The organism is Burkholderia sp. JP2-270 (genome assembly GCF_003233675.1).
Lineage (GTDB): Bacteria > Pseudomonadota > Gammaproteobacteria > Burkholderiales > Burkholderiaceae > Burkholderia > Burkholderia pyrrocinia_C.
On sequence record NZ_CP029826.1, the window covers coordinates 1321925 to 1379595 of the forward strand.

A 57671-nucleotide genomic window follows, 5' to 3' on the forward strand; every position below is an offset into this window, starting at 1 on the left:
GCTGACCCGGATCCAGGGCGCCGGCACGTTCGTCGAACGGCGGCATTACGAATCGACGGTGCTGGAGATCCGCAACATCGCGGACGAGATCGCGGAGCGCGGCCATCGGCACAGCGCGCGCGTGTTGCTGCTCGAAAGCAGCGACGATCAGGAGGCGGTCGAAGCGCTCGGGCTGCGTTCGGGGCCCGTGTTCCATTCGCGCATCGTGCATTACGAGGAAGACGAGCCGATCCAGTTCGAGGATCGCTACGTCAATCCGGCGCTGTTTCCCGCGTATCTGGAACAGGACTTCACGATCGAGACGCCGAATCACTACATGGTGCGGCTCGCGCCGATCCAGCGCGCGGAGTTCCGGATCTACGCGGAAAAACCCAATGCGCAGGTGCGCCGGCACCTCGTGATGGAAATCGGCGAGCCGTGTCTGTTATTGAGCCGCCGCACGTGGGTCGGCGAGCACATCGCGACGTCGGTGCGGTTGTGGCATCCGGCGTCGCGGTTTCATCTGGCGGGGCGGGTGTGAGCGTGCAGGCCGCCACCCGGCGGCTCGCCCCGGGCTGCGACATGCGTTCCCCTGCCGAGCCAGGAATTCCAGCGCTTCGCGCCGGCCGGTCGCGGTGCTCACTTTTCAACCGAACGCCTCGAGATCGTCGACCACCCGCATCTGCCCGGCAATCGGGCGCTTGAGCCGGCCGTTCTCCGATTCCAGTTTCTCGAGCCGACGCACGTCGGCCACGTCCATACCGCGGAACTCGTCGCCGAACGCGTTCCGCCAACGATGGAACGTCGGTTGCGCCGGTCTAGAGCCATCGCTCTGAATCCCCATTGCACCGCCGCATAAAACAGTCGTCGGCCGATGGAAGCACACGGCGCAAATAATTTCGTACGCATTCGGCAAGATTCGCCGCGCTCCCGCGATATGCTGGTCCGGCAAGGGACGCGGGTTGTTTGTCGATGTGATTCCCGGCTTGCCTGGGCCGTTTTCGCGCATCCGGATCGCGATCTGCATTCAAGCGACGAATGTGTGCATCGCAACAATCCATTTCATTCACGGCAATCGTAACGGTAAGGTGAACGCACGTTCGAATTTGATCGGGCGATGCGAATTCACCACGTGACCATGCCATGAAAACGAACCACGATCGACCTGCGCAAGCAACACCCTCGTCCCCCGGCGGCAATGCGCGCGCGGCGGGCCTGCGCCTGCCGGGCAGGCTGGTGGGCCCGATCGTGCTCGGCACGCTGCTCAATGCGCTGAACTCGTCGATGATCGCGGTCGCGCTCGTCAGCATCCAGCAGGCGTTCAACCCGCAGGGCGCCACACATGAACGCATCGACACGATGTGGCTCGTATCGGGCCTCTATCTCGCGACGGCAGTCGGCCAGCCGACGATGGGGCGGCTCGCCGACCGGTTCGGCGCGAAGCGGATCTTCTGCATCGGCCTCGCGATCGTACTGATCGCGTCCGCGCTCGCGCCGTTCGCGCCGTCGCTCGGGTGGCTGATCGCGTTGCGCGTCGCGCTCGGCATCGGCACGTCCGCCGCGTATCCGGCCGGCATGGCGATGATCCGCACGTGGTCGCAGCGGCATGCGAACGGCGCGACGCCGACGGGCGGCCTCGGCGCGATCTCGGTCGCGGCGCAGGTGGCCGTCGCGTTCGGGCCGCCGCTTGGCGGCGCGCTCGTGCAGTTCGCCGGCTGGCGTGCGATCTTCTGGATCAACGTGCCGATCGTGCTGCTGGCCTTCGTGCTGACGTGGCTGTGGATTCCGGCCGACGTCGTCCCGCGCGGCGCGCGGCAACGCCGCACGCTGCGGGGCACGCTGATGGAGCTGGACCTGCCGGGCGTCGCGCTGTTCATCCTGACGCTCACGAGCCTGCTGCTGTTCCTGCAATCGGTGTCGCGCGAGCCCGACTGGCTGCTGCTCGTCGCGATGCTGGTGCTGTGCCCGCTGCTGGTCCGGCGCGAGCGGCTGGCCGCGACGCCGCTGATCGACATCCGCATGCTGAGCGACAACCGTGCGCTCGCGAGCACGTACCTGCGCTGCGTCGGCACCTACGCGGTGTTCTACGCGATCTTCTATGCGCTGCCGATATGGCTGCAGGAGGCCAAGCGCCTGTCCGCCGCCGACGCCGGCCTTGTGATGCTGCCGATCGCCGCGGTCGGCACGGTGGCGACGATGCTCGCGACCCGCGTCGCGCACCGTCACGGCTCGCGGCCGGTGCTGATCATCGGCTCCGCGATGCTGTGCATCGGCAGCGTCGTGATGAGCCTGCTCACCAGCGCGATGCCGGTCTGGTCGATCGTGCTGCTGTCGATCGTGTTCGGCGTGCCGAACGGCTTCAACAATCTCGGCAACCAGGCGGCGCTCTACCAGAGCGCGCCGCACGACCGGATCGGCACGGCCTCGGGGCTGTACCGCACCGCGCAGTACGTCGGCGGCAGCCTGTCGTTTGCGCTCGTCGGGCTGGCGCTCGGCCATCCGGCGAGCGATCGCGGCCTGCGCGAGCTGGCCATCGTCCTGGCGGTCGTCAGCGTGCTGCTGCTGCTCAACGCGGCATCGAGCCGGCACCTGGATGCCGCCGCTTCTTCCATCTCCCAACAGAAGTGAGGTTTCTACATGTCCATTCCGACGCTCAATCGCACGGTCGCGCTGGTCGCCATCGATCTGCAGAACGGCATCGTGTCGCTGCCGGTCGTGCCGTACACCGGCGCGCAGGTTGTGGCAAAGACGGTCGAGCTCGCGACCGCGTTCCGCGCGCTGCAGCTGCCCGTCATCTACGTGCACACGAGCTACCAGCCGGACGGGGGCGTGGCGCTGAAGGTCAGGACGGATGCGCCGTCGGCGCCGCCGAATCTCGATCCCGAATGGAGCGCGTTCGCGCCGGCGCTCGGCGTGGGGGCGTCCGACATCGTCGTGACGAAGCATCAGTGGAGCGCGTTCACCGGCACCGATCTCGACGTGCAGCTGCGCCGGCGCGGCATCACGGACATCGTGCTGACCGGGATCGCGACCAACATCGGCGTCGAATCGACGGCGCGCCAGGCATACGAGAACAACTACAACGTCGTCGTCGTCAGCGACGCGGTCAGCACGTCGTCCACCGACGCGCAGCACTTCGCGCTGACGCAGATCTTCCCGAAGCTCGGGCAGGTCGCCGCGACGGCCGACGTGGAGGCGGCACTGGAGCAGGCGTATTCGCGCTGAACGAGGCGGCGTGTTCGGCGTGCACATTCATACAGAGTCATTTAACGAGGCATGACGATGATCAAGACCGATGCATGGGTTCTCTACGCAGGACCGGAACCGAGCAGGAAGCAGGCGCCCGTGGCGGGCGAGCTGCGTCGCGAAACCTTCGAATTCTCCGATCTGGAAGCCGACGAGGTGCTGGTCGAGCCGCTGTACGGATCGTGGGAAGCGAACCTCGACCACGCGCTGTCGCGCAATCCGGTCGACATCTGCCGGCAGCGCCGCGAGGACAAGATCGTGCTCGGCAACGGTGCGCTGGTGCGCATCGTCGAGCGCGGCAGCGGCGTGAAGACGCTGAAGGAAGGCGAGATCTGCATGGTGATGCCGTTCGGCAAGCGCGACGAATACGGGTTCGCCGAACTCGTTTATGCGTACGACGCGCCGGGCACGATCGGCGTGATGGCGCAGCGGACCAAGATGCGCGCAGACAACCTCGTGGCGGTGCCGACCGACAGCCGGCATTCGCTGCTTCAATGGGCGACGTACGGCCGCTACTTCACCGCGTGGGACAACTGGAAGGTGGCATCGGCGTGCTGGCGCTCGCAGCTGCCGGACGTCGATCCGGCCGACTACCTGGTGTTCGGCTGGGGCGGCGGCACGACGCTCGCCGAACTGCAGCTCGCGAAGCGCGAGGGCTTTCGCGTGGCGATGACGGCGAGCAACGACCGGCGCCTCGAGGAACTCGCGAAGCTCGGCATCACGCCGGTCGATCGTCGGAAGTTCCCGAATCTCGCGTATGACGACGAGCGCTACAAGACCGATCCCGAGTACCAGGCGAGCTACCGCGAGTCGGAGCGCGTGTTCGCGGAGACGATCGCGGAACTGAGCGGCGGCCGCGGCGTCGCGATCTTCCTCGACAACCTCGGCGGCGCGCTGTATCGCGCGACGATGCGCGTGGTCGGCCGCACCGGTATCGTCACGACGGTCGGCTGGAAGACCGGGATGCGCCTGTGGAACCTGCGCGCGACGGAATGCATCAACCGCCGCCTGCACATCCACACGCATGCGTGGCGCTACGACGACAGCATCACGATCCGCGACTTCCAGGAAACGAGCGGCTGGATCGGCCAGGAACCGACCGAGATCTTCGATTTCGACGAGGTGCCGAAGCTCGCGTCCGACTACCTGAACGGGAAGATCCAGACGTATTTCCCGATCTACCGGATCAACGCCGTCTGAGCGGCAGGTCGCGCGCCGCGTCTGCATCGCTGCACGACACTTAGTCATGCAGATGACATTGGCGCGCGGCGCGCCGTGCAATCCATCTGACTGGAGAACGGCATGGCCACTGTGGAAATCGGGGACGTCGACGCCGGCGCGGCGCCGGACGCCTCCAAACCGGCGCCGCTGGACGGCATTCGCGTGATCGACGCCGCGACGCTGTTCGCGGGCCCGCTCGCGGCAACGATGCTCGCGGACTACGGCGCCGACGTGATCAAGATCGAGCATCCAGACGGCGATCCGGCGCGCAAGTACGGCGCGCGCCGCGACGACGTGCCGTTGTGGTGGAAGGTGCTCGCGCGCAACAAACGGGCGGTCACGCTGAATCTGGGCACAGCCGACGGCCAGAGGATCTTCCGCGAGCTGGCGGCGCAGGCGGACGTGGTCGTCGAGAATTTCCGGCCCGGCACGCTCGAGCGCTGGGGGCTCGGCTACGACGTGCTGTCCGTGCTCAACCCGCGGCTCGTGCTCGTGCGGGTGACGGGCTTCGGCCAGTTCGGCCCGTATGCGAGCCGCCCGGGCTTCGGCACGCTGGCCGAGGCGATGAGCGGGCTCGCGTCGATCACCGGCGACGCGGACGGGCCGCCGCTGCTGCCGTCGTTCCCGCTCGCCGACACGGTCGCGGGGCTGACCGCCGCGTTCGCGATCATGACCGCGCTGAAGGCGCGCGAGCGCACCGGGCGCGGCCAGGTCGTCGATCTCGCGATCATCGAGACGATGCTCGCGGCGATGGGCGCGCAGGTGGCGAGCTACGACCAGACGGGCCGGGTGCCCGAGCGCACCGGCAATCGTTCGCCGAACAATTCGCCGCGCGGCGTTTACCGCACGTCGGACGGCAAGTGGGTCGCGCTGTCGACGTCGGCGCACAGCATCGCCGAGCGCGTGATGCGCCTCGTCGGCCGCGCGGACCTGATCGACGAACCGTGGTTCGCGAACGGCGCCGAGCGCGCGAAGCATGCGGACGAGCTGGATGCGGCGGTCGGCGGCTGGATCGGGCAGCGCACGCGCGACGAGGTGATCGCCGAATTCGAGCGCGCGCAGGCGGCGGTCGCGCCGATCTACGACGTCGCCGACGTGCTGCGCGATCCGCAGTACGCGGCGCTCGGCTCGATCGTGTCGGTGCCCGACGCGGAGCTCGGCGCGTTCCGCACGCACAACGTGCCGTTCCGGCTGTCCGACACGCCCGGCGCGATCCGCTGGGGCGGGCCTGCGCGCGGCACGCACAACGACGAAGTATTCGGCGCATTGGGACTGGAGCGGCGCGAGATCGCCGATTTGACCGAACGAGGCATTTTATGAAAACCAGCGCTACTTACCGCAGTTACCTTTACGTGCCCGCGCACAAGGCGCAGGTGGTCGAGAAGGCGTATGCAAGCGAAGCCGATGCCGTCGTGCTCGACCTCGAGGATGCCGTGCCGGCCAGCCACAAGGCCGACGCACGCGAGGCGGCCGCCGCGATTCTCGCGGAAGGTCCGCCGAAGCCGACGTACGTGCGGATCAACCCGATCGGCAGCCCATGGTGCCGCGACGACGTCGACGCGATCGCGCAGCCGGCGCTGCAAGCGCTGCGCCTGCCGAAATGCGACCTGCCGCAGCAGATCCAGGAGGTCGCGGGCTGGCTCGACGCGATCGGCTGCGACGCGGGCATTCAGATCCTGATCGAATCGGCGTACGGCGTCGAGACGGCTTACCAGCTCGCGACCGCGTCGCCGCGGCTCGAACGGATCGGGCTCGGCGAGAGCGACCTGCGTGCGGACCTGCAGATCGGCGTCGACAACTTCACGCTCGAAGTGTGCCGTGCGCGCTGCGTGGTCGCGTCGCGCGCGGCGGGGCTGAACGGGCCGATCCAGACCGTCTATCACACGCTGCCCGATCTCGACGGGCTGAAGGAATCGACGCTGCGCGCGAAATCGATGGGGTTCCTCGGCCGCTTCGCGATCCATCCGTCGCAGCTTCCGGTGATCAACGAGGTGTTCACGCCGTCGGACGACGAGATCCGCGCGGCCGAACGCGTGCTCGAGGCGGTCGATGCGGCGGCGGGCAAGGCCTCGGCGTCGTCGGTGTTCGTGCTGCCCGACGGCCGCGTGGTCGCGCCGCCGCTGATCGCCAACGCGCGCGTGACGCTCGCGCTCGCGAACAATCTTCGTCTCAGTGGAGCACTGGCATGAGCACACCCGAGACGCTTTCCGCTCCGGCGGCGGCCGCTGATCCGACCGCACCGAACCGATCCGCGCTGCCCGACGGCATTGTCGGCGCGCTGGGCCGCTTCGCGGCGGAGGTGCGCGCCGAAGGGCTGGATCGCAGGCTGCGCGTCGAGGCCGCCGCGCGCGTGCTCGACGTGGTCGGCAACAGCCTGATCGCGCACGACGAACCGGTCGCGCAGTCGGTGCTGCAGGTCGCGCGGCGCTGGGCCGGCACCGGCCCGGCGAGCGTAATCGGCGCACCCGACCGGCTGCCGGCCGCGAGCGCCGCGCTGGTCAACGGCACGCTCGCGCATGCGATGGATTTCGACGATTCGCACATGCTGTCGGTGCTGCATCCGAGCGCGTCCGTAATTCCGGCCGCGCTCGCCGCCGCGCAGGCGAGCGGCGCGTCGGGCGCGGCGCTGCTCGATGCGATCACGGTCGGCACCGAGGTGTGCATCCGGCTCGGCGTTGCCGCGTACAACGAGCGGCTCGGCAATTCGGTGTTCTTCGAGCGCGGCCAGCACGCGACGTCGATCTGCGGCACGGTCGGCGCGGCGGCGGCTGCGGCGATGCTGTTCGGGCTCGACGCCGCGCAGATCGCGGCGGCGCTCGGCATTGCCGCGAGCATGGGTGCGGGTTTGCTCGAAGCGAACCGCACCGGCGGCTCGGTGAAGCGGATCCACTGCGGCTGGGCGGCGCACGCGGGCGTGAGCGCGGCGGAACTGGCAGGCGCGGGCGTGACCGCGCCGCCGACCGCGCTCGAAGGCCGCTTCGGCTTCTTCCATGCGTGGTGCGGCGACCTCGCCGACGTCGACGCGGTGCTGCGCGACCTGGGCGACGAATGGGAGACGAGCCGGATCATCTTCAAGCCGTATCCGTGCAACCACTTCACGCATCCGGGCATCGACGCGGCGCTGCAACTGAAGGCGCAAGGCGTGACGGCGGACGACGTGGTGTCGGCCGAGCTGCGGGTCGCGACGTCGACGCTGCGCACGATCGGCGAGCCGGCGGAGCTGAAGGCGAATCCGCCGAACGGTTATGCGGCGGCGTTCTCGGGGCCGTACACGGTCGCGGCGGCGCTGCTCGGCGGCGGCGGGCTCGGCGTCTGGTTCGACGATTTCGGCGATGCGCTTGCGCAGGACCCCGCCCGGCGCGCGCTGGCCGCGAAGGTGCGCTGCGTGGCCGATCCGTGGTGCGACGCGCGCTTCCCGACTTTCCTGCCGGCCGTGCTGCGCGTCGAGCTGCGCGACGGGCAGGTGCGCGAAGCGCGGATCGAGTCGAGCAAGGGCACGAATTCACGGCCGCTGACCGAACAGGAGCTCACCGCGAAATTCGTGCTGGCGGCGAGTTCGGCGCTCGGTATGGCGCGCGCGCTCGCGCTGCGCGATGCGGTGCAGGCGCTCGCCGACGATGCGTCGCTCGACGCGCTCGCGGCGCTGACGTCAGGCACTGAAGGAGGGCACCGATCTTGAATGCACCCCGCTGGAAAAAGCGGCCGCCCGGCTCGAACTGGGGCGATTTCGGTCCCGACGATCAGAAGGGGCGGCTGAACTGGCTGACGCCGGACAAGGTGCGGCAGGGCGCAGCCGAGGTCCGGGAAGGGCTGTCGTTCTCGCTGAGCCTGCCGCTCGACGTGCCGCGCGGCGGCGGGCTGAACGCGCGGCGCCGGCCGCCGGCGATCATGCCGGCGCTGCTCGGCGACAAGCCGTACTTCGGCTATCGCGCGGACCAACAGGTTGCGAACGCAACCGATGTGGTCTGCGACGATTCATTCTGCATGCACTCGCAGTTCTCGACGCAGTGGGACGGCCTGTCGCACGTGGGCGGCCTGTTCGACGCGGACGACGACGGCGTGCCTGAAATCGTGTTCTACAACGGTTTCCGGATGGGCGAGCATCTGCGGGTGCCGCAGGAAGGCGACGCGACGGGCGGCGCGCGCGCGCTCGGCATCGAGGTGATGGCGCAGACGGGCGTGCAGGGGCGCGGCGTGCTGATCGACCTGCGGCGTCATTTCGGCGACGCGCGCACGAAGGTTGGCTTCGCGCAGCTGATGCAGGTGATGGACGCGGACCGCGTGCAGGTCGAGCGCGGCGACATCGTCTGCCTTCACACCGGCTTCGCGGATCTGCTGCTGAACGACGACGGCGGATCGCCGGCGACGGTTGCAAGCGCGTGCGTGCTGGACAGCAGCGATGCGCGGCTGCTGCAATGGATCGACGAATCGGGGCTGGCCGCGCTCGTGGCCGACAACCATGCGATCGAGGAACGTCCGCAGCATGCGCAGCCGCTCGCGCAACCGGGCGCACTGATGCCGTTGCACGAGCTGTGCCTGTTCAAGCTCGGCATTCACCTCGGCGAGCTGTGGCACCTGACGCCGCTCGCGAACTGGCTGCATGCGCGCCGCCGGAACCGGTTTCTGCTGACCGCGCCGCCGTTGCATATCCGCGGCCTGGTCGGCGCGCCGGTGAATCCTGTCGCGACCGTTTGAGCGTGCGGGCGGCCGTGGCGGCGGCCGCCCGCACTTTTTTTTGCAGCGCGACCGGCTTGTGCAAAGTACGAATTCAATTGCCGATTGACAAGGTATTCAGAAGAATCGACGCGAAACGGGCAATTTAATTTAAAGCCATAAATAATATTGCTCGTTATCTAAAAAATATCGACAAGTCAAGATTGGACTATTCTTGTGCATTGCACTAAATATCAGGTGATTGCTCCGGTTACGGAATTTCGCAATCGTGATCGGAGGCGGTGATTAACCTGTTTTAGTGGATGGTCGCAAACATGAATCTACGTTCGATCGATTTGAACCTGCTGGTCATACTCGATGCGCTGCTGACGGAGAAACAGGTCACGCGGGCCGGCCAGAAGGTCGGCCTCACGCAGCCGGCCGTCAGCAACGCACTGGCGCGGCTGCGGTTCGTGTTCAAGGACGAGATCCTGGCGCGCACCGCGGTCGGCATGGAATTGACACCGCGCGCGCAGGCGCTGGCCATGCCGATTCGACAGATCATGCAACAAATCGAGGAATTATTTGAATCGGATTATCAATTCAATCCTTTTACGTCCGAGCGCCATTTTACGGTGCGCATGTCGGATCTCACGGAATTGCTTTTGCTGCCGGCCCTGCTGCGCTGCATGCGCCTGACCAGCCCGAATATCGGCATGGACATCGTGCACATGAGCGCCGCCAAGACCGCCGACGCGCTCGAATCGGGGCTGCTCGACCTGGCGGTCAGCGCGGGCCTCGAACATTCGGGCACGCTGTCGTCGCAAACCGTGTTTCATGACCGGATGGTCTGCGTGATGAGCCGCAGTCATCCGGACGCGGGCAGGCCGCTGACGCTCGAACGGTTCCTCGCGCTCGACTTCCTCAACGTGACGATCAACCCGGTCGACCACAGCCTGGTCGACAACCTGCTCGCGAACATGAACTGTACGCGGCGCATCGCGCTCAACGTGCCGCACTGGCTCGTCGTGCCGAACATGCTGGATGCGCTGCCGTACGCGGTGATCATGTCGGAGCGGCATGCGGTGAGCCTCGACGATGCGCGGCTCGTGATCCGCGAGCTGCCGCTCGCGATGGAGCCCGTCGCGTGGTCGCTGTACTGGCACCGCCGCTACGACGGCAGCAACGCACATGCGTGGCTGCGCGACCGCATCGTCGAGGTCGCGGAAGCGCTCGAGCGGCACGGCGTCGCGGCGGAGGCTTAGGGCGTTGGCCGTTCACGCAGGTCGGCCGACGACGAGCAGCGGCGGCAGCGCGGCGACGTCGGGCTGCTCGTCGAGCCGCCACAGGTAATCGAGCGCCGCGCGGATCTGCGTCGGGCTCCAGTGCCGCTGGCAGTTCTTCGTGAACTTCGCGTCGTAGTCGTCGCGCCGCATCGGGCGCGTCGGCGAGCCGGGCAGGTCGTCCACTTGCTTCGCGCAGGTCGTGCCGTCTTCGCACACGGCCGTCACCCGGTTCGGCGCCTGCGCCGGATAGCGGGCGGTCAGCGCCGGGTCCTCGTGCACCGTGATCCGCTCGATCAGCGCGCGCAGCGCCGGATCGCGCAGCGCGTCGTGCCGGTAGCTCTCGGTCGTGATGTCGCCGTCGAGCATCGCACGCGCAACGATGTACGGCAGGCTGTGATCGGCGGTCTCGTGGGTCGACGGCGCCCATTTTTCGCGGTCGCGGCCGGCCGTCACGTAGCCCACTTCGGTCGTGTGGATCTCGATGCGCCGGATGCGGCGCAGGTCGCCGACCTGCGCGGCGACGTCGAGCGCGGCCGGAATCGCGGTTTGCGTGAGCCCTTGCGCGGGATAGAACTTCACGAAGCACTTGCCGATCCGGAACGCGCCGCCGCGCCCGCCGAATTCGCGCGTGTCGACGGCGAACGGCCCGGACACCTGCGGAAAGAACCCCGCCATGCCTTCGAAGATCGGCGCGGGGCCGGTCAGCCCGGCGCGCGCGAGCTGCGTCGAGAACACCGCATTGCGCGCCGCGTCCGCATCGGCGAGCGCCTTCCAGTTCGACAACTGCTGGACGCGCGTCTGGTTCAGCGCGAGATGGCTGTTGATCGACAGGTTCACCGCCTGCACCAGCTGCGGCGCGGGCATGCGCATCAGCTTGCCCGCAGCGAGCGCGACGGCGGGCAGGCTATAGCACGTGTGATCCCAGCCGCGCGGGCTGATCGCGGCGGCGTCCATCAGCCGGCACGCGATCTCGTACGCGATCGCGATCGACAGGATCAGGTCGCGGCCGTTCGCGTGCTGCGCTTCGGCGACGGCGAGACACGCGGACATGTTGTCGCTCGGATGGCCGGTCTCCTTGCCGGCGTACGCGTCGTTGAAATCGTAGTAGCGCAGCGCGGTGCCGGTCGCGAACGCGGCGAGATCGGGGCTCGTGCGCCGGTTCGTGCCGACGATCGTCGACACGCCGCCCGGCGATGCGAGCGCCGCGTCGCGCGCGATCCGTACCGGGCGTTCGTCGTGCGCGGCGATCGCGCAGCCGAGCGCGTCGATCAGATGCGCCTTGATCGTGTCGATGGTCGCTGCGTCGAGGTCGCGATACTGCAGCCCGGCCGCGTAGTCGGCGAGCTGTTGCGCGAGATCCGGGCGGCTGGCGGTTGCGCCGGCGGCCGGCAGCGCGCCGGCGTGGGCGAGCGGCAGCGCGAGTGCCGCGCCGGTCAGTGTGGAAAGGAAGTGGCGGCGATTCATGGTTCGAAGACTCCGAAGGTTCCTGAAACTGGGGGAGAGGCGAGTTCAGAACAGCTTGCGCAGGCCGAGTGCCGCGCCCGCGCTGCCGGCGCGGTCGGCGGCCAGCGAGTAGTGGAGGAAGTTGTAGTTGTAATTGTCGAAATCGAGCGCGGCGCGGCGCGCGTAGCCGCCCGCCAGGTACAGCGTGACGGCTTTCGACAGGAAGTAGTTCAACTGCAGCGTGACCTGCTGCGGATTGGCCGGGTGCGGCGCGGGCGTCTGCGCGTTCGGCGGATTCTGCGCGCGGATGTCCTCGTAATAGAACGCGCCGATCGCCTGCAGGTAAGGCGTGATCGCGTAGCGCACGCCAGCCCACCAGAACGTGTAGCGCGTCACGACCGACGGCGCGGCGACACCGCTCTGGCCGTGCGTGACGCCGGCCAGCAGCTGCGCGCGGTCGACGGACACGATCGCGGCGGCGGCGTAGCGGCGGAAATGCGCGAAGCCGCCCGGCTGCGGCGTGTTGACGTTGTCGAACGCGGCGGCGAACGAGAACGCGCCGCCGGCATAGTCGAAGCCGGCGCCGTAGGCGGCGTTCGACTGGAACGCGCCGGGCGTGCCGCCGAACGAATAGTGCGTTTCGAGCGTCAGCGAGCCGATCTTCGCCAGGTACTTGGCGACGTTGTTCTCGCGGAAGTTGACGCCGACGATCGCGCCGGCCGGCTCATACAACGTCGAGTACGCGCCCGTCGGCGAATAGCGCTCCATGACGTCGAACAGCGTCGAGTACTGGTGGCCGAGCCGCAGCGCGCCCCAGCGCTGGTGCTGCAGCCCGACCCACGCGGAGCGGTCGAAGCCGCCCGCGCCGGTGCCGATGCCGTTGTTCAGGTTGATGCCGCTTTCGAGCCGGAACGCGGCCTGCCAGCCGCCGCCGAGCTCCTCGACGCCCTTCAGGCCCCAGCGCGAGCCGCTCTTGCCGCCCGACGCCATCCGCACGAGCGATGCCGACGACTTGTCGCCGGGCGCGGCCTGGTGGGTGAGGAATTCCGTATAGATGTCGGCCACGCCGTACAGCGTGATCGTGCTCTGCGCGCAGGCGCCGGCCGATACGAGGCCCAGTCCGCACAGTGCGGACATCCGCTTGCCCATGGCTTGTCTCCTTCCAGGGTTTGTTATTTATTTGAATGCGGCGCCGCGTCGGTCGAGCGGCGCGGCGGTGCTGCGGGGCGACGCTATCCGGGCCGGGCGGCGAACGGGCAGCGGCGCGGTGGAACGCACGCGTGCACCGCGCGACGCGCGCGTGCGCAGGGATGACGCACGGCGATGAAGGGCGGCGCGCGCATCACCGGGGCACGCCGTCGGCACGCGCCTGCACGGCCGCGTGACGCGCGAGCACACGCTTCGCGCGCGCGACGCCTGGCGCGTCGACCATCCTGCCGTCGACGCGCAGCGCGCCGCGCCCGTTCGCGCGCGCGTCGTCGTAGGCGGCCAGCACCGCCGTCGCGTCGCGCACCGCGTCGTCGTCGGGCCGGAATGCGCGGTTGAGCGCGCCGACCTGCAGCGGATGGATGCAGGTCGCGCCCGCATAGCCGAGTTCCGCGGACGCGCGCGCGAGGCGCTCGAACGCGTCGAGATCGCGCAGCTCGTCGAGGCCGCCGATGAGGCCGAGCGGCAGGATGCCGGCGGCGCGCGCGGCGATGATCAGCAGCTGCTTCGGCACGCGCAGCACGTCGGCGCCCGCGCCGCTTTCGCAGTTCAGCGCGAAGTCGCCGCCGCCCAGCATCATCGCGACGACGCGCGGCGATGCCCGCGCGATCCGGTCCATCGACTGGAACGCACGCGGCGTTTCGACGATCGCGACGATCCGCGTGCCGCCGGGCGGCGCGCCGGTTTCCTCCTCTAGCGCGGCCAGCAGTTCGTCGATCGCCTCGACGTGCGAGCCGCCGCGCACCTTCGGCAGCACGACGCCGTCCACGCCGGCACGGACGGCCGCGCGCAGGTCGGGCACCAGCAGGTCGAGCGGGGCGTTGGCGCGCACCAGCACGTCGCGGCCCGGCGCGCGCAGTGCAGGCACGGCCTCGGCCAGCCCGTCGCGGGCGGCCTCCTTGCAAGCGGGCGGGACGCTGTCCTCGAGATCGAGGATCAGCGCGTCGGCGTCGCTCGCGGCGGCCGATGCGACGAAGCGGGGGACGTGGGCGGGGACGTACAGCAGCGAGCGCCAGACGGGTTGAGGCGACGAATTCATCGTTGATCTCTAAAAATGAAAGTCACTTTCATTTTTGTGGTGGATGAGGGCATTCGTCAAGATTATCGTTAACGCCTAGCTTCAAAGACTGTTGCAAGAAGATGAGCGACCGAAGCCGCGCGGATTCATGTTGATGTCGTCGATGATCTGCGTATAATGAAAGTGACTTTCATTTTTTTTGATGCCGGCAGCCGCGACGCGGCACGACTCTGCCGGCATCGCACGAGGTGGACATGAACAAGGTGGAGACAAGCAATCCGGCAGAGGGCGGCGTGGCCGCGGTCAACCGCGCGCTGACCGCGCTGCTGGCGTTCGGCAACGCGCCCGGCGGGCTGATGCTCGCGCAGGTCAGCGAGGAGACGGGGCTCAACATGAGCACGCTGTTGCGGATGTTCGAGTCGCTCGAGCAGTTCCGCTTCATCAAGCGCCTGCCGGACGGGCGCTACGTGCTGGGGCCGGCCGTGTTCCAGCTCGGGATGATGTATCGCGAGTCGTTCCAGCTGCGCGAGTACGTGATGCCGATCCTGTCGAAGCTGTCGGCGGAAACCGGCGAGACGGCCGCGTTCTACGTGCGCGAAGGCGACCAGCGCGTGTGCCTGTTCCGCATCCAGGCGCAGCGCTCGGTGCGCACGCATCTGCGCGAGGGCGACCGCTTCCCGCTCGACGCCGGCGCGGCCGGGCGCGTGCTGCTCGCGTTCAGCGGCATGCGCGGCGGCGACTACGAGAAGACGGCCGAGCAGGGCTACGCGGTGTCGATCGCCGAGCGCGACCCGGAAAGCGCGGCGATCGCGTGCCCGGCGTTCGGCGTCGGCCGCGTGCTGAGCGGCGCGATCTCGCTCGGCGTGCCGCGCTATCGCTTCAACAAGAAGGTGCTGGCCGACTACCTGCCGCGCGTGCAGGCGGCCGCAGCCGAGCTGACGCATGCGCTGGGCGGCGATTTGCCCGCCGCCGGCGCGGCGTTCCGCGCGGCCGACCAGCTCGGCGTGCTGCTCGAGTAGCGTCGTGCGCGGCTGAGCGCGCGCCTTACCGGCATTCCGCATCGAACGACACACACCAACCAGGAGACAAGCATGTTCGTTCCCGACCCGCAGGCCGCTCACGTGGCCGGCGCGCGCCGTCGCGCATCCACCGGACCGATCCATCCGAAACCGTTCGACGCCGGCGCGCAGGGGCCGCTCGCGGGCGTGCGCGTCGTCGACCTGTCGCGCCTGATGGCGGGCAACATGCTGAGCGTGCAGCTCGCCGATTTCGGCGCGGACGTCGTGAAGGTCGAGAGCGAGCGCGGCGATACGCTGCGTGCGGTCGGCGCGGGCGGGATCAGCACGAACTGGAAGGTGTACGGGCGCAACAAGCGCAGCGTGTGCGTCGACCTGCGCGCGCCCGAGGGGATCGACATCGTCCGCCGGCTGGTGCGCGACGCGGACGTGTTCGTCGAGAGCTTCAAGCCCGGTGTCGCCGAGAAGATGGGGCTCGGCCCGGACGACCTGCTCGCGATCCGTCCCGAGCTGGTGATCGCGCGGATCTCCGGCTGGGGGCAGACGGGGCCGTACCGCCACAAGCCGGGCTTCGGCACGCTCGCGGAAGGGTATGCGGGGTTCGCGGCGATCAACGGCTTCGCCGACCGCGAGCCGGTGCTGCCGCCGATGTTCCTCGGCGACATGACGGCCGGGCTGTCAGGCGCGATCGCCGTGCTGGTCGCGCTGCATGCGCGCGACGCGCACGGCGCGGCGGGGCAGGTGATCGACGTGTCGCTGTTCGAGCCGCTGCTGTCGATCCTCGGGCCGGCCGCCGCGAACTACGTGATGACCGGCGAAATCAAGGCGCGCACCGGCAGCCGTTCGTCGAACACCGCGCCGCGCAACGCGTATCGGACCCGCGACGGCAAATGGCTGTGCCTGTCGAGTTCGACGCAGGCGATGGCCGAGCGCCTGTTCCGCGCGATCGGCCGCGCGGACCTGATCGACGATCCGCGCTATGCGACCAACGTGCAGCGCGTGCAGCACGCGGACGCGCTCGATGCGATCGTCGGCGAATTCATCGCCGCGCGCGATCTCGACGCCAATCTCGCGTTCTTCGAGGAAGCCGGCGTGACGGTCGGGCCGATCCAGAACATCTCCCAGATCGTTCAGGATCACTACGTGATCGAGCGCGAGGCGCTCGTCGAGCTGCCGGACGACGACGTCGGCAGCCTGCCGATGCACAACATCACGCCGCGCCTGTCGGCCACGCCCGGCACGTTCCGCCGGCCGGCGCCCGCGCTCGGCGAGAACAATCGCGAGATTCTGCTGCCGCTGCTCGGCGAACGCGAATACGAGCGGCTCGCCGGGTTGGGCGTGATCCGCGCGCGCTAGGCGCGATGTGCGACGCGGCCGCGAAGGACGGCCGCCGCACCCTGGACATTACAAGGAGGAGACACCATGAAGCCACGCTGGACCCATCGGCCACCGGGCTCGAACTGGGGGGATTTCGGCCCGGACGATCAGAAAGGGCGCTTGAACTGGCTGACGGCCGACGCGGTGCTGCGCGGCGTCGCGGAGGTACGCGAAGGCCGTGTGTTTTCGCTGAGCCTGCCGCTCGACGTGCCGCGCGGCGGGGGGCTGAACGCGCGGCGCCGGCCGCCGGCGATCATGCCGGCGCTGCTCGGCGGCAAGCCGTATTTCGGCTACCGGGCAGACGAACAGGTTGCGAACGCAACCGACGTGGTCTGCGACGATTCGTTCTGCATGCACTCGCAGTTCTCGACGCAATGGGATGCGCTGTCGCACGTCGGCTCGCTGTTCGATCCGGCGGGCGACGGCGAGCGAGCCCGCGTGTTCTACAACGGCTACCGGATGGACGAGCACATCCAGGTGCCCGAAGCGGGTGCGCCGCGCGGCGGTGCGCGCGCGCTCGGCATCGAGGTGATGGCGCAAACCGGCGTGCAGGGGCGCGGCGTGCTGGTCGACCTGCGCCGCCACTTCGGCGACGAGCGGCGCAAGATCGGCTACGCGGAATGGATGGAGGTACTGCACGAGGACGACGTGGTCGTCGAGCGCGGCGACATCGTGTGCGTGCATACGGGCTTCGCCGATCGCCTGCTCGACGCCGACGCGCGCGGCGAGCAGGCCGCGCCGGACGTGTGCTGCGTACTCGACGGCAACGATTCGCGCCTGCTCGAATGGATCCATGCATCGGGGCTCGCCGCGCTCGCGGCGGACAACCACGCGGTGGAGGAGCGCCCGCGCCATCCGTCGGCACGCGAGCGGCCGGGCGCGCTGATGCCGCTGCACGAGCTGTGCCTGTTCAAGCTCGGCATTCATCTCGGCGAGCTCTGGCACCTGACGCCGCTCGCCGACTGGTTGCGCGCGCACCGGCGCAACCGCTTCCTGCTGACCGCGCCGCCGTTGCACCTGCGCGGGCTCGTCGGGTCGCCGGTCAATCCGGTCGCCACCGTATGAACGCCGGCGCCGCGCGCACCCGCGCCGGCGCGCTGTCCGCCGCTTCGCGCAGCCCGCGCGTGCGGATCATCGAGGAGTCGCCATGTCCCATTCCCATGCGGCGTCGATTGCCGCGCGCATCGACCGCCTGCCCGCAACGGCCAGCATCTGGATGCTCGTGCTGTTCCTGAGCGTCGGCGGTTTTTTCGAGGTCTACGACCTGTTCCAGATGACCTACCTGCCGCCGGGGCTGATTCGCGACGGCATCTTTCACGCGGGCTCGCACGGCGTGCTCGGCATGTCGGACCAGGGCGCGCTCGGCGCGGCGACGTTCGCCGGGTTGTTCGTCGGCGAGATGTTCGTGTCGCGCCTCGCGGACCGCTTCGGGCGGCGCGCGCTGTTCACCGGCGCGCTGCTGCTCTACACGGCGGCGAGCCTTGCGATGTGCGTGCAGACCCATGCGTTCGGCATTCTCGTGTGCCGCTTCATCGCGGGCTGCGGTATCGGCGCGGAGCTGATCACGATCGGCGCGTTCCTGACCGAGCTGGTGCCGAAGGCCGTGCGCGGCCGTGCGTTCGCGCTGTGCTTCGCGGTCGGCTATCTCGCGATGCCGGTGCTCGCGCTGGTGTCGTGGCTGTGGGTGCCGCGCGATCCGCTGGGCATGTCCGGGTGGCGCTGGGTCGTGCTGCTCGGCGGCAGCGGCGCGGTCGTCGTCTGGTGGCTGCAGTCGCGGCTGCCGGAGTCGCCGCGCTGGCTCGCCCGCACCGGCCGCGAGGCCGACGCCGAAGCCGTGCTGCAGCGGCTCGAGCATGCGGTCGAGCGGGAATCCGGCCGGCCGCTGCCCGCGGTCTGGATGCCGGCCGTCGCAACGCCGGCCGCGCGGCGCGCTCCGTCGATGTGGGATGCGCGGCATCGCGGCCGCACGGCGATGCTGATCGTGTTCAATGCATTCCTGAGCATCGGCTTCTTCGGCTTCAGCCAGTGGCTGCCGACGCTGCTCGCCGCGCAGGGCGCGACCGTCACGAAGAGCCTCTGGTATGCGTTCGTGATCGCGTTCGCGTATCCGGTGTCGCCGTTCGTCGCCGGCCTGCTCGCCGACCGGATCGAGCGCAAGTGGCTGATCGTCGCGTCGGCGTTCGGCGTCGCGCTGTTCGGCACCGCGTTCGCGATGTCGGCGCAGGCGCCGTTCGTAATCGCGTTCGGCCTGCTCGTCACGCTGTCCAACACGGTGCTCGCGAGCAACGGCACCGCATACCAGTCGGAAGTGTTTCCGACCGAGATCCGCGGGCGCGCGCTCGGCTTCGTGCATTCGATCGGTCGCCTGACGGGAATCGCGAGCAGTTTCATCGTCGCGCTGCTGCTCGAACGCGCCGGGGTGTCCGCGGTGTTCGTGCTGATCGGCGGCAGCATGCTGATCGTGATGGTGTCGATAGGGGTGTTCGGGCCGTACACCAACAACCGGGCGCTGGACGAGATCACCGGCCGCAGCGAGGAGGGCGCCGAGAACGCGGCGGCGGTGCGCGGGCTCGCCGCGTTGCCGACGCGGCGTGTCGATGGGCGGCGTAAAGGAGCCGGGGATGGGGCGGTGTAATGGCGCCGGCGGCAACGGGGCAGGACGTGGATTCGAGCGGTTTCAGGGCGGCAGCACCGTCGCGTAGTCGTCAACAAGCTTCCCGACACCCCGCATCGCCGGCCGTCCCTATTGCGACAGAGACCCGGAAAGTCTTTGTCGATCTGTCCGTCTATTACGTCATCCTATTAAATTACCGTCCGTGCACCAATGCCCGGCCGGGCCGCAAACCCGCCACCACCAGCCACTCCTTGCATTTTCTAAAGGACGTCGTCGGTTATCGGTAACTACGATAATTTCTATTGCAGATACGTCTCTACTCGAAAAACGGGCCTTCGACTACTGTAGCTGTCACGTTACTACCGAGGCCATACATGTCCAAACTCAATATCAAACTACTGGGTCCATGCCTGCTCGCCATTGCGATCGACGCGATGGGGTTCGGGCTCGTGTACCCGATCATGGCGGCGATCTTCTCGGATCCCCAATCCGGCATCATCGGGGCCGATACGAGTCCGCAACTCCGCAATTTCTACCTGGGGCTCGGGTACGGTGTCTATCCGTTCTGCATGTTCTTCGGCTCCTCGCTGATGGGTGAGCTGTCCGACGGCTACGGCCGGCGGAAGATCATGCTGCTGTGCGTGTTCGGCCTGGCTCTCAGCTACTTCCTGATGGCGCTCGGCGCGCTGCTGCCGAGTATCGCGCTGTTGCTGGTCGGACGCGGCCTGAGCGGCCTGATGGCCGGTTGTCAAGGAATCGCGCAGGCCGCGATCACGGACATGAGCACGCCGGAAACCAAGGCGTACAACATGAGCATCATGTCGATCGCGTTCAGCGCGGGCGTCATCGTCGGCCCCGTGCTCGGCGGCGTCACGTCGGACCGCACGATCGCACCGTTCTTCAACTACGGCACGCCGTTCCTGCTGGTCGCCGCGCTGTCGGTCGTCTGCGGGCTCTGGACGTTCTGGTCATATCGCAACGCGGTCGCGCCGACCGGCAACACGCGTGTGGACCTGCTGATGCCGCTGCGGATCATCTACCAGGCCGGCACGCACCGCCGCATCGCGTTCCTGTCGATCGTGTTCTTCCTGATGCAGGTCGGCTACGGGCTGTATCTGCAGACGATCATGCTGGTGCTGCAGACGAAATTCCAGTACACGAGTTCGCAGCTCGGCCTGTTCAGCGGCCTGATCGGCCTGTCCTTCGTGTTCGGGCTGATGGTGATCGTGCGGCTGATGCTGAAAATCTGGAGCGTGGTCGACATCGCTAAGACGGGCCTGCTGATCGCGGGCATCGGGCAAGTGCTGTCGGCGCTGTTTCCTCACGAAAACACGCTCTGGGTGCTCGGCATGGTGGTCGGCTGCTTCGACATGGTTGCATACACCACCATGTACACCGCGTATTCGGACGCGGTGGCCGAGGACCGCCAGGGCTGGGCGCTCGGCGTCGCCGGCTCCGTGATGGCGATCGCCTGGGTCGTGACGGGCTTCCTCACCAACCTGTTGCCCGTGCTCGGCGAGCTCGGCCTGCTGATGGTCGGCGGCCTGAGTTTCGTCCTCAGCTTCGTGATGATGCTGGCGTATGGCCGAAAGTGGTCCGCGCCGACCGTGTCCGTCGGCTCGCGCGTCTACGACTGAGGTGTCTTCTCACGGCGCGCGCATCGCTGCCGCGATGCCGCCCGGGCGCCAGCCGGATTCCAGGCCGGCGCATGCTCTCCCTGTATCGAAACGGAAGTACCCGATCGATCCAGCAACACGTTCATATTGAAGGACTGACATGGTGAATATCGCATCAAGAGACGAGGACGTCGCATTCCTTGCTGCATCGGCTTCATCGGCTCTCGCTCCGTCTAATGTCGTCAGCTAATCTGACCGTCCTTGCTGCGGCATCCCCCGGCGGAATCGCGGTCGGTGCCGCCGCCTGCCGGCCGCGCGCGATGCGCTGCCGATCGATCCGGCGCGGCGTGCTACATGTCGAGCGCGCCGTCCGCAGCCCGCGCCATCACCTTCGGCAGATACTCCTCGATGATCTTCATGACGACCTGTGTCTTCGAAGGGACGGGCCGCGTGACCGGCAGCAGCGCATGCAGGTCGAATCCCGGCACCGTGTAATCCGGCAGCAGCCTGACGAGCCGGCCGGATGCCAGGGCGTCGATGCAGACGTGTTCCTGAAGGACGCCGATACCCGCGCCGTTCAGCAGTAGCTCGTAGACCGGCCGCCAGTGGCTGGTGCTGATGACGACGTTGATCGGCGTCGGCCGCACCGATTTCGACGGGCTCACCAGGCGAAGCTGGCCGTCGTTGAAGAGCCCCGTGACGCGAATGAACGGGTGCCCGACGATGTCAGTCGGTTCCTCCGGCAGCCCGTGCTTTTCGATATAAAGCGGCGACGCGACCAGTACGCGTCGTACGTAGCCCAGTCGACGCGCGACGAAATTGCCGTCGCCGGTCTGGCCGAGCCGCAATGAAATATCGACGCCCTCGGTGACGGGGTCGGTGATTTCGTCATTCAGGACGAGATCGATATAGAGCTGCGGATTATGTTCGCGGATTACCGCGAGGACTTCCGGCAGCACGACGTCGCCTAACCCATGTGGCGCGGCAATGCGAATGCGCCCACGCACGATCTTGTTGCCGAGCGTGACGACGGCCCGCGCCTCGTCGGCTGCGTCGAGCACGATCTTGCTTCGCTGATAGAACAGAATGCCTTCATCGGTGCACGACACCGCACGCGTGTTCCGGAGCAGCAATTTGACGCCGAGAAACCGCTCAAGCCGATCGACGCGGTCGCTAACGGTAGGTTGGCCCAGGCCGAGATCTTTCGCGGCCCTCGATAAATTGCCACGCTCGACAACCCGCACGAATATTCGCATGGCCGCCAGCAAATCCATAGTCCCTCGATAATCGGAAGAATTTAGTTATTCTGGAAGACAAAAAAACAGGTTTGTTCGTTGTTTTCCGGCCGGCGGCGAGCGATAGAGCCCATTTTGAATGTTGCGATCTCGTTACGTGGGGGGGCGGATGCGTAACTATACCCAATCCTGTCAACTTTTTGACGCATAGGAAATTCAAAGTGCCGCAGGCGGTCGGTCTGGCGCGTCGTGTGCGGTAATCAAGAGGCTGAACAGCCGGGTCGCCACGTCACGACCTAACGACTTTCGCAAATCGGCAGCATTTATTGAGTCCATCCTGCTGGGCGAGCGTCGAAGCAGGCACGGTCACGGTTCATGCGGCGCCGCGTCGCTGCCGTCTAAAAAAATCCCAAAGCTTCGCCGTCGCGTCAGGACCCTTGTCGGAATGAAACGCTTCGCGAGGGTCGCCACCGCTCCATGCGTGACCGAGGCCTCGAACGATACAGATCCTCACGACGAGCCGGCCGGCCTTCAGAAAGTCCACGTAGTCGACCGCATCGCGAGTGTATGTGCGCTGTTCGCCGACGCGTAACGCGCCTTGCGCATCGACCAGCTGGTTGAGCCGTGCAAATTCGACGCCGAGCTGTGCGGCGTTGCACTTCGCGACAACGGCATCGAGCTCACCATGGACGATGATGGCAGGCATGCCCGGGTAGCTGGATACGTCGACCGACGCCTCGATCAGGCGCAGCGGATCTTCACGACTGCCATTACGCATGACGCGCATGGCGGTCATGGCGGAACTGGTGACCCCGAACACCGGGCCCGAGTGTAGACCGACGGCGGCAAAGAGCGCGGGGTAGTGAATCCCTAGAACCGCAGCGAGGCCGGCTCCCGCCGAGATGCCCGCGAGATAGACGCGCTGATGGTTGAAGCCGTGTTCCCGGACGATCGCCGCGACGAGCGATGCGACGGCAGGCGCCTCGGAGTGCGTCAGGTTCTCGTGCCAATGCCAGCATCGGTGAGGGTGCGCGGTCTTCGCCTGCTCGGGAAGCAGCACTGCAAAACCGGCGCGATCGGCGAGCCTGCAAATGCGCGTGCCGGCGGCGAACGACTCCACAGTCTGCCGGCAACCATGCAGCATGACGACGAGGGGCAAGCCCGCCGGCGACGCCGCAGTAGCCGGCAGATACAACGCATACGTGAGATGGTTGACGAGCCGACCGGCCAATGGCGGCGCGGAATGAAACGAGCGTATCCACCGACCGGCCGCTCGCATCGATGGAGGGCGGCCCGGACGCGGCTTGCCGACGCGCTTCGTGGCGACCGGACGAGCGGCCTTGACCGTCGGCGGTTTGCGCGCGACGGTTTTCCTCTTCTTCGGCCGCGCGACCGTCAGGCTGGAGAGCAGATCGAGACCGCTGAGCCAGACGTTGGTCTTTTTCCTGGGCATGGGCGATGGCAGTAAGAACTCGCTGTCGATGTGACGCGGCGGTGGCGGGTTTGCGTTCGACACTGAACGACACCCTCATACTAACGCCGCGGCGCACGCGGCGTGCACCAACTCGGGTTGTTACGAAAGTATGGCTCGGCGAATGGTTTCGACGCGTGACGGTGACCCGGTGCATCGGGCCACCAGCTTCAGCGCGCGATCTACACCGGCAGAGTGGCCCCCGAGAGCGGTCGACGTCGCGATGAAATAGTCGCCATATCGGGTTCGTTGACACTGTTGACGAACCTTGTGATCGCCTGGAACACGCAGCGCATGCAGGCGACGGTCGACGGCTGGCGAAGCAAAGGACGACAGGTCGACGACGAGTGGTTGCACCGGATGAGGCCCGCGCATTTCGCGCACGTGAACTTCAGGGGCGCGTTGAGCTTTCCCATCGATCAATACGGCGATCCCCTGCTGGAAGCCGCGCCCTGGCAACGAGGTATGGGTTCATGGGGCGTGCCGGATAGAGACGGGCGGCGTATCGGTACCGTTGGCGGACTGGCGTCCGTCCGATGAAGTCGACGAGCGCGATCGGCGCTCCAACGGACATCGTTGGCGGAATCTACGAACTTCAACACCAGATACGGCACAACGAACGACCATTCTTCGTTGCTTGCATCGCTCGGATAAGGCTTGCGGGTTTTCGTCCCGACATCCTTATCAGCGGCAAAGTTCATGACGCCCTCCACGGCGGCCGACTCACGCATCGCCGCTCACTCGCGGCGGTGCGGTCGAGCGGTCGCGTCGGCGACGCGGTCGACCCAGCCCCGGTAGAACGCGCGGTACTTGAGCACGAGCTTGTCGTACCTGCTGTACGCGCCGCCGCCGTCCGGCTTCATCCCGTTCCATATCTTGACGTCGTACCCCGCGGCCTGTCTGGTCTGCAACCCGAACAGCACGTAGTCGGTCGCGCGGCGCAGGGCGCCGCCCACCTTCTTGATCGAGATGAGCATGTGCATGACGTTTTTGCCGTCGCTCACCGGCGTCACACACTGGAGCAGCTTGTATTTGAAGTCTCCGTCCAGCGCGACGGTCATGACGCACCCGCCGGGGTAGCCATCGAAGTGCAGGTTCATCTGCGACATGTTCAGGCCGAGCGCGCGCGACAGCATGCCGAGGGGCCCGAAGTACCGGTCCACGGTGAAGTCGATCCCGGCACCGAACCACGCGCCCGCCCGGGCCAGCGACTCGAGCTCCGGCCACGGGCGCCAATCGTCGAAGAGCTTGAGCTCGAAGGCCGAGATCGGGAGCGCGTGCACGGGGTTCGCGTGCTGCGCGTCGTAGAAGTTCTCGACGATCCGCAAGACCGCCGTCGTCGTCTCGAACGCGAAGTGCAGGTGCATGAAGTCGCCGTTGTCGACATCGGCCGCGGCGATTTCGGGCAGCGGGTGCAGCGGCTGCGGGGAGCCGTACCAGACCCACACGTAGCCGTATCGCTCGGCGGTGACCAACGTTGGCTGGCGCGCCCCGCGCGGGACGGGCTCCAGGCGGCACACCGCCGGGTTGTGGCCGGGGATGTGAACGCACTGGCCCTGCTCGTCGTACCGCCAGTGGTGAAACGGGCACTGGATGCACCCGTCCTTGACCCGCCCGTCGGCCAGGTTCGCGCCGAGGTGCGAGCAGTGGCGGTCCATCACCACAGCCCGCCCCGTCGCGCCGCGCCACGCCACGCACGGACGGCCGAAGAGCGTCAACTCCGTCGGCTTGTCCTTGAGGTCGTCCGAGCGCATCGCGACGTACCAGCTCGCGGCCAGGCGCGTGGTCGCGTCGTACGCCTCCGTGGGATGCTCGTTGGCGACCGCTTGATCCAATTGAACGTCGTTCATCGTTTTCGTGTAGGTGTCGGCCGACTACTTCAGCGCCAAGCCGATGCGGGTCGTGATGTACGCCTTGAGCAGCGCGAACATCGGGTTGTAGTCGAAGTACTTTTTCACCTCTGCCGGCGCGCTGGTTTGCGTCCAGTGCATCAGCTTCAGCGCCGGCAGCAGGCTGTACTTCGAGTTGTTGAGCTGCGGCTTGGCCCCGGTGATGCAGTACCCGAAGCCGAACATCGGCCTGGCGAAGTCTCGTTCGTCGATGAGGGCGTGAATCCGCGCCGCAGCCTCCTCGGCCCGCTTGCGCCCGGCGCTCACGGCCTCGACCTCGGCTTTGGCGTCGTTGAACAGCTGGTAGTACCCCTCCATGTCCGCGCACAGGTATCCGAGGTACGGTGGGTCGTTGTCGAGGTGATCGAGGTCGCCCTCGTCACGCGACGCGCGGAACCTCGCGTGGGCTTGCACGAGCCGGAACTGCCCGAGGATCGTGCCGACCGCCCACAGCCTGTGGAACGCGTCCCACAGGCGGAAATCCGAGAACGCCGTGTAGCAGCAGCTGACGAAGTCGTCGTTGTGGTCCAGAAGCTTCTGCTGCAGGCGCTCGATGTACTCGAAGCGCTCGGGGGAGAAGTCGTCGTCGCGCAGCGCCTTGATGAGGCGCGCCGCGAGCGCGTGGATGGTCACTGCGGTGTTCTCGAGCCCCCGGGAGAAGAGCGGGTCGATGAACCCGTTCGCGTGCAGCATCAGGCAGTAGCGGTCGCCGACGCAGGCATTCGACGAGAATTGCAGGCGGTCGGTCTTGACCCAGTCGCGCACCGGCACGGCGTCCCGGAACTGCGCGCCGATGCTCGGGAACCGCGCGAGGAACTCGTCGAATTCCTGCTGCGCGGAGATGTCCGTTTTCGGGTAGACACGCGGGTCGAGCTGCAGGCCGACGCTCACCAGGTTGTTGGTCGATCGCGGGTGGTTGTTGAACGGAATCACCCACAGCCAGCCGCCCGCGAACATGTGGTGCAAGGTCCCCTCGTGCCAGCGCCAGCGCTGCCCCTTGACCTTGAAGATGTCGTCGAACGGCTTGACCCCGAGCATGTGCGTGTAGATGCTGCGCGAGTGCGTCTTGAAGCGACACGGTTCTTCGCGGAGCTTGAACTTGGTCGCGAGCGGCGCGCGGGGGCCTCCGCAGTCGATCATGTAGCGGCCGGTGAACCGTTCGCCCTGGGCGGTGGTCACCGCGACGCCGTCTTTGTCGGTGTGGTATTCGGTCACGTTCGTCTTCTGGCGGACCGTACAGCCGTATTTGATGGCGGCTTGCAACAGGTAGGCATCGACGTCCTGCCGGTAGTAATGGCTCTCCGGACCCCACGGCAGCTCGGGAATGACGCACTGCGTGAACTCCTTCGGGTCGTGCTCCTGGCCGGGCTTGTGGAACACGAAGCCGAAGTTGCGCTTGATGCCCGTGCTCGACGCGACGTAACGCTGCGTCGAGTAGAACGACGTGATGCGGTCGAGCTCCGGAATGCCGTAGCGATCGGCGATGATGCGGTTCATGAGAGACGTCTCGGGGATCGACGATTCGCCGATCGTGAACCGCGGGTGCGACGACTCCTCGATGATCAGCACGCGAAACTGTTGATTGGCCAGGATGGCGCCCATCTGGGTGCCGGACATGCCCGAGCCGAGGATGATCACGTCGAAGTGGTTGCTATCGCGCCCGTTCGCGGGGCTGTTCTGAGTCATGGGGGCACACTCTCCTTGTGAGATGGAACACATGGCCGCACGCGTCAGGCGTCAGGCGTCAGGGCTCGTCGAGCGCGGCGCGGAGGCGGGACCGCGCGGCACGCGTGAGCGTGAGTAGATCGCCGAGCATGCTGGGCGCGTACCCCCGCTGCCGATCGTGGGCCCGCTTCGCCCGACTTCGTACGCCCGCTCCGCCAATTTGAGGTGAGGCGCGCGAAAGCGCAGCAGGATCTCGAAAACCCGGTCGAGAGCCGCCAGTCCGGCCACGATGGGCTCGCCCCGCGCGCCGGCCGCTTGCACTTCGTCGAGCACGCGGTCGACGAGCGCCGGCTCCCCGGCGAACCGGGCGTAGACCGCCCTGAACGTGGGTAGCACGTAGGGCAGGTACGTCTCTTTGAATTCTCGATACGCCTGGTGGTCCGATTGCGAGCCCCACAGCACGTGCTCCAGCACGAAGAGGGGCATTTCCACGGCACCGGGGCCGAGGTAGCTCCGGCCCCCGACGCGAATCGGTTCGTAGTACGGGCGGAGCTCGTCGTAAAAGACCTGCAGCGAGATGAAGCGGTAGGCGTAAACGATCGATTCGACCATTTTCTGCAGATAGGCCGCCAGCTCGTCGCACCCTCGCGCGAACGCGGGCGACCGCAGGGGCACGTCGTACAGCTCGACTGTCATCCCGATGGCCGCCTCGAGGGCCGCCATCGAGATGCGCACGCTCTCGAGCAGATGCGCTTCGTCGCGCAGCCCGGTGTAGCTCCGCTGCGCGTCGGCCGCCGCAGGGTTCCAGACCGTCACGTGCAGGAGCGTCTCGCGCGGCGGCAGGTCGGTCGCGCGCGCCAGGTCGAGCAGCACCGGCTCGAGCCCGGGCACCGCGTCCGCGGGCTCGTGTCCGTGTCGCTTGAGCGACCCGAGGAAGAACCCGATGTCCCGCATCGCGGCGGCGGCTTCGACGAAGCCCCAGCCGGGGGGCACGCCGCGCGCCGGGAGGAACTCGCGCAACAGGCCAACGATGCCGGGCACGTCCTTTTTACGGTTCAGGCCAGGCAGTTGCAGAACGAGTGCCCGCGCCCGCAGCGGATCGCAGGCCGCCACCGCGGCGTGCGTGGCCTCGAATGCGCATACCCGGTCCAGGGGGCGCTCCACTACAGGATTTCCGGCGCCGCGAGCGTCGATCCGGGCTGGCTGCGAGACAGCCCCGTGTCGCCGTCACGCAGCGACCGCAGGTAGTCGTAGTTCGTCGGCAGGCTCGTCCGCAGACGCTCGGCCTCGCGCCGGATGCTGGCGAACATCGCCTCGGCCTTGTCGATCGACTCCGGTCGGTGCCGCAAGAGCGGCAGCGACCGGTCGGGCAGCATGCCCAAGCCGGCAAAGATGCAGTAGTAGTTTCCGTTCAACCAGAAGTTCCTGAATTCGTAGTCGAACGTTTCGTAGTACGTTGAATCGTCGAACGACGTGGTGGTCAGCGGCAGCCCCGCCTTGTAGCGCTGAACCTTTTCCTTGATGGCGTCCGAGAGGCGCAGGTCGTGCCGGTTCGCGAGCCAGAACGGCGTGTCGTCGCGCGACGTGGTGAAATAGTGCGCCTGGACGAAATCCCGGCAGTCGTCGAACATGTAGACGATCTCGGCGTTGAATGCGTCAGTCAACCGCGGATCGAACGAGGTATCGGGGAAGTGCTTCACGAGCTGGTAAAGCGCCGCGTAGATGAAGTAGATTCCCGTCGATTCCAGGGGCTCGAGAAAGCACGACGACAGCCCGATCGCGACGCAGTTGTTGACCCACGCCCGCCCGTTGCGCCCGACCCGGAACTTGATCTGGTTGAGAGGCTGCTTGTCCGAGAGGCCCCAGAGGTTGAGGAAGTCGGCGGTGGCCTGGTCGCGCGAGGTGAACTTGCTCGAGAAGACGTAGCCGCTGCCGAACCGGCCCAGCATCGGAATCTTCCAGGTCCACCCCGAATTCATGGCGATCGCGGAGGTGTACGGCTCGACCCCCACGCGCGCGTCGGCGTTGGGCACGGCGCTCGCGACCGCGCTGTCGCAGAGCAGGTAGTCGGACATGTCGATGAAGGGCTCCTTCAGGGCCTGGTTGATCAGGAGCCCCCGCATGCCGGAGCAATCGATGAACAGGTCCGCCTCCAGCGTGCGCCCCTCCTTGGTGGACAGGCTGGAGATGTAGCCGCGGTCGTTCAGGCGAACCTCCACGACCTCGTCGACCACCCGTTTCACCCCGCGTTCGACGGCCCAGCGCTTCAGGAAGTCGGCCACCAGGTGGGCGTCGAAGTGCCACGCGTGGGACATCTGGCGGGTGCCGTCGGACAGGCACGGTGCGAGCTTGCCGTCGAGCGCCCCGGGCTGCGGGTAGCACGCGTACTCCATCGGCTGCTGGAAGCCCTGTTCGCGCTTGCGCAGCCAGTAGTGGGTAAGCGGCACGCCGTCGCAGTTCGGCACGTTGCCGAACAAATGGTAGAAGTGATCGTCGCGCGAGCGCTCGGGTGACTTCCTCCAGTTCACGAACTTGATGGCGGCCTTGAACGCACCGTTCACCTGGGGCATCCACTCCCGCTCCGGTATCCCGAGGAAGTCGAAGAACACCTTCTGCAAACTCGGGATGGTTGCCTCGCCCACGCCGATCCGCGGGATCGCCGCAGACTCGATGAGCGTAATGTTCGTGTGCTGTTGGAGCGCCCGGACGAGGTACGAGGCGGCCATCCAGCCCGCGGTGCCGCCGCCCACGATGACGATATTCTTGATCGGGTTGCTCATGACACTCTTCTCATAGGATTTAAAACCTGAATGGATAGTGCCGCCTTATCGAGCTTAAGTCACAGCTCGTCCGGTAACGTCATAAATAGAAGGACAATTGAACAATGCGAGGCGCCCATGGCATCGAGGGCACACCGCGTAAGGGATGCCGCATCAGCAGATTGACTCGCCGATGCGGCAATCTCCATTAGCGCACGAGATGCTCAGACAACGTCAGCTACTTAACCTCTCCGATACACCATAGCAGTGTTAACGATGGGACCCATCGCAAAATTTCATATCAACCTCAATTGACCCAGAGAAATATTTAATAAACTATTTACTTTTTTTAAAATAAGAAATCGACTTTTTCATTTGTGGCTTTCGTGCTGAAAAAAATTATTGTATAAAAATGCGAAATGAACGACTGAATTAAAAGCAAGGAAATAAGGTCGTCACCATTTCTGAAACAAAGATGTCAACCTTGGCGTATTTCGGCGGTCTTGACCTGCTCCCCGCGTTTAGACGGTGTTATGAACTTTTCCGCCGATAAGACAAGATATCGGGATGAAAACCCGCAAGCCTTATCCGAGCGATGTAAGCGACGAAGAATGGTCGTTGGTTGTGCCGTATCTGGCGCTGGTGCGAGAAGACAGCGAACACGACGCCACGAGCTTCGCGAGGTCTTCAATGCGCTGCGCTGGCTGATCAGAGGCGGCGCACCGTGGTGCATGTTGCCTAATGACCTGCCCCCGTGGAAAGCGGTCTATCAACAGACGCAGCGCCGGATACGAGCGGACTGTTTTCGAGTCGCTCGTGCATGATCTGCGCGTGGCGCCTGCGTACGTGGATCAGGGCTATACGTCGAAGCGGCTCGTCAGGCGGCACAGAGCCACGGCATTGAGTTGGAGGTGGTCAAGCACACCGAGGCCAAACGCGGTTTCGTGTTGCTGCCCAGACGCTGGGTGGTCGAGTGCAGCTTCGCACGGGCTGCGCGCTTTCGACGCCTCGCGCGCGACTGTGAGCGCGTGCCTCACGCGCTGGCCGGATTCCATTTCCTTGCCTTCGCCTGTCTAATGCTGCCCAAAATCATCGACTTCATTCATATAGGTTCATAACATGCTCTAGCGGTTGAGTACGGAAAACACCAGTGTGCCCGCGAACATCAACAGCACTACCGACGCGCCGCGAAGCAGCGCTCCGGTATGCGTGGCCAGAGACCGACGCGCCGTCAAGACGCCGCCGATGGTGAGCCACATCGAACCGATCGTCACTGTGAGCGCCGTGAAGACCGCGATCGAGCAGAAATAGAACGGAACCAATACGAAAGCCTGCGGGGGAAAGATCGCAGTGGCGAACAATAACGCCTTCGGATTCATGGACGTCGCGACGAACATGTCGCGAAAGCCGATGGTACCCGACTGGATGTCTTCAAGGTGTGGGCTTTTCCATAGCTGCAGGGCGAGATAGAAAATATAGGCCGAACTCCCCAGCTTCAGCGCATCGTAAAGCCACGGCCGTGTGGTCGCGAATGTCGTCAGGAAGAAACCCCACAGTGATATCGCGAAGCCATAGCCCAATGCCTCTGCAACCAGGAGAGGCGACGATTGCCGGAAGCCGACCTTGATTCCTGAGGACAGCAGCAGGGTATTTGTCGGCCCTGGCGTGGCCAGGACCAGCGAAACGTAGAGTGCCATCTTCAGCATCATTTGCAATGTCGGCATCTTGCTTCCTTGGTGTCGATGACGGTCGCCACGCGTCGGGGCGACCCGTCGTATCAGTTGTTAGTCATTCTGCATTCGGGGAGCTGTTGGCGTTCACAGTAAGCGCTAGCGATGCTCGGTAACCATGCTAACGGCGATCAAGCGAAAACCACCTGGTTTCAAGGGGTTTGGGGGGAGATGGAAACTCGAGCAGCGAAGGTCGCATCTGTGTTCAGGCTGCTTGGGAGAGGCGCGCTTTCGCGAAAACGGGCAGAACGGGCTGCCAACTACTCGGTGATCGTTGGGAAACTGCATTCATACACCCGATTTCCGAAAAGTCGAAAATATCGATGCCGGTCTACGAGCAATAGGGCGCTATCGAAAACGCCAATTTTCACGGCTCAGAACCCTACGCTAGCAGGGTTACTGGACATATTAGCGCGCCTTTGAGCGCTGCGAGCGCTAATTACACTTGCCGCGTTAAAAACTATCGCCGGTCTCTCGTATTAGCTTTTCCGCGGTTATTCGTAGCGCGTGATAAATCGATTAAAGACGGTTGGTGGGTTCAGGACCTCGGCGGATTCGTTTTCCAGTGCCCCGGCCCCGTTGTCATCGTTGATCGTGACGAACAGCGTGATTGTCTCGGTGCACTCGCCAAGCAACTGCAGCAGCTCATCGCGGTCAAGCTGTCCGCCGCTCGCCTGCGAGCGAGCATAGGTCGTCAGCAAGATGCGTTGCGCAGCACGCAGTGAACCGCCCCGAGTTTTGTGGAGGCTCCAACTCTTGAGAGTGATTCATCGGACGTGCCCGACCCCGAAGGATGAAGCGGCCACCGCGCCGAGCTAGTATTGCGAGGCAGCGGTGGTCGAGGTCGGCCCATTGTCTGGTGCACTGAGCCCGTTTGAGAGTTGGACCCGCAGCCCTGCGAGCACCCCAAATTGTGACCTGGGGCAGTCTGTCGCCCTGCTGGATCACGCTTACCAGAATCCGATAACGAGGGCTGCCGCCGCTGCCATTCTCCATCGTGCAGGAGGGCAACATGCAGGTACTTTATCCACGCTGCGCCGGGCTGGACGTGCACAAGGACACTATCGTGGCATGCGTACGTTGCGTGTCTGCGCCTGAGCACCACGAGGTCCAAAGCTTTTCCAGCACCACGACCGGTTTGCTGGCGCTATCTGACTGGTTGGCAAGCCATCTCTGCACCCATGTAGCAATGGAAGCCACTGGCGTGTATTGGAAACCCGTCTGGCACGTACTCGAGGATTCCTTCGAGTTAGTGCTTGGTAATGCCGCACACATCCGGAACGTGCCTGGCCGCAAAACGGATGTCAACGATGCGATGTGGATCGCGGACCTGCTCGCACACGGGTTGATCCGCTCTAGCTTTGTGCCACCTGCCGCGATTCAGGAGTTGCGCGATCTGACACGCACGCGTAAGCAGCTGGCCCGCGAAATCGCCCAGCATTGTCTGCGCATTCAGAAGGTGCTTGAGGACGCCAACCTCAAACTCGGCAGCGTACTGTCCGACGTGCTTGGCGACAGCGGGCGGGCTATGCTCAAGGCCATCGTCTCGGGCGAGGATGACCCGGTGCGATTGGCCTCGCTGGCTCAGGGCCACGCCCGCAGAAAGACCAGTGAACTGCGCGAAGCGCTGAGCGGCCGTGTCACCGCCCATCACCGCGCCATGCTCGGACTGCATCTGCAAGTCATCGACGCACTTGAGCGCGCGCTGGCAGACTTGGATGCCGCAGTGGGGCTGGCGTTGACGCCGATCCGGCAGCACGTCCAACTGCTCAGGACCATTCCTGGGGTTGGGGATTTGACTGCTCGGGTCTTGGTAGCCGAGATCGGCGTCGACATGACGCGCTTCCCCAATCCCGCCCATTTGATATCGTGGGCCGGCTTGTGCCCGCGTAATGACGAAAGCGCGGGCAAACGCCGTAGCACTCGTGTCCGCAAGAGCGGTACGTGGTTAAAGACTGCACTGGTCACGGCTGCATGGGCAGCAGTTCGCACAAAAAACACCTATCTGCACGCCCAGTTCTTGCGAATCAAAGCGCGGCGCGGTGCTAAAAAAGCGATCGTCGCTGTTGCGGCGTCCATGCTCACTGCCGCGTGGCACATGCTTCGCAACGGCGTGGAATACAAGGACCTCGGCTCTGATTACTTCAATCGACACGACATGCAGGGGACTGTTAAACGGCTGCTCAAAAGACTGACGGATCTCGGGTATCCCGTTCAACCCGCGTCTCCATCGTAAGGGCTTCTTACCAGAAATGGTATGGACGCCTCTCTCCCGTATCGTGAGGCGCAGGTCTTCGACATGAGCGAGCGCATGGCGCAAGATCACATGGATCTTCACGGCGAAGCGGAGGCTATATCCCGCCTGCTGAAGCTGAGGCAAACTACTACAGGCATCTCAGAAACGTTGATGAAGTGCCTGCATCAACTTGAACCAACTGGCCTCCACGATTCCCGGTGCGGTTCAGATCGAATACTCGGGCCCCTTACTGATGATCCCCAGCACCCTCGCCACGCCAACCAGAAAAACTTGACTGTGAGAGCATATGCTCCTATTCTTTGCCTAAAGAGAGCATATGCTCTCATTTTCAAGCGGAGCGAAGCGATGAACGAGCCTGAGATTCTTGTGAGTGGTGCAACCGGACGCACCGGAGGTATGGCCATTGACGTACTGCTCAAGATGGACAAACGCGTGCGTGCCTACGTGCGCACCGATGATGATCGGGCGGCAGCCCTGAGGCAGCGCGGTGTCGATGTCGCGGTCGGGGACTTCACCGACATCGACGACATTCGGGCAGCGATGGAAGGCATTCGATCGGCGTATTTCCTTCATCCGATCGCGCCGGGAATCATCGGGGCCGCGGCCTATTTCGCGCAGGCGGCGAAGGAGGCGGGTGTCACGGCGATCGTCAACATGTCGCAGATTTCCGCGCGCCGGGTGTCGCTGAGCCACGCGGCACAGGATCACTGGGTCTCCTAGCAGGTCTTCGACTGGTCGGGTGTCGCGACTACGCATTTGCGCCCGACCTTCTTTGCCGATTGGCTCGTCTATCCGCATTTTGCGCGGGAGATATGGGCCACGAAGAAGATCGAATTTCCGTTTGGCAACGGCCGTCACGCGCCCATCGCCAGCGACGATCAGGGACGCGTGATCGCCCACCTCCTCGCCAAACCCGAAGGCCACGAGGGCAAGACCTACACACTCCACGGCCCCGTCGAGATGAACCACGTCGAGATTGCAGACGCGATGAGCGATGTTCTCGGCGCCCGGATCGAATACGCGCCGACTTCCATCGAGGAATTCCGAATCAAGATGGAAACCCTTTACAAGTTTCCGCCGTTCCTCACGCAGCATCTGGTCGAAGTCGCGCAGAACTACCGCGACGGCATCTTCTCGGGCACCAACGACATCGTCGAGAAGATCACGGGAACGCCGCCGCTGTCGGTCCAGCAGTTCGTCGAGAAATATCGGGCCGCATTCGTGTGAACACGTCCCTGAAACGAATCGAGAGGTTTGAAAATGTCACCCATCCAGCCTGATCGTCACCCGTTTCTCGATGATCTGACGGCCGACGCCAAACTGGTCAGCTCGGTGTTGCGCGCGCCCGTAATCGGGCGCGACAAAATCCGGCTCGCCGTCGACGCCGTCGGGACCTTTTACGTCTCGCAGACGCCAACGTTTGTTCAAGCCGTCGGCTCGCGGCTTTTTCTCGAATACGAGGCCGTTCTGACGAGCGGCGAGACGTTGAGCGCGGTCGTGGTCGTCGATCGCAACGCCGACGGCTCGGTGCCGCGAGTCAGCGTGCGGATGAGCCCGCTTGGCGCCGTACTGACTCTCGCGACCCATCTGCGGGAGTTGCTTTCGAAGCAGTTGCCGGAACACGTCTTTCCTTGAGCCAGGCACCCGCGTACTCGTGGATGGAGTCGACATTCCCCCGGCACGCGGCTTTTGAAAAAGGAGCTTGTCATGGATATCAAGAACGCCACCGTTTTCATCACCGGTGCCAATCGCGGCCTGGGCCTCGCTTTTGCACGCGAGGGGCTTCGTCGCGGGGCGGCGAAAGTGTACGCGGGTATGCGCAACACGAGCGGTTTCGACGAGCCGGGCATTGTGCCGGTCAGGATCGATGTCACGGATCCGGCGTCGATCGCCGAGGCGGCGAAACTGGCGGCCGACACGACTCTGCTGATCAACAACGCGGGCATTGCCGCTCTGATCGATGGGCCTTTGGCGGCAGACGTGCAAGCGCAGTCCGCCCGCTTGTTCGATACCAACTACTACGGCGTGGTGCGCGTCACACAGGCCTTCGAACAGATCCTGGCGGCCCAGCCGCATGCCGCGATCATCAACGTGCTTTCCGACATCGTGTGGCTCCCGCGGCCCTATCTGACGCCGTATGCCGCTTCGAAAGCCGCCGCCTGGAGCTACACGAACCAGCTTCGCTTTCACCTGCGCGAGCGTGGCATCCAGGCTCTCGGCCTGCACGTCGGGTTCGTGGATACCGATCTGACCAACGGCATCGACGTGCCTAAAGCCAGTCCCGGTGACGTCGTGCGACAGACCTACGACGCGCTCGCCGCCGGCAAGAGCGAGGTCATGGCCGACGAGGGGACAGCGGTGCTGAAGAGCACGCTCGCGGCCGAGATACCCGGCTACATCACACCGCCGGCAGGGCTTTGAACACCGCAGTCGACACTGGCCGGATTCGGCGGCGAGCCACGAGGTGCGCAGATCGTACGCCAGCGCTGTCGCTCCCGGCTATCATCGATAGATACCAACGTACCTTCGCGCGACGCGCGCGTAGCGTTCGCGCAATGAACCGAAATCAGGAGTGCACCAGATGTTGCCCGTGAACCAGCCGCTCGGAATCGATCAATGCAACTGCTTCACCGTAAGGAAGGCGAGCAGGCAGATCTCCCGACTCTACGATAGCCATCTCGAGCCCTCGGGCTTGCGCATCACGCAATTCCTCACCCTGGCCGCCCTGCGCGAAGTGGGAAGTACCCCGGTCAACGCCCTTGCCGAACGGCTCGATATCGAACGAACGGCGATGGGGAAGATGGTTGGCTTCCTGGAGCGCGACGGCTTCGTCACGGTCAAGCCGTCGCCCACCGACGGCCGAAGCCGTCTTGTCGAACTCACCGAGGAGGGCCGGCGTCTGCACGAAAGAGCATCCCCGCTCTGGCAGGAAGCGCAACGGGAGTTCGAGCAACTGAACGGTGTGGACAATGTTACGGCGTTGCGAGAAGGGTTGAGAGGGGTGCAGATCGGCGACGTGTCGATGCGTTCGTCGCAAGACTGAGCCTCCGGATGCATTGCGGCAACAACGTCGTTCTTCAAACAAGTCGTCGTTCGAGGAAGGGCGATGAAGTCCACTGCCGCTATCGGTGGTATGGTCGCGCCGGATTTCCGGGCGAGCCCGCAAAGCGGCGGCCCTCGCTGCGCACGCTCATGCGAGGCCGCCCTTATCACACGGCGGAGTCGGGACGACCCTATGTGGAGACGCCGTGAGACCCGTTGCATTACGGGCCGGACGGATCCCGAAACGTGCGTCGGCTCGCTGATGCAGCGCCCGGCGCGACGGGACCAGGCGAACTAGCCATGGCCCGCTTCGCCGTGCAACTCGAATACGCTGTCGATCTCCACCGGAATGCCCATGGGCAGCGTGTGTACGCCGATGGCGCTACGGGCCGGCAACAAGTCCGCACCGAACAGGTCCAGCAGTACGTCGCTCGCACCGTCTGCCACCTTCGGATGCTGAGTGAACGATGCCGACGCGCGGACATAGACGGTCAATCGTGCGCAGCGTCTGATGCGATCGAGTCCACACCGTTCGTCGAGGCAAGCCAGAATCATCAGCATCGTCAGTCTTGCGCAAGATTGAGCGCGCTCGATGCTCATATCTTCACCCACGATGCCCGTGACAGGCGCGCCGTTGTCGAAGGGCCCGAGGCCCGAGACGTTCGCTTGATTGCCTGCGATCGATACGGTCCGATACGAACCGAGCGGCGCGACGGCTTGCGGCAGAACCAGTCCGAGTGCTGCAAGACGGGCAGTGATAGTGTCAGGCATGGGGCCTCCGCGGGAGAAACGAGCAACGCCGTGGCCACGAGCTTTCGAGGCGCAGGCCCGTCTACCGTGTGGCCGAAACGAGATGGCAGCGACAGGCAGGCGGCGCCCAGGCTATCGCTGGCCGGCGTCGCGCAGCAGCCCGAGGCGCACGAGGCTTTCGGCCGTGGCAACAACGGCGTCCTCGCGCGGGCGGGGCGACCAGCCAAGCAAGCTGATGGCCTTCTGGCTGGTGGCGTTCAGATTGCGGCCGAGCAGCGGCAGCGATCCTCGCAACGCAGGATCCCTGAGTGCGCCGACGCGCACCAGCCAGTCGGGCAGCACCCGGGTCGATACATGGCGCGCGGCACGCCCCATGCGCGCTTTGAGGACCTGCGCGACTTCGGCGAGCCACATGCTTTCGCCGGCAATGGCAATAAAGCGCTCTCCGTTCGCGGCGTCGTGGGTCATCGCTCGCACATGCAGGTCGGCGACATCGCGCACGTCGACGAAACCGGAATTGATGCGCGGATTGCCGGGCCGGCCGTCCAGCATGCCCCTGATCAGGCGGATGGAGTGCGAATAGTCGTCGCCGAGCACGGGGCCGACAACCGTAACCGGGTTGATCGCAGACAGTTGCATACCGCGTCCTTCTCGGGCGACGAAATCCCAGGCCGCGCGTTCCGACAAGGTCTTCGACTTCTGATAGGGCCAGACATCGGGGCTCGTCAGGTTGCTCCAGTCGGTCTCGTCGAAGGGGCGGCTCATTGGCCCGTGCCCCGCGCAGATTGCACCGAAAGCGGAGGTCAGCACGACGCGATGTACACCTGCGTCCCGCGCCGCACGCAGCACGCGCAGCGTGCCTTCTACGGCGGGCTTGACCCAGTCGTCTTCGCTCGTCTGCGTTCCGGTGGGCGTGGGCGATGCGCCATGCACGACGGAAGTACAACCGGCAGTTGCCTGTTGCCAGCCGTCGTCGGAGAGGAGATCCGCCGCGAAGAATGACAGGCGGTCTCCGGGCGCTGCACCGCCGCTTTTTAGCTGTGCGCGCACCTGCGTCTCGCGCGCGAGCGAGCGGACCGTGGTTCGTACCTGATAGCCGCGATGCAGAAGCGCCAGGATGCAGTGTTGTGCAATGAAGCCGGTGCCGCCCGTTACGAGAACCGATACACGGTTGGTATTGCTGTTCATGTCGTTGAATGTCAGGGACGAAGAACCGGAAGGTTAAGGGCCGGCCTGCCGCTTGTTAATGCTTTATAGTGCGATTTACTTGCGCGACAGTACGATGATGAGTGACGATCCCTTCTCCGACATTCTGAGACTCACGAACGCCGAATCGCTGGCAACGGGAGGCTTCTCGGCCGGCGGCGCCTGGGCCATTCGCTTTCCGGCACCCGACAAGATCAAATTCTTTGCGGTGGTGAAGGGCACGTGCTGGGTCTCCATCGACGGAGAGGAAACGCCAATCCGCTTCGGAAGCGGTGATGTCGGTCTGCTGACAGCAAAACGGTCCTTCGTCCTCGCCAGTGATCCTTGCGTTCCACCCGTTGATGCGATGGCGTTGTTCTCGGGCGCCGGCAAGTCGGCGGTGAAACTGGGCAACGGCGATGACTTCGCCCACATCGGTGGACACGTACTGCTCGATCCGGTAACCGGCAACTTGCTGTCGGACGTTCTGCCGCCATGGATTCACGTACCGGCCACATCGCCGCAGGCAGTGAAGGTCCGCTGGCTTCTCGAGCAACTCGTATCGGCCCAGCTTTCACAGCTGCTTTTCATTCAGATACTGCGCGCCCATCTGAAAACGTCCGCGCCCTTGGCGGGATGGTTGCGCGCGTTGAGCAACCCACGCATCGCACCCGCACTGCGACTGATGCACGGCGATCCCGCACGCGCATGGCATCTGGACGAGCTTGCCGCCGCGTGCGCGATGTCACGAACCACGTTCGCTGCTCACTTCAGGGCGAGCGCCGGCGTCGCGCCGCTGACCTATCTTGGCCAGTGGCGCATGCGTGTTGCGGAGCGCCGTTTGCGCGACGAGAGCATTCCGGTCGCCATGCTTGCGCAGTCGCTCGGCTATTCGTCCGAAAGCGCATTCAGTAACGCGTTCAAGCGCATGTCCGGACATGCGCCGACGACATATCGTCATATCGCACGAACTGCTGCCGAAGCCGTCGGCAGTGAGCGCGACGGCGTTCGCGGGGAAGCTGGGGCTACCGGTTCGACACTGCAGCCGTATCCATCGGAACCTCGGTGAAATGCTCCAGCGACTCTGCGTTCGCATACAGACGCTCCGGCGGATCGCGCAGAAAGTCGATTTCCACCTGACTGAAGCAGTTCAGCGCCGTGACTTCGAAGTGCTTCGCGAGCGGCACGATCTTGTACGTCAGCTTCGCGCCCTCGGCGGTGAGCGATAGCTGCACGGGCCGCGTCCGACGCACTTGAGCGCCATGATGAGGAAAGTCGCTCGTGCCAAGAGCATGGCGCGCACGATCGATGAGCAAGAAATTAGGTGTGTGAGCAACGATATGCTTCGGATCACCAGATTGGGGCGAAATCTTGATGCCTGTCTTTGGGGTTGTCGATAGTTGTCCACCTTGAGGCTCGGCATACGCTCACGCCGCACGTCAACGCAAATGTCTGGAACTCAGCACGCTTTGCTGAACGCCTCGCCGCTGCTCACTTCCGCGACGTGATCGTCGCCGCCGCGCATCAGCGGAATGAACGGACACGATTAGCGCTCGAACGGACACCATTAGCAGAATCTACGAACTTCGACCGCTGATGTCGGTGCAAGCGCGCATTTCCTTTGCCGCAGTCGAGCCCAGCATCGCTCGCATTTTTCCGGCAGCGGAGCGAAGCTCGTCGAGCTTGCCAGGATTCATCTTCTCCGGCCCAAGGAAGTACCCGTGAGTGTCGGATCCCGCTGCCAATGCTCTCAAAAATAGGAGATTCGCCCACCAAGTCCGCGTGCCCGGCGGTCGTTGATGCATTGTGCAGGAAGTGGACGTACTCATGGACGTGCATCGCAACCGCGACGGGTGGGGGGCGCCCTCTGCAGGCTCGAGGTCGAATATGCTCTCCATCCGATAATAGAAGGCGTTCTGTCGGTAACACGAGCCGGCGTGGATCGACGATGATCGGCGTTGCGGCCGAAGCCAGATCCGCGTGAGCCTGCTTGGCGAGCGTCATGGCGCCCTTCGTCCATCTTCGCGACAGCCTTTTTCAGCAGCCCGCGCAACCAGGTGAGCCCGGGGTCCGAGGTCCGATGCTTGTGCCATTGCATCGCCTGCTCCATCGTCGGGACCTGCATAAACCGGCTCTTCTTCGTGACTTCCTTTCTCCGTTGGCCTCGCCCATCGACATCCGGGTCTCGCCATCAACGGAAGATTAATATTTAGCCCATTGGATATTTCAAATTCCTTTCAATAAATGACTGAGATTGAATAATCTCATCGATTCGTGACGATCTTGATTTTGACAGCATTTGGACTTGACTATTTTTGAGGAAGCGCTCCGGTGAACATTTTTGGTCGCGGTGCAGCGAGCCGGCCGGCTCCGTTCGTCAACCGCCTTAACCTTGATGGGCTTGGTTTTTCGTGCGATGGAGCGTGGCTGTCGAGCTGTCTGAAATCGATGGGCCAGGGAAACGTTTCCACATCAACAGAATGAGATTAGATTGAAAATCAAACTGATTTTATAAATTTATCTTAATGTTATGTGGAATTGAATTGATCGATCTATAATGCGATGCGCGAATTAACGAAACGATCCATTTGATAGTTCGATCGAATACATGCGAAGTCTTTATCTGGCAAGACATGGACAAGCCGCTTTCGGCTCCGACGACTACGACCGCCTGACGGATGTCGGCGTGCGTCAGTGCGCAAGGCTCGGCGAGCGACTGAACTCGTTGCTTCCGCAACGGCCCGCGCTCGCGGGCGGCAGCCATCGACGTCACCTGCAAAGCGCGCTGGCGTGCGCCGAGGCATGGGGCCCGGCGCTTGCGGCGGACTGCCTGGTCGATGCCGGCTTCGACGAATACGATCACACCGAGATCTTGTTGCGTGCCGCGCCTCAATTCCCGGATCTGCAAGCGCTGTCGGCTCACGTCGCGCTGCAGGACGATCCACCACGCGCGTTTCAGCGGATGTTCGCCGACGCGGCTGCCCGCTGGGCGTCGGGGAGGTTCGACGGCGAGTACACGCAATCGTGGGCGGCGTTCGCGAATCGATGCTGGGCCACGCTCACGGACCTGTCGGCGCGCCACGACGCGACGTGGCCCGTGATGGCGTTTACGTCAGGCGGCGTGATCGGCGCGATCTGCCAGCGGTTGCTCGGCATTCCCGACGAGCGCATCTTCGATCTGATCTGGAGCCTCTACAACGGCGGGCTCACCCGCCTGCTAGTCGACGACGACGGGCACCTCCAGCTCGGCTACCTGAATTGCATTGCCCATCTCGATACGTCGGACGGGCGCTTTCTTACTTATCGGTAATCCGGCACCTCCATGCCGGCGCGCTCCGTTCACCGGCGGGGCACGCGGTGGATGCGTGTCGCTCGTTCGTCAGGTTTCGTCATGAAGCGAAAGACCGCGTTTCTCATGTCTGGCCAGGGCTCCCAGTACTACCGCATGGGAATCGATATCCATGCGGCCGAGCCGGTTTTCCGTCGCTCGATGAAAGCGCTCGACGCGGTGGTCGCCGAGGCGGCCGGGTTTTCGCTCCTGGCCGTGCTCTACGGCGAGAACGCGAGGCGCACAACGCCGTTCGATCGCACGCTGCACACCCACCCCGCGTTGTTCATGGTGCAGTATTCGCTCGCGCAGACCCTGCTCGCGCGCGGCATCGAGCCCGACTACCTGCTCGGCACGAGTCTCGGCGAATACGTCGCCGCCGCGCTGGCGGGCATCGCGTCGCCGGAGCAGGTGCTGCGCACGCTGCTGCACAAGGCGCGGCTCGCCGAGCAGCATTGCGCCCCGGGCGCGATGCTTGCCGTGCTCGACGACCCGGCGCGCTACGAGCGCGACCCGATGCTTCATCGCAACAGCACGCTGGCCGGTGTAAGCCATGCTCAGCATTTCGTGCTGTCGGGCGAGCGCGAGGCGCTGCAGCGCGTGCATGCGCACCTGCAGGCGCTGCAGGTAGTCTGCCTGATGCTGCCGATCTCGCACGGCTTCCACTCGTCCGCGATGGACCCGTGCCTGCCGGCGCTTCTCGCCGCCGAGCCGCAAAACTTGGCCGCGCCGCGCATCCCGCTGATCTCGTGCCTGTTCGGCGACCGGCTGGCCGCCGCGCCGGGCAACGACTATTTCTGGCAGATCGGCCGTCGTCCGATCCTGTTCCGCGAGGCGGTGGCCGCCTTGCTGCGCGCCGAGCCCGACGGCGTCGAGTTCATCGACGTCGGGCCCGGCGCGACGCTGTCGGGCTTCCTCAAACGCCTGTTGCCAGCCGGGCATCCCCATTCAATCCGTGCCCTCCTGTCGCCGTTCGCCGGCGAGCTGGAAGGCCTGCACGCGCTCGCGCCGCGTTCCGACGCGCCGCGGGCCACCACCGTTGGAGAACCGCAGAACATGTACGCATTCGTTTTTCCTGGTCAGGGCGCGCAGAAGAAGGGCATGGGCGCGGCGCTGTTCGAGAAGTACCCGGAGCTGGTGGCCAGCGCCGACCGCATCCTCGGCTATTCGATCGCCTCGCTGTGCCTCGACGATCCGCACGGTCAACTCGACCAGACGCTCTACACGCAACCGGCGCTGTACGTGGTCAACGCGCTGTCGTATCTCGACGCGAGCGCGCAGGAGGCCGTGCCGCCGGCCTTCGTCGCGGGCCACAGCCTCGGCGAGTACGCGGCGCTGTTCGCCGCCGGCATGGTGGACTTCGAGACCGGGCTTCGGCTGGTGCACAAGCGTGCCACGCTGATGTCGCAGGCGACGGCGGGCGCCATGTCGGCGGTGCTGGGGCTCGACCGGGCGACGCTGCGTGCGCTGCTCGACGCGAACGGCGGTCAGGCGATCGACATCGCGAACCTAAACACGCCCTCCCAGATCGTCATCTCCGGCCCGCTCGATGCGGTCTCGGCAGTCAAGCCGGTGCTCGAACAGGCACCGGGTTGCCGTGGCGTAATCCAGCTGGCGGTGAGCGGCGCGTTCCACTCGCGCCTGATGCTCGACGCGCAGCGCGAGTTCGAGCGCTTCCTGGCAGGCTTCGAGCTGGCGGCGCCGCGCATCGCGGTGATCTCGAACGTCACCGCGCGGCCCTATGAGCCGGGCGAGGCGAAGCGGCTGCTGGCCACGCAGATCACGCACTCGGTGAACTGGGTGGATTCGGTGCGCTACATGTGGGGGCAGGGCGTCGAGACGTTCCGCGAACTCGGCCACGGACGCGTGCTGACCAACCTGGTCGCAAAGATCCGCAACGAGACCACGCCGCTCGTGGAGGCGCCCCCGACCGCGCGAGTCGAGCCGGCGTCGCGGGCAGCTGCCGCGCCGGCTGCGCCGCTCGCCGCGGTGCCGGTCGTGGCAGTTGCCGCGCCGCTCACCCCGGCGCCGGTCGCGGCCGCTCAACCGCGCGCGGCGGCGCCAGCCGCGAGCGGCCGTGCCGCCGTCGCGCAGATCCGCGCCACCAGCCTTGGCAGCGAGGCGTTCCGCGCCGACTACAACCTCAAGTACGCCTACGTGGGCGGCGCGATGGTGCACGGCATCGCCTCGGTCGCGATGGTGGTGCGCATGGCGCGCGCCGGCATGCTGGCGTTCTTCGGCACGGGTGGCCTTCGGCCCGCCGACGTCGAGCGCGCGATCCTCGAGATCCGCGACGCGCTCGGGCCTGACGCGACGTTCGGCATGAACCTGCTGAACGGCTCGCGCGAGGAGGCCGTGGTGGCGCTGCTGCTCAAGCACGGCGTGCGCAACGTGGAGGCCTCGGCCTACATGCAGATCTCGCCGGGCCTCGTGCTGTATCGCCTGCGCGGCCTGCAGGCCGGCCCCGACGGCCGGCCGGTGGCGCGCAACCGCATCATGGCCAAGCTCTCGCGGCCCGAGGTGGCGGCCGGCTTCCTGAAGCCGGCGCCCGTCGCGATCGTCGACAAGCTGCTGCAAAGCGGCGCGATCACCGCGCAGCAGGCCGCCTGGGCGCGCGAGCTGCCGATGGCCGATGACATCTGCGTGGAAGCCGATTCCGGCGGCCATACCGATTCCGGCGTGGCCGCAGCGCTGCTCCCGGTGATCATCGCGCAACGAGACGAGGCAATGGCCGCCCACGGCTATGCCAAGCTGATCCGCATCGGCAGCGCGGGCGGCATCGGCACGCCCGAGGCGGCGGCCTCCGCCTTCGTGCTCGGTGCGGACTTCATTCTTACCGGCTCGATCAACCAATGCACGGTCGAGGCCGGCACCAGCGATCTGGTGAAGGACATGCTGCAAGACATGGAGGTGCAGGACACCGACTACGCGCCGGCCGGCGACATGTTCGAGATCGGCGCGCGCGTACAGGTGCTCAAGCGCGGCGTGTTCTTTCCCGCGCGCGCCAACAAACTCTACGACGTCTACCGCAGCGTGGATTCGCTCGACCAGATCGACGCGAAGACGGCCCGCATGATCCAGGACAAGTACTTCCAGCGTAGCTTCGAGGCCGTCTACGACGAGTGCCGCAAGCACTACCCGGCGGAGGTCATCGCCGCCGCCGACCAGGCGCCCAAGAAGAAGATGGCGCTCGTCTTCAAATGGTATTTCGCCCACAGCAACCGGCTTGCGCTGAAGGGCGAGCCAGGCGGCAAGGTGGATTTCCAGATCCACTGCGGCCCCGCGCTCGGCGGCTTTAACCGCTTGGCGAAGGGCATGCCGCTCGAGAGCTGGCGCAACCGCCACGTCGACGAGATCGGCGTTTGGCTGATGGAGGCCACCGCCACGCTGCTCAACACCCGTTTCGCCCAGCTGCTCCGGCAGGCGGCCACGACTCCGGCCTCGGAGCCCGAGGCCGTCGTCTGAGCCGGACCGGTCATTTCGTCTCCTCGTCAATGGAAATCTCCATGGAAAACCAGATTCGCGAGTTCATCGAAACCACGTTCCTCGTCCAGTTCGGCACCGACATCGACGAGCACACCGATCTCTTCAAGGCCGGCGTGATCGACTCGTTCGGCTACGTGCAGTTGATCCACTTCATCGAGCGCGAGTTCAGCATCACGTACACCGAGGAGGAAATGCTCACGCAGATCCTCACGACGTTCGACAGCCTCGTCGAGTCCGTGCGCGACAAGGTCGCGCTCGCGTAGCCGCACCCCACTCTCACGACCCGCTTCCCGCCAACCCCCTTCGCGAAAGGGGGCGGGAGCCTGCTTGCCCAAAATTCGCAAAGGAACCGATTCTATGTGCGGCATCGCCGGATTCATCTCTATGCGCCCGGGGGCGCTTCCGAATGCTGATTTCATCAAGCCGATGCTGGCGCGAATCCATCATCGCGGTCCAGACGAGGTCGGTTACTTCGTGGACGACCACGTGGCGATGGGCACGGTACGGCTCAGCATCATCGATCTCGCGTCCGGCACCCAGCCGCTCAGCGACGCGTCCGGTCGCTACTGGATCTGCTTCAACGGCGAGCTGTACAACTACCGCGAGCTGCGCGCCGAGCTGCAGGCTCAGGGTCGCGTGTTCCGCACCCGGTCGGATACCGAGGTGATGCTGCAGGCCTGGCTGCAGTGGGGCGAAGGCTGTCTGCGGCGTTTCAACGGCGCGTTCGGCTTCGCCGTCTACGATACCCAGGAACACCGCCTGTTCCTCGCACGCGACCGTTTCGGCAAGCGTCCGCTGTTCGTCGCCGAGCACGACGGCATGCTGATGTTCGCCTCCGAGATGAAGGCGTTCCTGGCAATCGACGGCTTCTCGTTCGAGCCCGACGTCGGGCAGCTCTCGTCGATCTTCGCGCAGTGGACGCCGCTGCCGCACCAGACCGGCTTTCGCGGCATCCGCCAGCTGCCGATGGCCGGCTTCCTGAGTGTGCGCGACGGTGAGCTGCGAGAGGGCCGCTACGAGCAGCTCGATTTCGTGCCGCGTCACGAGGTGGGCTCGGAGGCCGAGGCGATCGAGCGGGTGCGTGACGCGCTCACCGAGAGCGTGCGGCTGCGCATGCGCAGCGACGTCGAGGTGGGCGTGTACCTGAGCGGCGGACTCGATTCGACGGTGGTCACCCAGCTCGCGGGCGGCATGTCCGATCATCCGCTGCATACCTTCTCGGTGGCGTTCGAGGACAAGTATTTCGACGAATCGGAGCATCAGCTCGAGGTCAGCCGCTTCCTCGGCACGCGGCACTCGGCGATCACGATCAGCCATGCCGACATCGTGCAGGCGTTTCCGGAAGCGGTCTATCACGCTGAAATCCCGGCGTTCCGCACCGCGTTCGTGCCGATGTTCCTGCTCTCGCGCGCGGTGCACGACAAGGGCATCAAGGTGGTGCTGAGCGGCGAGGGCGCCGACGAGGCCTTTCTCGGCTACGACCTGTTCAAGGAAACGCTGCTGCGCAGCAACTGGAACGCGTACGACAACGACGAGCGCAAGCGAAAACTCTCGCGCATGTATCCGTACCTGCGCCACTTCGGCGGCGACGAGTCCACGCGCCTGCTCGGCCTGTTCCAGCAATTCAGCGAGGAGCGCCTGCCGGGTCTCTTCTCGCACGAGATCCGCTTCCAGAACGGGCGCTTCGCCAACCGGCTACTCAAGCGCGACGGCAACGCCGACCCGTTCGCCGAGCTGCTCGCCTACACCGCCGAGGATCCGCACTTCGCGGGCCTGAGCCCGATCGAGAAGGCGCAATGGCTCGAATTCAAGACGCTGCTGCCGGGCTATCTGCTGTCCACCCAGGGCGAGCGCATGAGCATGGCCAACAGCGTCGAGAACCGCTGCCCGTTCCTCGATCCCGAGGTGGTCGCGCTGTCGGCCGCCGTCAACCTCAAGTTCGACGACGGCAGCAACGAGAAGTACCTGATCAAGAAGGCGTTCGAGGCAGTGATTCCACCGTCGATCACCACCAAGTCGAAGCATCCGTATCGCGCTCCCGACAGCGCCGCGTTCGTCGATCACCGCGCCGACTACCTCGAGCTGCTGCTCTCGGAGAACGAGCTGAAGAAGGTGCCTCACCTGGACGCCCGCTTCGCGCAGGCACTCACCCGCAAGATCTTCGACAGCGAGCCCGGCACCATCAGCACGCGCGAGAACCAGACCTTCATCTATCTGCTGTCCACCACCATGCTGCATCGCCAGTACGTGCGTCGCGAGGGCCTGCCGCCCATGCCGCTGGAGCGGGTCGACCGGGTGCTGTCCCGCGTCGTCGATCGTCGCAGCGCAATCCGTTCGGGAGTGGAACATGTTTGAGTTTCTTCGCAAGCGCAGCCCCGCCGATTCGGCGCCGGCCCCGGTCGACGCCCATGCCGCCGCCGCGCTGCCGCTCGTCGACGCAGCCTCGGCAGGCCCGGTGCCGCAGCCCGACGACATCGCGATCATCGGCCTCGCGCTGCGCCTGCCGCGCGCCGAAACGCTCGACGACTTCTGGACCGAGCTGGCGGCGCAGCGCTCGCTGATCAGCGAAGTGTCGCCGCAGCGCTGGGACAAGGACGTCTACTACGGCGATCCGCGCAAGGAAGACGACAAGACCAACAGCATCTGGGGCGGCTTCATCGAGCACGCCGACTGCTTCGACGCGGAGTTCTTCAACATCTCGCCGCGCGAAGCGCAGTACATGGATCCGCAGCAGCGCTTTGCGATGGAGCTGGCCTGGAAGGCGATCGAGGACGCCGGCTATCGGCCGGGGCAGCTCGCGGGCACCAATACCGGCGTATACATGGGCGTCTGCCATTGGGACTACGCTGAGCTGTTCGAGAAGACCGGGCAGAAGGTGGATGCGTACTTCCCGACCGGCACCGCCTATTCGATCATCGCCAATCGCGTGTCCCACTACTACGATCTGGCCGGCCCGAGCATCGTCAACGACACCGCCTGCGCGAGCTCGCTGGTGTCGGTCTATCAGGCCGTGCGCGCGATCCGCAACGGTGAATGCGACGCGGCGCTCGCCGGCGGCGTGAATCTCGCGTGGTCGGTCAACCACTTCATCGCGTTCGGCAAGAACGGCATGCTCTCGAAGCGCGGCCGCAGCCAGGCGTTCGATCACGAGGCGGACGGCTACGTGCGCGGCGAGGGCGGCGCGATGCTGCTGCTCAAGCCGTTGCAGCGCGCGCTGGAGGATGGCGATCCGGTGTATGCGGTGATCAAGGGCATCGGTACCAACCACGGCGGGCGCACCACCTCGCTGACGGTGACCAACGCCAAGGCGCAGGCGCGCCTGATCCGCGAGGTCTACACCCGCGCCGGCATCGCGCCGGACAGCGTCAGCTATATCGAGGCGCATGGCCCTGGAACGCCGGTCGGCGATCCGGTGGAAGTGCTTGGTCTCAAGGAAGCGTTCCGCGACATGCACCAGGAGGCCGGCTCGGAGCCGGTGCCGCAGAGCTGCGGGATCGGCTCGGTCAAGACCAATATCGGCCACCTCGAGGGAGCCGCCGGCGTGGCCGGCATGGTCAAGGTGATCGCGGCGATCCGGCATCGCACGCTGCCGGGCAACGTCGATTTCCGCCAGCTCAACCCGCTCATCAAGTTCGAGGGCAGCCCGTTCTACGTGGTCGGCCAGAGCCGGCCGTGGGTGACCAACGGCACGGCGCCGCGTCGCGCCGGCGTCAGCTCGTTCGGTTTCGGCGGCACTAACGCGCACGTGATCCTGGAGGAGGGCCCGGGCCTCGCCGAGGCCGGCGCGCCCGATGCGGCCCATGTCGCCGGCACGCCGGTGCTGGTGCCGCTGTCGGCCCGCAACGGCGAGCGGCTCGACGCGCAGATCCGGCAGTTGGCGGCGCACCTGCATGCCCATCCGGAACTCGATCTGGCCGCGCTCGCCTATACGCTGCAGGTCGGCCGCGAGGGCATGGTCGAGCGCATCGCGTTCGTCACGGACTCGGTGGCCGAGCTGACGGCGCTCCTGGACGCGGCGCTCGCGGCCACTGCGCCGGTCGAGCGCAGCTGGCGCGGGCAGGTGCCGGCGCGACGCGGCAAGCACGACGCGAAGCAGGCGGCGCTCGACGAGGATACCGAACTGCTGCTCTCGCACTGGATCGAGAAGGGCCGCCTCGACAAGCTGGCCGAGCACTGGTGCGGCGGCGGCCCGGTGGACTGGCAGCGGCTCCATCGCGCCGCGCGCCCGCAACGGCTGCGGCTGCCGACCTATCCGTTCGCGCGCGTGCGCCACTGGCTGCCGGACGCCGGACCCGCGGCCGCGACGGCCGCTCGGGACACGGCGAACGCGACCGTCCCGACCGCGCCCGCCACGCTGCATCCGCTGCTGCACGCGAACGTCTCCACGCTGAGCAGCCAGGCCTATCGCACCGCCTTCTCGGGCACCGAATTCTTCCTCGCCGATCATCACGTGTCCGGGCGCATGGTGCTGCCCGGCGTCGCCTATCTCGAGATGGCGCGCGCGGCCGCCGCGCTCGCGCTGGAGGCGGGTGAGCACTGCACGCTGAAGAACGTGGTCTGGATGCGCCCGCTGCGGGTGGGCGCCGAGCCGGTGGACGCGCGCACGCAGCTCACGCCGCAGACGCGCGGCGACGTCGCCTACGAGGTGACGAGCGGTGCCGGCGACGCGCTCACGGTGCACAGCCAGGGCACCATCGTGGCGCAGGCCGAGCCCGCGGCGGCGCCGGCCGCCGTCGATCTGAGCGAGTTGCGCGGCGCCTGCGCGAGCCCGGTGGCGCTCGACGAGGCCTACGGCTGGCTGCGCGCGGCCGGCATGGTGCACGGCCCGTCGCTGCAGGCGATGACCGGCCTGTACCAGGGCGAGCGGCAGGTGCTGGTGGAGTTGAGCCTGCCCGAGGCGCTGCACGCCGGGGCCGAGGCCTACCGGCTGCATCCGGCGCTGCTGGACGCCGCGATCCAGGGCACCGTGGTACTGCTGCGCGGTGAGCGTCCGGCGCTGCCGTTCGCGCTGCGCGAGCTGCGTCAGTACGGACCGTGCGCCACGCGCATGTGGGCCTGGATCCGCCCCAGCGCCGGCGCGGCAGGGAGTGCCGCGATGCCGGCCTTCGACATCGACATGTGCGACGCACAGGGCGTCGTCCGGGTACGGCTCGCGGGCCTCTCGCTGCGCCTGCTGGAAGCGGGCGAGGCGGCGGCCTCGACCGCCGCGCTGAGCTACGGCGTGCGCGAATGGCGGGCCGCGCCGCTGGCTGCGCCGGCCGCGCCGGTGAACGCCGGCGGGCTGCTGTTCGTGGCCGGCGCCGCGCCCGATCCGCAGCGCGACCGGCAACTCGCCGAGGCGCTCGGCGCGAGCGTCGAGGCGCTCGCGCTGCCGCCGGCGGAACAGGCGGCGGCGGGGCTCGAGGCGGCCTTCCAGGCGGTGCTGCGCGGCGTGCAGCGCATCATGGGCGAGCGCCGCAAGGCCGACGTCTGCATCGTGCTGCCCGACGACGAGGCCGGGCGCCTCTTTGCGCCGCTGGCCGCGCTGCTGCAGGTCGCGCTGCAGGAAAGCTCGCGTCTGCGCGGACGGCTGATGATGGTGGCCGGCCTCGCGCAGTTGCCCGCCGCCGCGCTGGCCGAGCGCGTACGCGCGGAACTCGGCGCGCCCGGCGCGATGCACGAGGTTCGCTACGACCTTGCCGGACAGCGCGAGGCGAGCGTGGTCGCGCCGCTCGCGCTGCCGACCGCCTCGCTCGGCGAGGTATTCAAGCCGGGCGGTGTCTACTGGCTGACCGGCGGGCTGGGCGGCCTCGGCCGCCTGATCGCCGAGGCCGTGGCCGGCCTCTCGGGCGTGGTGCTGGTGCTGAGCGGGCGCGGCCCGGCCGACGGCCGCGACGCTGCGCTGCGCGCGCGCGGCGTGACGCTCGACTATCTCGTCGCGGACGTCGCCAACGCCGAGGACACGCAGCGCGTGGTGGCGGAGATCCTGCGCCGCCACGGGCGCCTGAACGGCGTGCTGCACGCCGCCGGCGTGCTGCAGGACGGCCTGATCGTCAACAAGACGGCCGAGCACGCCAGCGCCGTGTTCGCGCCGAAGGCGCGCGGGCTGTCGAACCTCGACGCCGCCACGCGCGGGCTCGCGCTCGACTTCATGCTGCTGTTCTCGTCGGTGGCGGCGGTCGATCCGGCCGCCGGCCAGGCCGACTACGCGGTCGCCAACCGCTTCCTCGACGCCTATGCCGACTACCGCGACGCGCAGGTGCGCGCCGGCCGCGCGCACGGCGTGACCGTCGCGATCGACTGGCCGCTGTGGGCCGACGGCGGGATGCGCATGGATGCCGCCAATGTCGACGCGATGCGCCGCCGCACCGGCGGCGAGCCGTTGCCGAGCGAGGTGGGGCTCGGCGCGCTGGCGGCGGTGGTCGCCGCCAAGCGGGTCGGCCACGTGTCGGTCGGCTACGGGCACGCGCGCGCCGAGGCGGCGCCGCAACCGGCGCCGTCGTCGCAGGCGGTGGCGGCCGCGCAACCCGCCGCTGCCGCCGTGACGGTGGAGACGGCCGCCGCGCTGTCTCCGGCGGACCTGTTGAGCGAGACGCTGGTGCTGCTCAAGCAGACGCTCGGCAAGGTGCTGAAGCTCGACCCGGCCAAGATCCGCACCGGCGAAAAGTTCGAGCAGTACGGCTTCGACTCGATCATGGCGGTCGACATGACCTTGCAGCTGGAGGAACTGGTCGGCTCGCTGCCCAAGACGCTGTTCTTCGAATATGTCGACCTGCAAGGCATCGCCGATTACTTGCTGGAGGAGCACGCGGACGCGCTCGCGGCGGCCCTGGCGGCACGGCGCCCGGCCACCGCGCCGCAAGCACCGGCGGCGATCGCCGCCGGTCCGGCCGGCACCACGAGCCGCTTCAGCGCGCCGGCGCCGGCCCCGGCGCCGGTGGCGATGTACGACGCCGATCTCCACGACATCGCCGTGATCGGCCTGGCCGGCCGCTATCCGCACGCGGCTACGCTGGATGCGTTCTGGGATCTGTTGAAGAACGGCGAGCACGTGTTCGAGAAGATTCCCTCGGAGCGCTGGGAGCACGCGGGCATCTACCACGACGAGCGCGACGTGCTCGGCAAGAGCACCATCCGCACCGGCGGCTTCCTCGACGACATCGACAAGTTCGACCCGCGCTACTTCAACATCTCGCAGCGCGACGCGGAGTTGATGTCGCCCGAGGTGCGGCTGTTCCTGCAGGTGGGCGTGGAGGCGTTCGAGGACGCCGGCTACTCCCGCGAGCAGATGAGCCAGCGCTACGACGGCGACGTCGGCGTGCTGGTCGGCACCATGAGCAACCACTACAACCTGCTCGGCTTCCAGAACATGCTCACGCGCGGCTCGCGCGCGAGTGGCAGCTACACCGGCACGCTGCCGAACATGCTGTCGTATTTCTACGGCTTCACCGGCCCGTCGATCTTCCTCGACACGATGTGCTCGGCGGCCTCCACCTGCATCGATCAGGGCGTCTGGATGCTGCGCACGCGCCAGTGCCGGATGGTGCTGGCCGGCGGCGTCAATCTGCTGCTGCATCCGCAGAACCTGATCTCCAGCTCGCAGGAGCACTTCACGTCGAAGAGCTCCGACGTGATCCGCAGCTACGGCCTCGGTACCGACGGCACGATCCTCGGCGAGGGCCTCGGCGCGGTGCTGCTCAAGCCGCTGGCCGAGGCGATCGCCGACGGCGATCACATCTACGGCGTGATCAAGGGCACCGCCATCAACAACGCCGGGGTGCGCAACGGCTTCACGGTGCCGACGCCGGCCATGCAGGCCAAGGCGGTCGAGAAGGCGCTGGCCGATGCGCGGGTGGACGCGCGCACCGTCAGCTACGTCGAGGGCCACGGCTCGGGCACCAAGCTCGGCGATCCCATCGAGATCAAGGCGCTCACCCAGGCGTACCGCGCCCACACCGACGAGCGCGGTTTCTGTGCGATCGGCTCGGTCAAGTCGAACATCGCGCACCTGCTGGCGGCGGCCGGCGTGGTCGGCCTCACCAAGGTGCTGCTGCAGATGAAGCACGCCACGCTGGTGCCGTCGCTGCATGCCGAGGAGCTGAATCCGGCGATCCCGTTCGCCGATTCGCCGTTCCGCGTGCAGCGCGAACTGGCCGAATGGCGGCGCCCGACCATTGTCGGCGCCGACGGCGTCGCGACCACCTATCCGCGTCGCGCCGGCGTCACCTCGATCGGCGCGGGCGGCATGAACTCGCACATGATCATCGAGGAATACGCGGCGCCCGAGCCCGAGCACTGGCCGGCCGCGCCGCGCCTGTACGTGCTCTCGGCGATGACGCGCACGCTGCTGCAGGACTGGATGCAGCGCCTGCTGGCGCTGCTGCGCGAACAGCCCGGGCTCGATCCGGCGCGCGTGGCGTACACGCTGCAGGTGGGCCGCAACGTGCAGCCGTGCCGCTTCGCGATGGTGGCATCGAGCCTCGACGAGTTCGTCGCGGCGATCGACGCGTTCCTGCGCGACCAGCTCGCGCCGGGCGCGGTGTTCGTCGACAACGTGCTGTCGATCGATCCGAGCGCCGGCCCCGGCGAGGTCGAGCGCGATCTCGCCGCCTGCGATCTGGCGCGGCTCGCGCGCCATTGGGCCGAGGGCGCGCGGCTCGACTGGCGCCTGCTGTGGCCCGAGCGGGCGCCGCATCGTCTGTCGCTGCCGCCGAGCCCGTTCGAGAAGGTGCGCTGCTGGTACGAGGTAGATCCCGACGCGCCGAGCGTGCTCGATCCGCTCGCCTCGCGCGGCAAGCTGCATCCGTTCATCGGCCGCAACCTGTCGGACCTGTCCGCAATCGCGTACGAGACCGACGCGCGGCCCGACGATCTGCTCGACTACGCGTATCGTCGCGGCGGGCAGCGCCGCATCGTGCCGACCTTCGTGCTCGACGCGGCCTGGGCGCTGGGCGGCATCGCCGGACTCACCGCGCCGTTTGCGGTACGCGATCTGGCGCTGAATCCGGATCCGGACTGGAGCGGACCTGCGCGGCTCGAGTTCGCGCTCGCCACGCGTGCGCCCGGCAGCCACGAAGTCGGCGTGCGATACACGGGCGAGGACGGCGAGGTCCGGCCGCTCGCGCGCTTCGTGCTGCAGGAGACGGCCGCGCCGCAATGGCCGGCGACGCTCGGGCTCGATCCGGGCAGCGTCGCCGCCGGGCTCGATGCGGCCGCCTTCTACGCCACGCTGCGCGAGGGCGGGCTCGACTACCTGCCGTACCTGGAGAGTGTCGAACGGCTCGGCTGGAGTGCCGACGGCGCCTGCCTCGTCACGCTGCGCGAAGCGATGCCGAAGCAGCACCACTTCGCCGCGCGCGTCGCGCTCGCGCCGGCCGTGCTCGGCGCCGTGCAGCAGGTCGCGCACTTCCTCGCGCGGCAGGCCGGCGAGACGGCCTGGCAGGACGCCGGCTTCGTGGGTGCCGACGCGCTCGAATTCGTCGGCGGCACGGTGCGGCACCTGCGGTTCGAGGGCCGCCACACGGTTGCGCTGCTCGACGACGCCGGATGCGTGCTCGGCGCGATCCGCGGCGCCCGCTTCGGGCGCACGGCGGCCGCCGGGCTCGCGGCGATGCCGGTGGCCTGGGGCGTGGCGCGACCGGCTGCCGTGCTACAGGCCGCCGCCGCGAGCACCGCTGCGTACGCGCCGGCCGCTGCGCCGGTGGCCGCGTCTGCCCCCGCACCGGCCGCGCTCGTCGCCGCACCGGCGGCGCCAGCCGTGCCGATGGTGTCGGCGCCGCCCGATGCGCCCGACGACCTCGCGCAGATCCGCGCCGACGTGGTGGCCCGCATTCTCGGTCGGATGGCGCCGATCCTGAAGTTCGCGCCCGACGCGATCAACCTGCGCACGCCGTTCTACAACCTCGGCTTCGATTCGATCTCGCTGACCGAGCTGGCCAACCACATCGGCGCCGACCTGGGCGTGGGCCTCACGCCGGCGGTGTTCTTCGAGGTCGAGAACGTCGAGCAACTGGCCGGGCATCTGATGGCGAACCACGTCGCGACGCTGCGCGAGCGGCGTCGAGCGGCGCAGACACCGGCCCCGACGGTCGCGCCGGCCGCTGCCGCGCCGCTCGTCCAGCCGTCACCGGTGCTGGCGCCGCCCGCTGCAGTTCCGGTTGCGGCTCGCGCGTTCGCGCCGGCGGCATCCGCCGCGGGGGCCGATCCGCTGCTCGAGCGCGCCGTGGCGATCATCGGCATATCGGCGCGGCTGCCCGGTGCCGACGATCTCGACGCGTTCTGGCGCAACCTGCGCGAGGGCCGCAACGCCATCGCGCCGCTGCCGATGAGCCGGTATCGCGGCGCCTATCGCGAGCAGATGGAGCAGGCCGACTTCCCGCACCGCGCGGGCGTGCTGCACGACATCGACCGCTTCGACGCCGCGTTCTTCCACATCTCGCCGGCCGAGGCCGAGCTGATGGATCCGCAGCACCGGCTGTTCCTCGAGGCGGCCTGGGCCGCGGTTGAACACGCCGGCTATCGCGCGAGCCGGCTGCCGGAGGCCACCGGCGTGTACGTCGGCGTGAGCGGCAACGACTACGCGACGCTGCTGGCCGCCCACGGCGTGCCCACCGAGGCCTACACGGCCACCGGCACGGCGCACTCGATGCTGGCCAACCGCGTCTCGTTCTTCCTCGACGTGCACGGCCCGAGCCAGGCGATCGACACCGCCTGCTCCAGCTCGCTGGTGGCACTGCATCGTGCGGTGGAGAGCCTGCGCGCCGGCCAGTGCGAGATGGTGATCGCCGGCGGCGTGAACCTCACGCTGAGCGCCGACACTTTCGTGGGCGCCTACAAGGCCGGCATGCTCAGTCCCGAGGCGCAGTGCAAGACGTTCTCGGCGAACGCCGACGGCTACGTGCGAGGCGAGGGCGTGGCGGCGCTGGTGCTCAAGCCGCTGCGCGCGGCCGAGCGTGACGGCGATCCGATCCTCGGCGTGATCCTCGGCAGCGCCGAGAACCACGGCGGGCGCGCCAACTCGCTGACGGCGCCGAACCCGCGCGCGCAGGCCGAGCTGATCAAGCGCGCGATGCACGGCATCGATCCGGCCAGCATCGGCTATGTCGAAGCGCACGGCACCGGCACCAGCCTCGGCGATCCGGTCGAGATCAACGGCCTCAAGCTGGCCTACGCGCAGTTGCCGACCCAGGACGGCGCGCCGCTCGCGGCGGGCCGGTGCGCGATCGGCTCGGTGAAGTCGAACATCGGCCATCTGGAGGCGGCGGCGGGCGTGGCCGGCGTGCTCAAGGCGCTGCTCGCGATGCGCCACGGCGCGCTGCCGGCCAGCCTGCACGCCGAGCCGCTCAACCCGTACATCGAGCTGGACGGCAGCCCGTTCCGGATCGTGCGCGAACTCACGGCATGGCCGCGCGCGGTGGATCCCGCGGGCCAGCCGCGTCCGCGCCGGGCCGGGGTGAGCAGCTTCGGCTTCGGCGGCGCGAACGCGCATCTGGTGCTGCAGGAGTACGTGGCGCCGGCCGCCGCGCCGGCTGCCGCGGGCCCGCACGCGATCGTGCTGTCCGCGCGCAATGACGCGCAGCTGCGCGTCGTCGCGCGTCGCCTGCTGGCCTGGGCGCAGCAGGCCGAGGGCGACGCGCACGCCGGGCTGATCGAGCGCGTGGCCTACACGCTGCAGGTCGGCCGCGAGCCGATGGACGAGCGTCTCGGCTTCGAGGCCGCCTCGCTGGCGCAACTGGTGGCCACGCTCACCGACTACCTCGACGACCTGCCCGGCGCCGTGCTGCGCGGCTCGACGGGGCGCGCGGCCGCAGCGGCGGTCCCGCCGGCCGGCGCCGCAATGCGCGAGACGCTGCGTGCCTGGGTGGACGGCGCCGAGATCGAGTGGGCGACGCGCCACGCGCGCGTGCCGGGGCGCGTGGCGCTGCCGACCTATCCGTTCGCGGGGCAACGCCACTGGATTCCCGCCCAGGCGGCGCTGCCGACGCTCGACGACGCGGCGCTCGAGCGGATGCTGGACAACGTGCTGAGCGACACCTTGAGCGTCGACGAGGCGATGGATGCATTGACGCTGGCCGATCACGGCCGCGGCGAGTAAATGGAGAGGATCGTGGACGCGTTGCAGCGAATCTTGCAGGATCTGAAAAGTGGTCGCATCGACAAGGCCGAGGGGCTGCGTTTGCTGAAGGCACGGCGCGACGGCGCCGCGCACGACCTGGAAGCG

Annotated in this window: 38 protein-coding genes and 6 pseudogenes (2 of these 44 running past the window's edge); 28 read left to right on the forward strand and 16 right to left on the reverse strand. The window is 66.6% G+C overall.

The window, feature by feature from the left end:
* Positions 1-520, forward strand: partial view of a histidine utilization repressor gene (gene hutC / locus DM992_RS38720; protein ID WP_111021488.1) — the 3' portion only. It extends 236 nt beyond the left edge of the window; the window shows 520 of its 756 coding nt (coding positions 237-756); the start codon falls outside the window, past its left edge; its stop codon occupies positions 518-520.
* Between the two features lie 105 nt (positions 521-625).
* On the opposite strand, the gene DM992_RS42100 is transcribed toward hutC, so the two are convergent.
* Positions 626-1006: a hypothetical protein gene (locus DM992_RS42100; protein ID WP_162631847.1), complete on the reverse strand. Its 381-nt coding sequence runs from the start codon at positions 1004-1006 to the stop codon at positions 626-628.
* A 116-nt stretch (positions 1007-1122) separates the two neighbouring features.
* On the opposite strand from DM992_RS42100, the gene DM992_RS38725 reads away from it, so the two are divergent.
* The 8 genes from DM992_RS38725 (at position 1123) to DM992_RS38760 (ending at position 10364) form a co-directional block, all read left to right on the forward strand.
* Positions 1123-2607 carry an MFS transporter gene (locus tag DM992_RS38725; protein ID WP_111021489.1) on the forward strand — a complete coding sequence of 495 codons (1485 nt, stop codon included), beginning with the start codon at positions 1123-1125 and terminating at the stop codon, positions 2605-2607.
* Positions 2608-2616: 9 nt separating this feature from the next.
* Positions 2617-3204, forward strand: coding sequence for a hydrolase (locus DM992_RS38730; RefSeq protein ID WP_111021490.1), 588 nt, complete (start codon positions 2617-2619; stop codon positions 3202-3204).
* A 57-nt stretch (positions 3205-3261) separates the two neighbouring features.
* Positions 3262-4425 carry a zinc-binding alcohol dehydrogenase family protein gene (locus tag DM992_RS38735; protein ID WP_072445218.1) on the forward strand — a complete coding sequence of 388 codons (1164 nt, stop codon included), beginning with the start codon at positions 3262-3264 and terminating at the stop codon, positions 4423-4425.
* 102 nt (positions 4426-4527) lie between these two features.
* Positions 4528-5766, forward strand: coding sequence for a CoA transferase (locus DM992_RS38740; protein ID WP_111021491.1), 1239 nt, complete (start codon positions 4528-4530; stop codon positions 5764-5766).
* Positions 5763-6635 carry a CoA ester lyase gene (locus DM992_RS38745; protein WP_111021492.1) on the forward strand — a complete coding sequence of 291 codons (873 nt, stop codon included), beginning with the start codon at positions 5763-5765 and terminating at the stop codon, positions 6633-6635. The genes DM992_RS38740 and DM992_RS38745 overlap by 4 nt, the downstream gene beginning before the upstream one ends.
* Positions 6632-8125 (forward strand): MmgE/PrpD family protein, encoded by a 1494-nt coding sequence (locus DM992_RS38750; protein WP_111021493.1) that lies wholly within the window; start codon positions 6632-6634, stop codon positions 8123-8125. Before DM992_RS38745 ends, DM992_RS38750 begins: the two co-directional genes overlap by 4 nt.
* Positions 8122-9141 (forward strand): cyclase family protein, encoded by a 1020-nt coding sequence (locus DM992_RS38755; RefSeq protein ID WP_111021494.1) that lies wholly within the window; start codon positions 8122-8124, stop codon positions 9139-9141. The genes DM992_RS38750 and DM992_RS38755 overlap by 4 nt, the downstream gene beginning before the upstream one ends.
* Positions 9142-9434: 293 nt before the next feature.
* Complete coding sequence (locus DM992_RS38760) at positions 9435-10364, forward strand: LysR family transcriptional regulator (protein ID WP_111021665.1); 930 nt, start codon at positions 9435-9437, stop codon at positions 10362-10364.
* 12 nt (positions 10365-10376) lie between these two features.
* Here DM992_RS38760 and DM992_RS38765 read toward each other — a convergent pair whose 3' ends face one another.
* From DM992_RS38765 to DM992_RS38775, 3 genes are all read right to left on the reverse strand, one after another.
* Positions 10377-11849 (reverse strand): MmgE/PrpD family protein, encoded by a 1473-nt coding sequence (locus DM992_RS38765; protein WP_111021495.1) that lies wholly within the window; start codon positions 11847-11849, stop codon positions 10377-10379.
* A gap of 45 nt (positions 11850-11894) precedes the next feature.
* Positions 11895-12977, reverse strand: coding sequence for a porin (locus DM992_RS38770; protein ID WP_111021496.1), 1083 nt, complete (start codon positions 12975-12977; stop codon positions 11895-11897).
* A gap of 193 nt (positions 12978-13170) precedes the next feature.
* Positions 13171-14073 (reverse strand): CoA ester lyase, encoded by a 903-nt coding sequence (locus DM992_RS38775; RefSeq protein WP_111021497.1) that lies wholly within the window; start codon positions 14071-14073, stop codon positions 13171-13173.
* Between the two features lie 233 nt (positions 14074-14306).
* Between DM992_RS38775 and DM992_RS38780 the strand changes: the two genes are divergently transcribed.
* From DM992_RS38780 to DM992_RS38800, 5 genes are all read left to right on the forward strand, one after another.
* Positions 14307-15071: an IclR family transcriptional regulator gene (locus DM992_RS38780; RefSeq protein WP_111021498.1), complete on the forward strand. Its 765-nt coding sequence runs from the start codon at positions 14307-14309 to the stop codon at positions 15069-15071.
* Positions 15072-15143: 72 nt separating this feature from the next.
* Positions 15144-16424, forward strand: a complete 1281-nt coding sequence (locus tag DM992_RS38785) for a CoA transferase (RefSeq protein ID WP_111021499.1) — start codon at positions 15144-15146, stop codon at positions 16422-16424.
* A 66-nt stretch (positions 16425-16490) separates the two neighbouring features.
* Positions 16491-17510 carry a cyclase family protein gene (locus tag DM992_RS38790; RefSeq protein WP_111021500.1) on the forward strand — a complete coding sequence of 340 codons (1020 nt, stop codon included), beginning with the start codon at positions 16491-16493 and terminating at the stop codon, positions 17508-17510.
* Positions 17511-17592: 82 nt separating this feature from the next.
* A complete protein-coding gene (locus DM992_RS38795) occupies positions 17593-19080 on the forward strand; it encodes an MFS transporter (RefSeq protein WP_111021501.1) in 1488 nt (495 codons plus the stop codon).
* Between the two features lie 353 nt (positions 19081-19433).
* Positions 19434-20696, forward strand: coding sequence for an MFS transporter (locus DM992_RS38800; RefSeq protein WP_111021502.1), 1263 nt, complete (start codon positions 19434-19436; stop codon positions 20694-20696).
* A 329-nt stretch (positions 20697-21025) separates the two neighbouring features.
* On the opposite strand, the gene DM992_RS38805 is transcribed toward DM992_RS38800, so the two are convergent.
* Complete coding sequence (locus DM992_RS38805; protein ID WP_111021503.1) at positions 21026-21949, reverse strand: LysR family transcriptional regulator; 924 nt, start codon at positions 21947-21949, stop codon at positions 21026-21028.
* A gap of 334 nt (positions 21950-22283) precedes the next feature.
* Positions 22284-23363 carry a PHB depolymerase family esterase gene (locus tag DM992_RS38810; protein WP_111021504.1) on the reverse strand — a complete coding sequence of 360 codons (1080 nt, stop codon included), beginning with the start codon at positions 23361-23363 and terminating at the stop codon, positions 22284-22286.
* Positions 23364-23552: 189 nt separating this feature from the next.
* Between DM992_RS38810 and DM992_RS38815 the strand changes: the two are divergent.
* Positions 23553-23921: pseudogene (locus tag DM992_RS38815) on the forward strand (Tn3 family transposase); the annotation flags it as partial.
* 197 nt (positions 23922-24118) lie between these two features.
* Here DM992_RS38815 and DM992_RS38820 read toward each other — a convergent pair.
* The 4 genes and pseudogenes from DM992_RS38820 to DM992_RS38835 all read right to left on the reverse strand — a co-directional run bounded on the left by DM992_RS38820 (position 24119) and on the right by DM992_RS38835 (position 29715).
* Complete coding sequence (locus DM992_RS38820; RefSeq protein ID WP_111021506.1) at positions 24119-25231, reverse strand: Rieske 2Fe-2S domain-containing protein; 1113 nt, start codon at positions 25229-25231, stop codon at positions 24119-24121.
* Positions 25232-25255: 24 nt separating this feature from the next.
* Positions 25256-26956, reverse strand: a complete 1701-nt coding sequence (locus DM992_RS38825) for a tryptophan 7-halogenase (protein WP_111021507.1) — start codon at positions 26954-26956, stop codon at positions 25256-25258.
* Positions 26957-27014: 58 nt separating this feature from the next.
* Positions 27015-28099, reverse strand: a pseudogene (locus DM992_RS38830) (monodechloroaminopyrrolnitrin synthase PrnB family protein).
* Positions 28099-29715, reverse strand: coding sequence for a tryptophan halogenase family protein (locus DM992_RS38835; RefSeq protein ID WP_111021508.1), 1617 nt, complete (start codon positions 29713-29715; stop codon positions 28099-28101). The pseudogene DM992_RS38830 and the gene DM992_RS38835 overlap by 1 nt, the downstream one beginning before the upstream one ends.
* Positions 29716-30261: 546 nt before the next feature.
* On the opposite strand from DM992_RS38835, the pseudogene DM992_RS38840 reads away from it, so the two are divergent.
* A pseudogene (locus tag DM992_RS38840) lies at positions 30262-30812 on the forward strand (transposase).
* Positions 30813-30818: 6 nt separating this feature from the next.
* Here DM992_RS38840 and DM992_RS38845 read toward each other — a convergent pair.
* Both DM992_RS38845 and DM992_RS38850 read right to left on the reverse strand, forming a co-directional pair.
* Complete coding sequence (locus DM992_RS38845; protein WP_111021509.1) at positions 30819-31418, reverse strand: LysE family translocator; 600 nt, start codon at positions 31416-31418, stop codon at positions 30819-30821.
* Positions 31419-32038: 620 nt separating this feature from the next.
* Positions 32039-32149, reverse strand: a pseudogene (locus tag DM992_RS38850) (type VI secretion system Vgr family protein); the annotation flags it as partial.
* A 287-nt stretch (positions 32150-32436) separates the two neighbouring features.
* Between DM992_RS38850 and DM992_RS38855 the strand changes: the two are divergent.
* The 5 genes and pseudogenes from DM992_RS38855 (at position 32437) to DM992_RS38875 (ending at position 36724) form a co-directional block, all read left to right on the forward strand.
* Positions 32437-33660, forward strand: a complete 1224-nt coding sequence (locus DM992_RS38855; protein WP_111021510.1) for an IS110 family transposase — start codon at positions 32437-32439, stop codon at positions 33658-33660.
* Positions 33661-34026: 366 nt separating this feature from the next.
* Positions 34027-34908 (forward strand): annotated as a pseudogene (locus DM992_RS38860) (NmrA family NAD(P)-binding protein).
* 33 nt (positions 34909-34941) lie between these two features.
* Entirely contained in the window at positions 34942-35316 is a 375-nt protein-coding gene (locus DM992_RS38865; RefSeq protein WP_111021511.1) for a hypothetical protein, read from the forward strand.
* Positions 35317-35388: 72 nt separating this feature from the next.
* On the forward strand, positions 35389-36102 hold the full coding sequence (locus DM992_RS38870) for an SDR family oxidoreductase (RefSeq protein WP_111021512.1): 714 nt from the start codon (positions 35389-35391) through the stop codon (positions 36100-36102).
* 160 nt (positions 36103-36262) lie between these two features.
* Entirely contained in the window at positions 36263-36724 is a 462-nt protein-coding gene (locus tag DM992_RS38875; protein WP_111021513.1) for a MarR family transcriptional regulator, read from the forward strand.
* Positions 36725-37017: 293 nt separating this feature from the next.
* Here the strand turns inward: DM992_RS38875 and DM992_RS38880 are convergent, their stop codons facing one another.
* Positions 37018-37494, reverse strand: a complete 477-nt coding sequence (locus DM992_RS38880; protein WP_111021514.1) for a RidA family protein — start codon at positions 37492-37494, stop codon at positions 37018-37020.
* 111 nt (positions 37495-37605) lie between these two features.
* Complete coding sequence (locus DM992_RS38885) at positions 37606-38661, reverse strand: aldehyde reductase (RefSeq protein ID WP_111021515.1); 1056 nt, start codon at positions 38659-38661, stop codon at positions 37606-37608.
* A 58-nt stretch (positions 38662-38719) separates the two neighbouring features.
* Between DM992_RS38885 and DM992_RS38890 the strand changes: the two genes are divergently transcribed.
* A complete protein-coding gene (locus DM992_RS38890) occupies positions 38720-39727 on the forward strand; it encodes an AraC family transcriptional regulator (RefSeq protein ID WP_111021516.1) in 1008 nt (335 codons plus the stop codon).
* Here DM992_RS38890 and DM992_RS38895 read toward each other — a convergent pair.
* Both DM992_RS38895 and DM992_RS43205 read right to left on the reverse strand, forming a co-directional pair.
* Positions 39684-39893, reverse strand: coding sequence for a hypothetical protein (locus DM992_RS38895; RefSeq protein WP_239511494.1), 210 nt, complete (start codon positions 39891-39893; stop codon positions 39684-39686). The genes DM992_RS38890 and DM992_RS38895 overlap by 44 nt on opposite strands.
* Positions 39894-40651: 758 nt before the next feature.
* Positions 40652-40783 (reverse strand): annotated as a pseudogene (locus DM992_RS43205) (LysR family transcriptional regulator); the annotation flags it as partial.
* Positions 40784-41266: 483 nt separating this feature from the next.
* Between DM992_RS43205 and DM992_RS38905 the strand changes: the two are divergent.
* From DM992_RS38905 to DM992_RS38930, 6 genes are all read left to right on the forward strand, one after another.
* Positions 41267-41968 carry a histidine phosphatase family protein gene (locus DM992_RS38905; protein WP_111021517.1) on the forward strand — a complete coding sequence of 234 codons (702 nt, stop codon included), beginning with the start codon at positions 41267-41269 and terminating at the stop codon, positions 41966-41968.
* Positions 41969-42049: 81 nt separating this feature from the next.
* Positions 42050-45451: an ACP S-malonyltransferase gene (gene fabD / locus DM992_RS38910; protein WP_111021518.1), complete on the forward strand. Its 3402-nt coding sequence runs from the start codon at positions 42050-42052 to the stop codon at positions 45449-45451.
* 41 nt (positions 45452-45492) lie between these two features.
* On the forward strand, positions 45493-45735 hold the full coding sequence (locus tag DM992_RS38915) for a phosphopantetheine-binding protein (RefSeq protein WP_111021519.1): 243 nt from the start codon (positions 45493-45495) through the stop codon (positions 45733-45735).
* 94 nt (positions 45736-45829) lie between these two features.
* Positions 45830-47827: an asparagine synthase (glutamine-hydrolyzing) gene (asnB, locus tag DM992_RS38920; RefSeq protein WP_111021520.1), complete on the forward strand. Its 1998-nt coding sequence runs from the start codon at positions 45830-45832 to the stop codon at positions 47825-47827.
* Entirely contained in the window at positions 47820-57545 is a 9726-nt protein-coding gene (locus DM992_RS38925; RefSeq protein ID WP_111021521.1) for an SDR family oxidoreductase, read from the forward strand. Before asnB ends, DM992_RS38925 begins: the two co-directional genes overlap by 8 nt.
* Positions 57546-57671 carry the 5' end (the start) of an SDR family NAD(P)-dependent oxidoreductase gene (locus DM992_RS38930; RefSeq protein ID WP_111021522.1) on the forward strand. Its footprint extends 30399 nt past the window's final position, so the window shows 126 of its 30525 coding nt (coding positions 1-126); its start codon is at positions 57546-57548; its stop codon lies beyond the right edge, outside the window.

Coding starts and splice junctions, on each gene's coding strand:
- DM992_RS38825 (WP_111021507.1), bottom strand. CDS start 26,956: ATGACTCAGAACAGCCCCGCGAACGGGCGCGATAGCAACCACTTCGAC.
- DM992_RS38800 (WP_111021502.1), top strand. CDS start 19,434: ATGTCCAAACTCAATATCAAACTACTGGGTCCATGCCTGCTCGCCATT.
- DM992_RS38875 (WP_111021513.1), top strand. CDS start 36,263: ATGTTGCCCGTGAACCAGCCGCTCGGAATCGATCAATGCAACTGCTTC.
- DM992_RS38870 (WP_111021512.1), top strand. CDS start 35,389: ATGGATATCAAGAACGCCACCGTTTTCATCACCGGTGCCAATCGCGGC.
- DM992_RS38725 (WP_111021489.1), top strand. CDS start 1,123: ATGAAAACGAACCACGATCGACCTGCGCAAGCAACACCCTCGTCCCCC.
- DM992_RS38810 (WP_111021504.1), bottom strand. CDS start 23,363: ATGCCCAGGAAAAAGACCAACGTCTGGCTCAGCGGTCTCGATCTGCTC.
- DM992_RS38795 (WP_111021501.1), top strand. CDS start 17,593: ATGTCCCATTCCCATGCGGCGTCGATTGCCGCGCGCATCGACCGCCTG.
- DM992_RS38855 (WP_111021510.1), top strand. CDS start 32,437: ATGCAGGTACTTTATCCACGCTGCGCCGGGCTGGACGTGCACAAGGAC.
- DM992_RS38925 (WP_111021521.1), top strand. CDS start 47,820: ATGTTTGAGTTTCTTCGCAAGCGCAGCCCCGCCGATTCGGCGCCGGCC.
- DM992_RS38775 (WP_111021497.1), bottom strand. CDS start 14,073: ATGAATTCGTCGCCTCAACCCGTCTGGCGCTCGCTGCTGTACGTCCCC.
- DM992_RS38885 (WP_111021515.1), bottom strand. CDS start 38,661: ATGAACAGCAATACCAACCGTGTATCGGTTCTCGTAACGGGCGGCACC.
- DM992_RS38905 (WP_111021517.1), top strand. CDS start 41,267: ATGCGAAGTCTTTATCTGGCAAGACATGGACAAGCCGCTTTCGGCTCC.
- DM992_RS38820 (WP_111021506.1), bottom strand. CDS start 25,231: ATGAACGACGTTCAATTGGATCAAGCGGTCGCCAACGAGCATCCCACG.
- fabD (WP_111021518.1), top strand. CDS start 42,050: ATGAAGCGAAAGACCGCGTTTCTCATGTCTGGCCAGGGCTCCCAGTAC.
- DM992_RS38845 (WP_111021509.1), bottom strand. CDS start 31,418: ATGCCGACATTGCAAATGATGCTGAAGATGGCACTCTACGTTTCGCTG.
- DM992_RS38760 (WP_111021665.1), top strand. CDS start 9,435: ATGAATCTACGTTCGATCGATTTGAACCTGCTGGTCATACTCGATGCG.
- DM992_RS38750 (WP_111021493.1), top strand. CDS start 6,632: ATGAGCACACCCGAGACGCTTTCCGCTCCGGCGGCGGCCGCTGATCCG.
- DM992_RS38865 (WP_111021511.1), top strand. CDS start 34,942: ATGTCACCCATCCAGCCTGATCGTCACCCGTTTCTCGATGATCTGACG.
- DM992_RS38780 (WP_111021498.1), top strand. CDS start 14,307: ATGAACAAGGTGGAGACAAGCAATCCGGCAGAGGGCGGCGTGGCCGCG.
- DM992_RS38805 (WP_111021503.1), bottom strand. CDS start 21,949: ATGGATTTGCTGGCGGCCATGCGAATATTCGTGCGGGTTGTCGAGCGT.
- DM992_RS38735 (WP_072445218.1), top strand. CDS start 3,262: ATGATCAAGACCGATGCATGGGTTCTCTACGCAGGACCGGAACCGAGC.
- DM992_RS38770 (WP_111021496.1), bottom strand. CDS start 12,977: ATGGGCAAGCGGATGTCCGCACTGTGCGGACTGGGCCTCGTATCGGCC.
- DM992_RS38745 (WP_111021492.1), top strand. CDS start 5,763: ATGAAAACCAGCGCTACTTACCGCAGTTACCTTTACGTGCCCGCGCAC.
- DM992_RS38730 (WP_111021490.1), top strand. CDS start 2,617: ATGTCCATTCCGACGCTCAATCGCACGGTCGCGCTGGTCGCCATCGAT.
- DM992_RS38915 (WP_111021519.1), top strand. CDS start 45,493: ATGGAAAACCAGATTCGCGAGTTCATCGAAACCACGTTCCTCGTCCAG.
- DM992_RS38790 (WP_111021500.1), top strand. CDS start 16,491: ATGAAGCCACGCTGGACCCATCGGCCACCGGGCTCGAACTGGGGGGAT.
- DM992_RS42100 (WP_162631847.1), bottom strand. CDS start 1,006: ATGCAGATCGCGATCCGGATGCGCGAAAACGGCCCAGGCAAGCCGGGA.
- DM992_RS38835 (WP_111021508.1), bottom strand. CDS start 29,715: ATGAGCAACCCGATCAAGAATATCGTCATCGTGGGCGGCGGCACCGCG.
- DM992_RS38785 (WP_111021499.1), top strand. CDS start 15,144: ATGTTCGTTCCCGACCCGCAGGCCGCTCACGTGGCCGGCGCGCGCCGT.
- DM992_RS38880 (WP_111021514.1), bottom strand. CDS start 37,494: ATGCCTGACACTATCACTGCCCGTCTTGCAGCACTCGGACTGGTTCTG.
- asnB (WP_111021520.1), top strand. CDS start 45,830: ATGTGCGGCATCGCCGGATTCATCTCTATGCGCCCGGGGGCGCTTCCG.
- DM992_RS38890 (WP_111021516.1), top strand. CDS start 38,720: ATGCTTTATAGTGCGATTTACTTGCGCGACAGTACGATGATGAGTGAC.
- DM992_RS38765 (WP_111021495.1), bottom strand. CDS start 11,849: ATGAATCGCCGCCACTTCCTTTCCACACTGACCGGCGCGGCACTCGCG.
- DM992_RS38740 (WP_111021491.1), top strand. CDS start 4,528: ATGGCCACTGTGGAAATCGGGGACGTCGACGCCGGCGCGGCGCCGGAC.